Raw genomic sequence first — 57,436 nt, 5'->3', positions numbered from 1 at the left:
TTGCAGCGTGTTGGAAAGATCGTGAAGGCTCACATGAAGAAAGAGGAAGTGGCTCGATTAGTAGAGATTCTCGGAACGCTAGATCAATTCCACAAGAAGATATATGACGAGCAAAAGGAATACGACCTCGATACGATAGAGGAGTGTTATATGGAATAAAAAAGTCCCGCTATGCGATACACAGCGGGACTTTCTATGTGTGATTCAAAAATCTTATTCGATACCCTCAACGAATTGGTCGATCATAGGACCATAGTTAAACGTTTCGCCTGCTTCTTCGGCAGCATTTTGACCCATTTCTTTTGCTTCGGCAGCAGCTTCTTCGGCTTCGTCGTTCATGCCGTTTGCAGCAAGAGCTTGAGCATAAACGAACTGCGCATACCAGTTTTCTTCGTTCATCTCGGTAGCAGTCTTGCAGTACTCCAATGCTTGCGCTGCATCCATGTCGTTGCGCAAGTAGTAATTACCTGCGTTCAGGTAAGTTCTCCATGTAGCATCGTCCGCTGCCAAAGCAGCTTCGATATTAGCCATGGCCATTTCATCGGTGTTCACTTTAATTGTGAAGCTGGCTTTTGTTTCAGCCCAGGCAATCACAACATCGGCGCTGTTGTTTGAAACATTTTCAACGCTAATGCGCATGCTTTCAATTTTTGCTCCTTTTTCAGCTTCTACCTCGAAACGAGCGGCATCCATATCCTGGCTGTAGCCATCAACACCCCAAAGCTCAGTGTTCTTGTTCAAAATGATTGTCCAAGAATCCTTATTCGGGATAGTGAACAAGCTGTAGGTTCCAGCTTCAAGCTTCTGACCTTCGATTTCTACGTCGGTGCTGAAGTTGATAGCGGTCGCTTTGTTGGCTCCAGTTCTCCACATCTCACCGTAAGGAACGAGGTCGCCAAAAATGGTTCTGCCGCGCATAGCGGGACGAGAATACGTGATCTCAACGTCGGTCAAGCCTACGCGCTGCATTACGTTAGCCGAAGGTGATGGTTGAGGCAAATCTTGAGCATTTGCGCTAAGTCCCATAAGGGCAACAAGCGCTAGAGTCAATACTTTTTTCATGTCGTTTGTTTGTTAAGGAAAGGCAAGGTAACAAATACAGAGGTATACATTGTTTAAACAACGTTTACTCTTCCTCGTCGTCGTTTACCTCTTCTACTTCAATCTCATCATCCATCATCCTTGACCAAGATGCCTGAACCGCGGTTATATCAAACCACAACACTTCGAGACCGTATTCATTTTCAGCAAGTTCCATTTTGTCAAAATGATCAACCAATGACTGTTTCACATTTCGTACACCCATGAGATTCATGATGGAATATTCATGGGGAACGCTGATTACGTAAATTGGATTATCGCGTGAATCCCCCTTGCCACTATCGAATATGGTTCTCAAGAATCGGTTAACTCTCCAATAGGCGGTCACATATCTGGCGCTATCCCCACGTCGGTCAGCGACTTCTAATTCCAACAGATAGGCGGTAGTTTGAAACGGGTTATCCAAATGCTCACTATCTACCCATTCGTAGAATCTTTCGGCATCTTCATCAGAAATTTCCTCTTCCTCGAGCATGTCGTCCACATAATCGGGAACTTGTGTGTTTCCGTATGCTCTATAGTTGGATTGAAAGGAAAATCCATAATAGAAATAATGATACTGTTCTAGCGTCAGAAGTGTATCACCACTTAGAAAAGACTCCATCATCACGGGATAGTAGTATTCCGAATCTTCGTCTTGAATGACTTCTTCAATTTCTTCGTAATCAGGAGGGAAGAACACAATTCTGTCTTGGGCCTTGAGGCTCGCGAGTGAGAGTGTGGCTGCAAAGAGTAATACGTATTTCATGCAAATTGAGATTTGATTTCAAGATACATGGAATTCGCAAGAGTGAAAATCAAACCTATCAGAATAGAAAAATCCCGTACGCCCTATTTCGCACGGGATTTTGGTGGTTTTAGTTTGAAGAGTCGATTACACGGCGGCCGCTTCCAATTCTGGAGCTACCGGGAAGTCGATTTCAAATTGAGCCAAGTTGTGAATGAAGTTGCTCACTGTTTTGTCAGCAATCACCAAGGCGATGTCCACCAAGCTCTCTTGAGAATAACCCGACTCAAGAAGAGCATTTACTGAAGCCTCTGAAGCTCTACCGCGGTTTTCAACCCATGATTGTGTAAAGCGAGCCAAGGCATCCAGTTTTTCGTTGAAGGAAGCACGACCACTGCGGATTTCAAGAATCTGATCGTCCGTAAAGCCATTCATTTTACCTACTGCCGTGTGGGCAGATTGGCAATAACGACAGCCGTTCACTTGGCTAGTAACCAAGTTCACTACTTCTTTCTCTTTGTTGTTCAAGCTCGTCTTGCGATTTTGAAGCCCAAGGATATCTCCCAACGCATTTTCGCTGTGTGCGTAAAAGGCGTAGAGATTCGGAACCATTCCGAGCATCCCTTGAAGCTTGTCGAAAATTGCCTGATTGTTTTCTGATACTTCTTCTCTTGTCGGTACATTGAAAGTTGCCATGTCGTATTGTTTTTAGATTGATGTTTCAATTTGACAAGACGAATGTCCGACGATAGACAGGGCAGGAGTTAGTCGACTTTTCCCTCTGGTTTATCGATTTTTCCCAAGGGAGCCTCTTTGTATTCGGAAGGCGACTGATTGTGGACCTTTTTGAAGAATCTGGAGAACGATTGGATGTCGTTAAAGCCTAGCTGATCCGCAATTTCCGATACGTTATAATCGGTGTAGGCGAGCAGCCTTCTCGATTCAAGCGCCAATCTATCCTTGATGAATTGAAGTGGAGTCCGTTCGTCCAGCTTGTGAAAGAGATTGGATAGCGTCTTAGGCGACTTGTGTAGCATTCGAGCGTACGACTGCACGTCGTGGTGTTTCCGATAATGCCTCTCAACTAAGAAATTGAATTGTCGAATCACATTTTCATTCGAATCGTTGAGTTCGTCGTAAGCTTTACCTTCTTTATATACACGAGTGATGAGAATGAGGATTCTCTTCAGCATCATTTGGAGCATCTCTTGTTGAAGTTGATCGGCCGAGGCCATCTCGATTTCGAGCAGCTTCCAAACCGTCTCTAGAACATCAAGCGATTTTCCCTCGAGCTTTATCTTGGGAAGGGAAGAGGAACCGTAGTATAGAATTCCTTTGCAGCCAACTTCGCTGTCGTGATCTAGAATGCAATAGAATGCGCGATTGAATCGAAGGAATCGAGCCTTCGTTACCTTACTCGCATCCACTTTGTGGAATTCGGTAAGGCTTACCACTTCATTCTTCTGAAAGGAATGTTCTACCGCATCAATTTCAAGAATGTTATTGTCCTCTGTGAACCACAAAAGAGAGAGTTCGCTTTTGCGCGATTCGCTCACAATGTGATGATTGGCAGAATCGAGTTCAGAAACTTCGAAATATTCGTTGGTTGGGCCGTTAAAGATCATGTGGAGGTTGACGTATCATGTATACTTTACTTACCAGAAAAGTCTAGATTTACTCGTCTCTTAAGTAAATTGAGGCATTGAATAATTCTAGGAACCTCTCATTGATAGCATATGAAGAGAAAGAATAGAGACTTTGAATATGACATAGCCATTTCACTCTCTGCTGAGGATTTGAAATATGCTAAGTCAATGATAGCTGAATTGAATCCTCATCTTAAGACATTCCTTTATTCTGAGAATCAAGAAGACCTTATAGGAAAAGATGGGAATATAGAGTTTGCTGATATTTTTAGAAGTAGAGCCAGAGTAGTTGTAATTCTCTCAGGAAAACTTTGGGGAAAGACCTTCAATACAGAAATTGAGCAGAGTGCTATAATCGAACGGGTTAAAGAGGAAGGGTTTGGATTTATTGTGGTAATTCCACTTGACAAAGATTCATTGCCCCAATGGTATCCTACCTCGAGAATTTATGCAGACCCCCACATTCACGATGTAAAAGAAATCACAAGGTTACTGGAGTTTAAATTCACTCACCAGGAAGGTGTTTTAGAAGAAGTGACTACTGCAGATAGAATAAAAGACTTCAAGAAAAAGATAGAAAACCGAAAGAGTCATATTCACTACTTGCAATCAACTGATTCATTTGAACCGGCAAAAGCGGAAATGAACCAATTTATTAAGGGGTTTAATCAGGAAATTTCTGTCCTTAAGGAGGCTCAATTGGGTGTGGCTCTGCATTATAAGGAAATCCTGAATGAAACATTGGGCTTCAGTAATACAGAAGGTCATATCGGCTTGCTACGCAGGCAATTAAATGTTTCGATTCACTCATCTCGTATTTCACCTGATAATCAATCCAGTAGACTCTATTTACTTAGGTTAACTTACTGTACTGTAGAGCAGTCTTCATATGGTAGGGTACTTAATCCACAAAAGGAACGAAAGTATTATTATAACGATAGTGGTAGCGAATATCGTGGATGGTCAGAACGCTTGAATATTGGTCAATCAATTCCAACAATGAAGTCTCAATTATATTATCGAGATTCAGAGTACTTTGATTTAGGACCTATCATTACAACAGAACGAATGGTACGGTCAATAAGCGATTGGCTACTTGATGGTTTAGAAGATGAGTTCAGGGAAGAGCTAGAATAATACAATTTCACCTCTGATGCGCCGTAAACCCCTTCATAATCTTACCCATAATCGCAGTTCGAATAGTTCTTGGCAACATTCCCAATCCTACTCTTGCAAATTTTGAGAAAATTCCAGGGTATACCGTCATTTTCTTTCCCAGTGAATTCAAGATTTCGGTAGCCACGAGCTTTGGTTCAATCGCATTCTGAAGTCGCATGTTCGCGCGTTTTTCAAAGCCCGATTTCACTGGTCCCGGAGCGCCCGCAATTAGATCCACATTCGTTCCCTTTAGTTCTAGAGCAAGACCTTCTGATAACGTTTGTATGTAGGCCTTGGTCGCAGCATAATTGGATGCTCTCGGCACTCCCTGGAAGGAAACTATCGAGCTCATCAGCACAATTCCACCTTTGCCCAACCCGACGAATCTATTGGCAAAATGGTGCGTGAGATGCAAGCTCGACAGCATGTTCAATTTCGCCATTCCAAGTTCCGAATCCTTCGAAGTGTGGTATATCGGTCCCGATGTGCCATATCCAGCGCACAAGACAAGTAACCCGACGTTATACCTCATTGAAATATCGATGAGCCGTTCATTCTCAGTTTCTATGGAAAGGTCGGCAACCACAGGGATGACCTCTACCGTTTTACCGAAATCTCTGGTAATATTCTGAAGTCGTGATAAATCTCTTCCAACCAAGATCAACTTGAAGCCGGAATTTGCAAGCTCAACTGCTATCGCCTTTCCAATGCCTGATGACGCCCCAGTTACAACAGCCCAAGGGCCATATTTTCTCAAGAAATTTGAATCAAGTTTCTGCATAGTTCTTCATTTCGGATACTCCAAAGATCTATGCCCTAGCTACTTTTGACGATAACAAATGTTAAGATTTGAGACCTTCCTTTTTAAGTCTGCTCAAGTGTACAGGCGTAATTCCTAGGTAAGAGGCAATCATGTGCTGCGGGACTCTATCGTGGATTTTAGGGAAGATTTGCGAGATTTGGTCGTATCGTTCCTTGGGTGATAACGAGTATGTATTTCGAACTCTTTGATCTTGATAGATAAAGTAGTATTCGGCTATTTTTCTTCCAAGCTTGTCGCCCTCCTTTAGGTTCGAATACCCCCAATCAATGGCTTCACGTGGCATTACGTAAACCACGCCATCATTCAGTACTTCTAGAGTATAGAGTGATTGATTCTTTAGCATGAAAGCTGAATAGTCTGCAATGAACTGATTTTCCATGGCAAAGTGAATAGTGTGCTCGCTTCCTTTTTCGTCAGAGATAATCACCCGTAGTAATCCCGACTCCATGAAGAATACTTCGTTAGGTATAAGTCCAGGGCGACTCAATATTTCGCCTTTTTTCACCTCACGTCGCAAGCACATTCCTGAGAAAGTCTTGAGTTCTTCTTCCTCACAATCGATGAGGTGGAGTATGGTATGTTCTAGCGACGTCCGTTGCATTGGAGGAAATTAGTCAACATTGACATAAATGAAAAGAGCGACCACCATTTCTGATGATCGCTCTTGAATTCAACTCAACCTCGCTATGGAGAATAGCGTAATAACCACACGCTAAATCTTTTGTTTAAAGTGAATCTACACTTCGGTGAATGAAGTTGGTCAGCGCCTCACCATGTAGCAAGTTTTGCTGCAACATGGCCAAGTCCGTAGCGTGCTTGATGAGGTTTGACTTAAAGTCTCCCTCTGCTTCCAAAATCTTTGAAGCCAATGGGTGATTCGTGTTCACAATCAACTCATAGCTCTCCGGAAGCTCGCCCATCATCATTCCTCCTCCGGTCATTTGCATTTCCTTCATTCGACGCATGAATTCAGGAACCGTAATCGTAAGTGGCAGTTCTGAACTGTCCATGTTCTCCAAACGAACCGTGAACTTTGCCTTGTCCACATTTGCTTCCATCGCTTCCTTCAATTCCTCTCGCTGCTTGTCGCTAAGCGCCGAAGAAATCTCCTCGTCCTTTTCGATGAGCTTATCGATGGTGTCAGCATCAACACGCTTAAATTTCACTTTCTCGTAAGCGGACTCAAGCTTTTGAACGTAATGGGAGGTTAGCGGACTATCGAGGATTACAACGTCGTATCCCTTTCCTTTGGCCTTTGAAATAAAGCTGTGCTGCGCTTCCTTGTTGGCCGCATAGAGAACGATGGTCTCACCGTTCTTGTCGACCTGATTTTCCTTCACCTTTTCGAGGTACTCGTCAATGGTGAATTTCTCATTATCTGAATTCACCATCAATGCGAACTTCTTCGAACGGTCGAAGAACTTCTCCTCGCTCAGCATTCCGTACTCAATAATTACCTTGATGTCGTTCCACTTCTGAGCAAAGTCTTCACGATCGGCCTTGAAGAGCTCCTCAAGCTTATCAGCAACCTTTTTGGTGATGTGTGAACTGATTTTGCGCACGTTGTGGTCGTTCTGTAAATACGAACGACTCACGTTCAATGGAATGTCTTTGCTATCGATTACCCCGTGAAGTAATGTCAAGAAGTCTGGAACAATTCCTTCCACATGGTCCGTAACGAATACCTGGCTTTGGTATAGTTGGATTTTGTTCTTCTGAATTTCCATGTTCGGCTTGATGCGCGGGAAGAATAGAATACCGGTCAAGTCGAATGGATAGTCAACATTCAAGTGAATGTGGAAAAGAGGCTCTTCAAAGGTCATCGGATAGAGCTCACGATAGAACTGCTTGTAATCGTCCTCGCCCAATTCGCTTGGAGATTTTGTCCAAGCTGGCTCCGTATTGTTCACGATATGCGGAACCGTCACCTTCTCTTCCTTGGCGTCGTCGCCTTCACCTTCTGTAACCGTTTCTTCGCGCGTTCCGAACTGAATAGGAACTTGCATGAACTTGGCGTATTTGTCGAGCAGTTCACCAATGCGTGAGTCTTTCAAGAACTCTTCGCTGTCTTCAGAAATGTGAAGGATGATTTCCGTTCCGCGGTCCTCCTGTTCAACAATTTCAAGATTGAATTCAGGATTGCCTTCGCAAATCCAATGAACTGCCTCATTAGATTCAGCCTTGAAACTTCTGGTTTTGATTTCCACCTTGGAAGCCACCATAAAGGCGGAGTAGAAGCCTAAACCAAAGTGACCGATGATATCAGCCCCATCGAGTTTGCCTTCGTATTTCTTCAAAAAGTCTTCCGCGCCAGAGAATGCCACCTGGTTGATGTATTGATCAACCTCTTCCGCAGTCATGCCCACACCGCGGTCGATGATGCGGAGTTGCTTGTTCGCTTCATCGATTTCAACCTTGATGGTAAGATCGCCCAATTCGCCTTTGGCTTCACCCATTCGACTGAGCTGCTTCAACTTGGTAGTAGCGTCTACCGCGTTTGAAATCAATTCTCGGAGGAAAATCTCATGATCGGAGTACAAGAACTTCTTGATGATCGGGAAGATATTGTCTGCAGTCACATTAATCTTTCCAGTGCTCATGTGCTTTTTTATTATAGTTAGAGTCGTATCTTTTTATGCGCAGCATAAGAACAATCGATGTGCCATGGGCTGTTATTTATAGGAATGCTGTCAGTTTGTCGGCGACACCTGTCACAACTGACATTTCCGAAAGTCCGTACATTGCACACTCCTAACTAGAAGAATAAACCATGAGTTATACAGCCAGAATTGCCGGGATGGGATACTATGTTCCCGAGAATGTGGTGACCAACGACGACTTGTCCAAGTTGATGGACACGAATGACGAGTGGATCACCGAACGTACCGGAATTAAGGAACGCCGCTTTGTGAAGGAAGGCGACGGAAATACCACCACCAGCATGGGGGTGAAGGCCGCTAAAATGGCCATCGAAAATGCTGGAGTTACCAAAGATGATATCGACTTTATCATATTCGCCACACTATCGCCTGATTATTACTTTCCTGGTCCAGGAGTACTCGTGCAGCGCGACCTCGGCATCAAGGAAATTGGGGCACTTGACGTGAGAAACCAATGTTCCGGTTTTGTATACGCTCTTTCCGTGGCCGATCAATACATTCGTTCTGGGATGTACCAGAATATCCTCGTCATCGGATCCGAACTACATAGTGGTGGACTAGATTTGACCACACGCGGACGAGGCGTGAGCGTCATTTTTGGCGATGGCGCGGGCGCTGCGGTTGTAAGACGCTCAACTAAGGAAGGCCAAGGCATCATGAGCACACACTTGCATAGCCAAGGTGAACATGCCGAAGAACTTGCGCTTCTCGGGCCATCTACTTCTCATTGGGTTGACCGCCTCATCGAAGAGAACGACCCTGAGAATACGGACTACTACCCACACATGAACGGCAATTTCGTCTTTAAGCACGCCGTAACTCGCTTCGAAGAAGTTATCAATGAAGCGCTCGATGCCAATGGGTTCACTGCTGAAGATATCGACATGCTCGTTCCGCATCAGGCCAACTTGAGAATTAGCCAGTTCATTTCCAAGAAAATGGGTTTAGGTCCAGATCAAGTGTACAACAACATCATGCGCTACGGAAATACCACAGCTGCATCGATTCCTATTGCACTTTCAGAGGCTTTGAAAGAAGGCAAAGTGAAGGAAGGCGACCTTGTTTGCCTAGCCGCATTTGGCTCTGGATTTACATGGGCATCTGCTTTAATGCGCTGGTAATAGAACTATAGACGGATACGCAGGTTACTTTGAGATGTCACAATTCACCAGCGTAGAAGTATTCGAGTTTTCAGGCTTTCAAAACAAGCGCTGGGCGTTGGCCCAAATGAAGTTAATACACCCTGAGATGGAGAACGTCTCAGGGTTGTCTTTTTATAAGATGCTGGGAAGCGGTGCGGGTAACGGATTCTCTATCTGGCCAGATTTCTCAACGTTTGTATTGCTGACTGTATGGGAAGATTCATCAGATTATGAAGCGTTTGCGCGGACAAACGCCCGCCACATGGAGTTTCTCGAGCGTCAGTCTAAGTATGGTAGAGCCGAGCTCACGCCTTTTAAGGGGCACGGAACTTGGAACGGCTCTCAACCCTTCGAATACAGCAATCCGCCTGAGGGCGATTATCCGCTCGCAGTGCTTACACGGGCGAGTATCAAACGTTCAAAAGCATTTAAATTCTGGCGGAATGTTCCTGGCGTGAGTAAGCACATTACCTCCACACCCGGACTCATTTGGGCGAAGGGAGTAGGGGAGTTGCCGTTAGTTGAACAAGCGACGCTCTCCATCTGGCGAAGTGCCAAAGAGCTGAGTTCCTTTGCGTATGGAGGCGAGGGGAAGCATAAATCTATGGTCGTGAAAACGCGTGAAATTGGCTGGTATTCGGAAGAGATGTTCGTTCGTTTCGCTGTGAATCGACTCGTGGGGAGTTTTCAACAAGTGAGCGATTAGCTGGCTTGAAATGGTTTTCTGCTACTCAGAAAATTATAAATTTGAGAGGCTAACGTTGACATTCATGCGTGTACCTCTAAGAGATAAGCTTAAGTACCTTTCCGTATACACTCTGCCACTGGCGGCAGCAGTTTCTTTCACTTCCGAAGGTTGGATCACATTCCTACCCATTGCCTATGCCTTCATGGTCATTCCTTTGGTAGAGCTGTTTATTCCTGCCGATAAATCCAACGACAGTCCTGAGATCGCCGAGGCAAAGGCCAATGATCGCTGGTTTGATTTTCTGGTCGAGCTTATCGTTCCTGTTCATTATGCCTTTGGTATTTGGTTTCTCATTTCAGTTTCTGGAACAGGGAACGATTGGGTGACCATCGCCGGTCGAATTTCTTCGTACGGTTTGATGTGTGGAGTGATTGGAATCAATGTGGCGCATGAACTCGGACATCGTCCCAATAAGTTTCATCAGTTCTTAGCGAAGTCACTCCTTCTCACTTCGTTGTACACTCACTTTTTTATTGAACACAACCGGGGTCACCATAAACATGTAGCCACTCCAGAAGATCCGAGCACCGCTCGATTGAACGAACCGCTGATGTTTTTCTGGGTGCGTTCGGTGAGTCAGACCTACCGGAAGGCCTGGAGTTTAGAAGCGCAGCGTTTGAGGAGAAAAAAATCAAGCGTGATATCTCTTCAAAATGAAATGATTCGCTTCACCATTGCACATTTAGTGATGCTGGGTGCGATTTACTTCTTCTTCGGTTGGGCAGTGATGCTGTACTACACAGCTGCAGCCATAATAGGGTTCTTGTTGTTGGAGACCGTAAATTATATCGAGCATTACGGACTTCTTCGAGAGAAGGTGAGTGAGCATCGCTACGAGAATGCATCTCCATTACACAGCTGGAATTCAGATCATCAATATGGACGAGCATTCTTGTTTGAATTGTCCCGACATTCCGACCATCATTTTAAACCTGCCAAGAAGTATCCAACCCTAGATCGATGGGAGGAAGCACCTCAGATGCCCACAGGATATCCGGGTATGATGCTCTTATCGCTGTTTCCACCGCTCTGGTTTGCAGTGATGAATAAGAAGGTAATTGAGTTTAGGTTGAAGAAGGTGGAGGCGGAGGCCCGTGAGTAATCACCATCTCTGAATTGGAATGCTGTAGGTAGCAAGAAATCCACCGAAAGCCGTTGCGCCCATAACTTCAGATGTTTTCTGGCCAATAGGGCCGTATATTCCCAAATGCAAATTTCCTAAACTAACGCCAAACTCGTACCGGAAGGTCCAGGTTGATTTTGGCTCTGGCACCTGGACGGTTGGATGCACACTTCTTCCAAACGCAGAACTCAATCCGGCATCAAACAAAAAGAGGTGGATTTTATTTGTCCAAACGCCACCTAAGACACCGCCAATCGACGCAGGCAGATAATCAATTCCGATTTCAGATTGAACATATGCAACTTGCCACCATTCGTTGCTCAGACCATATCGGTAAAAAGCGGTTACTCTTCCACCAGGCTTGGTGTCGTTAAAATCGACATATAAACCCGTATTGATTCCCCACATAGAGCCAAAAGTTGCATATGGTTCTTTGGAAGTAGAATCAGGAATGGCGTTGCTGGATTGCGCTGAGGCCAGTGAGTAGGAAAGGGTGGAGATCAGGCAGGCGAGTAAGAGCTTCATGATTTCATAAACTCTAAATCGGTGCGGATAGTGTGAGTGCAATAGGCTCTAGCAACGGCGCCTAAAACTGATAGTTAAACCTCAAACTATACTTTGGAATGGCTGCGGGCGACACGCCGTCGGTAAGTGGACGTGCATTGAAACCGAACATCAACCGGTAATTCATCAAGCTCAATCCCGTTTCCCATTGGAACGATGTGATTGTTTCTAATTCTGAATTGAGCGGGAATTGGCGATTGAAAGCAAAGCCAAAATCTATAATCACGATGTGAAGAAAGGAAGACCATCGAACATTGATGTTGTTTGAAGCATTCCAGTTGTAGAACTCGGCATTGATGGAGCTTTCGAAGCCAATCATGTGGACGTCTTCAATCATCAGCCCGTATTGGGCGTAGTATCCCGCATAGAAAGCGCCCTTAGCCGTGCGTGCACTTACGGGACCTCTATCTACAGCGCCAATTCCAACCTGAGCATTGTGTTTCCAACCGATGCGAAATATGCTCTCTCCATTGAATTGATAACTTCCTGGCACAATGACTCCGTTTCCGCTGCCCATTCTTACGGATTCTCCAAAGGCAACATTTCCTGTCGCCGTATCAAGTCGAATTTCAAACCAACCGAGAAGAGTGTCGCCATCTTCAATCTGATAAAATGCGTAGTATTCCTTCATTTCTACATAAGCCCTCCATTCTCTCGACGCATCACGCCCATAAGGTCTTGCGAGCAAAGGTTGAACTCTACTCTGACGGAACTCAATATACTTAGCCGAATCTCGGTGAAGGTAACTGGTGGTTCCAGAAAGTGTATTCCAATCCTGTTCAACTAGTAATCCCATGTTTGGATTCATGAACTGAAACCCATAGAAACACATTCCTGAAGAACTAGGAACGTCGTCTGTTCCTTCCGAGCTCATGTACAGTTGTACGTCTGGTTCTCCGTCGTAATTCAAATCCTTGTAAACAGGGTAGTTGTCGTTTTGGCAAGGTTCAGGGTAGCCTGGCTGAGCCATGGCCGAAATCGAAATAAATGAGATTGCGAAACAGAGGTGCTTAATCATACTACTTGTTCTTCATGATTTGCTCAATCACCCGATCTTCAATATCAAAAGGTCTTCTGTGGTCGAGCTTTAGGACGTGAACGGCATTCATCATACTTGGTAAGTCGCCTGGCTCTGGAACGCCCAAATCGCGTGCCGACTGTACCAGTACTTGTTGTGGTATCAACCCAATCAACTCTGATCCCAATACGCGAACACCGAGTTTTTCAGCCTCTCGTTTCACTGCGGCAAAAACTCTTCCGGGTGAGGCCTTGCGGATATCCACAATGTTTGTACTCACCTGGGCATTCCCGTATTCTGGAATAAACCAGCCAATGGCTTTAACCCCGTTGAGCAATCCTGGTACAGCTTCGCGAGTTCCATCTTCATGAAAAACAGTCCGCCCTCTTTCGCGAATAACTTCTGCGATGCGTTGAGCGATATCAGAATTATCGGTGTCTAAATCGACATTATAGGCTATTAGGAAATTCCGTGCGCCAATGACACTTGCACCAGACTTCTTCCATTGTTTTCCCTCAAAACTCCCGAAATCAGGTTCCCATTCTGGATGCGTCGATTTGCTTTGAAGAGATTCGTATTCTCCTCTGCGAATAGCCGCTAAGTTTTCCCTATCGTGTTTGGTAGCCGAGGCTTCATAGAAATAACCCGGAATTCCGAGTTCTTCACCCACCCTGTAACCGAGCTGGTGTGCATACTCAGAAGCTTTCTCCAAAGTGATACCGTGGAGTGGTACAAACGGACAAACATCTACCGCACCTTGCCTTGGGTGAGTCCCCGTTTGGGTGCGCATATCGATGGATTTGGCACACACTTCAAACATCCGAAAAGCAGCTTCAGTAACCGCGGGGGGAGGACCTACAAAGGTGAAGACGGTTCTGTTTGCGCCGGCGCCGGAATCAACGTGCAGAAGTTGTACATCTTCCACAGAGCGAATGGCATCGGCAATCTGTGAAATGACCATGGGGTCTCTTCCTTCACTTACATTTGGTACACATTCTAGTAACGGCGTGCTCATCGTTTATTCGCTTTCATTTTTTCCTTTGATTCCATCAGCTACCAAACAGGCAATAACCTTAGAGAGTTCGGTCAATTGTCGGTCGGAAGCCAATCCCGCCGAACCTTCGCAAATGTGCAGGTATTTCGACGTTTCTCGTTTCGCACAGGTGTAGACGAAATGCCGTGCCTTTTCAAGCGAAACTCCCGTTGGTGTGGCTGCACTAACCGCAACTCCAGGAATGCTGTCGAGGTCGAGCTCAATGCCGAACTGTTCCTCCGAGACAAAATCAACTGAATCGACCAAGGCTTGGTTGAAGGAGATAATCCTTCGGACCTCAATATCCTCAAAAGTCACATACCGCAAATCGGGGTCGTCGCGCAAAAGCGACATCATTTCAGCTGAGTTGTAGCCTTCATGCAAGCCTAAAATGGCGTAGCGATCAAGAATTCCTTCTTCATGTGCATAACGGAACCCATTTCCACTATGTCGACCTTCCATGGCCCTGTAATCCGCGTGTGGATCTAAATTGATGGCGCTCAAAACACCATCATGGGTGTCGTAATAAGCCGCCAATAACGGATAGGCATTGTTGTGACCGCCTCCAATAACAATGGGGAAGAGGCCAGCCTTGTGAATGGCCCCGATGACGGTTCTCACGCGATCGTCCAATTCCGAAGTCAATTCGCGCAACGCGGCAAGTCCTTCGGTGGTGTCCTCGCGCAACTTAGCAGCTTCTTCCATGAGGTCATCGGTGGCAACGGCGCCCACCAAGAGGATATCCTCACCTCTGAGCCAATAGTTGTCTTGCAGATTGCATATTCCCTTCAACGCGGGTTCCCAAGTGGCGCTGGCGCCCGGTCGACCACAATTGGCTCTTACACCAACATCCTCGGGAATGAATACTACCGCGAACTTCGCCTTCGAGGCTTTCATTTCATCGGCTAGGTTGCCTTCATTCTCGAGTAGGGCTGCGGTCTGACCAATTTTCTCTTCACCACCGCGAACGCTTGTGTGCGAGAGAACAAAAGGTCGGTCGAATAAATTCAGTAGTTGTTCCATTACGCGAATACATCAAAGACATCCGTAAGTCGCTTGTGCTGATGAGCGTTCATCAACAATACGGGTATCTTAAATTCATTGGTGATAATGTTCTGGTCAAAATTCCTGCCCAATAGGTTGAGGAATCCTTGCTCTTTGTGGTTTACAACCGTTAGCAAATCGGCATTGACCAGGTCGGCGTATTCCAAAAACTCTTTGGAGAACTCGTGCTTGCCCTCTGCGTGAACAGTGGTATAATGCACGTTGTGATCATCGAGATATTTATGCGCAAACTTCTCATTTCTATACGTTGAATTTCGAGAGAATTCGTCGGTATGATGTGCCACAAAGAGGTGAATCTTTGCATCGAACAATCGGGCAGATTGAAGGGCCAAGCTCAAGATCTGCTTGTCTTCGGCCGATAGGTCAATCGGTACCACAATCGTATTGATGTCCGGTTTTGGCGGGTTTTCCTGCGTTATGAGGAAGGGTGTTCTTCCATGGGTTACAATGCGAAGGGCGTGCGACCCAAACAGATACTGAAGTCCTTTCAATCCTGAAGTTCCCATGACCACCGTATAAGCTTCCAGAAGCTCAGCAGCCTTTGCGATATCTTCAAAGAGGTTACCCACGAGGATGTGGGTCTTTAGTTTGCCAGTCGAATCGAAACGCTCCACAAATGAGCGCATGTTTCTTTCGGCTTCAAGCGTTTTGTCCTCGTCATCAACTACATGAAGCAGAGAAACATCACAATTGAAGATGGGTGCTAATCCCAACGCGTATTCCACCGCATTTGCGGCTATATCGCTGAAATCTACAGGTACTAATAATCTACTCATGGTTCAAGATGTCTAAAGTCAGTTCCGTTGATAATGACACGATCGAGACTGTTTCTTCCGAAATGGTAAGGGATATGTCCCAAGCTGTTCATGTCTTCTGAAATTATCAAATTCGCACGTTTTCCCACAGCAATGCTCCCCATTTCTTTTTCTAAGCCAAGCGCAAATGCCGCATTGTGCGTGAGTGCAACCAATGCTTCTGTCGGAGTGAGTTTCATGATGATACAAGCCAAGCTCCACACGAAAAGCAGGTTGCCAGAAGGTGTGCTTCCAGGGTTGTAATCCGTCGCCAGTGCTAGTGGCAGCCCTTTGTCGATGAGCTCTCGTCCTGGGGTGTAGGGAATGCTCAGGAAGAAGCTGCAGCTTGGCAGCGCAACAGGCATGCACTCTGATTTGAGGAGTGCATCGAAGTCCTCCGGATTCATCACCTCCAAATGGTCTACCGAGAGCGCACCGTGATTGATGCTCGTTTCAATTCCGCCGAATGCATTGAATTGATTTACGTGCACCTTCGGACGAAGTCCGTGTTTGACACCTGCGGCTAGAATTCTATCTGTTTGCTCTAGGTCGAAATACCCCTTTTCACAAAAGACGTCGATATAATCCGCAAGCTCTTCTCGTGCCACGGCCGGAATCATTTCGTTGATGATGAGGTCGATATACCCTTCCTTGTTTTCCTTGTACTCGGGAGGGAACGCGTGCGCGCCCAAGAATGTAACGCGAACAGGAATAGGCGACATCCGCTTGATGCGTTGTGCTACGCGAAGCATTTTCAATTCTGCCTCCGTGGTTAGGCCATATCCACTCTTGATTTCCACCCCTGTCGTTCCGGTGTGAATCATTTCTTCGAGGCGAGTCATGGCTTCATCGTAGAGATCTTCTTCAGGCTTATCGGCCAATTTCGCAGCGCTGTTGAGAATGCCTCCACCTCGAGCGGCAATTTCTTCGTAGGTCAGACCGTGAATTCTGTCCTCAAATTCCTGTGCACGTGGTTCGGCGAAAACTAGGTGAGTGTGACTGTCAACCAATCCTGGTATCACCCATTTTCCTTCGCAGTCTAAGACTTCTGCCACTCCGGCGATGTCTCCGCCGTGTAGGTCAGACATCTCACCGAATCGTGCAATTTTGCCATCCTCGATTTCGAGAAAAGCGTTGGCTATTTCTTTGACCTGGTTCATTTCCGCACCGCGCAGGTATGGAACGGGTTGATCCTCAACGTGAACCAGTTTTTTGATGTTGATTAGGAGTCGTTTCATGGTCTTACGAAGGTACGAAACCGTGAGCCGTTTGTGGCGGTCTCACTGCGATATTACAATCCGAAATCTCCACAATTCAGGCTTGAACATTAGCTTTCAAACTTGTGCCTGCGTACCTTAGAGCCGCTTGTTTATAGGTTTGATGGAGAGCCCCAATTCGAACTCTCGGAAACTGAAGATGTTCAGAGTTTACCTACTTCGTCAAATCATACAAACAACTAACTTTGGAATATGTCGGGAAATAGCTTCGGATCACAGCTCAAACTCACCACATTTGGAGAATCGCACGGCGTCGCAATCGGCGGAATTCTAGAAGGATTTCCAGCCGGCATTTCAATTGATTTCGAGGCAGTTCAAAAGGCGTTGGATCGGCGTAAGCCCGGACAATCAGAGCTTACGACCGACCGAAAAGAGTCAGATACGGTTCAGTTCCTCTCCGGAATTTTCGAAGGAAAGTCCCTCGGTACACCTATCGGATTCATCATTCCAAACACCAACCAAAAGAGCAAAGATTACGATGCGCTGAAGGACGTTTATCGCCCCTCTCACGCCGATTATTCTTGGGATGCCAAGTACGGTTCGCGCGACCATCGCGGAGGTGGACGAAGCTCTGCCCGGGAAACAGCTTGCCGTGTAGTGGGTGGTGCGCTTGCTGCGCAGCTTATGGCTGAGGTGAAGGTTTCTGCATTTGTTCAAGCAGTGGGACCAATTTCTATCAGTGTTCCGTATACCGAACTGGATTTGTCGAAGGTCGATGCCTCGCGCATTCGTTGTCCACATCCTGAAACTGCCTCCTCCATGGAAGACTACATCCTCAAGCTGAAAGAGGAAGGAGATTCTGCTGGAGGCGTAATTCAGTGTGTGATCACAGGCGTTCCTGCCGGCTGGGGAGAGCCTGTATTCGATAAGCTACACGCAGAGCTTGGGAAAGCAATGCTCAGCATCAATGCCGTAAAGGGATTTGAATATGGGTCAGGCTTCGCAGGTACTGAATTGAAAGGTTCAGAACTCAACGATTCCATCGAATCAGTAGGAGTTAACCGCACGAATCACTCCGGTGGTATTCAAGGTGGAATCTCGAATGGAGAAGACATCTATTTCCGCGTAGCTTTTAAGCCTATCGCTTCGATCAAGAAAAAGCAATCTACCGTGAACAAGAGCGGTGAACAGGTAGATTTAGAGATACAGGGAAGACACGATCCAACCGTGCTTCCTCGCGCTGTGCCTATCGTTGAGGCGATGGCACAACTTACGCTCGCAGATTTTATGTTGAGAGCAAAGACCAACAGAATTTAATTGAAGACCCCCTCCGATGAAGAATCTACCCCTTCACGTAAAAATCATTATCGGCCTCATCCTAGGTATAGTATGGGCCGTTTTTTCCAGCTATTTCGGTTTTAGTGATTTCACCCTCGATTGGTTGAAACCCTTTGGTGATATATTCATCAATATCCTTAAAATGATTGCCGTTCCACTCGTGCTATTCAGCGTGATTGGTGGAATTAATAGTCTAGGTGGAGGTTCGGCTTTAGGTCGACTGGGAATGAAAACGCTTGGTTTTTATTTGGTAACCACGGTGATGGCCATTTCGATCGGACTCGTTTTCGTGAATCTCATTCAGCCAGGAATCTTTGCAGGGGAGAAGAACCTCGTGGTCAATCGCATCAAGTATGAGATGTGGGCCGTAGAGAATGGAGTGGAGCTCAAAGACAACAAGAGTTACCTGACCAATCCGGAGTATGCTAGTTATGTCGAAGAGGCCCGCGCCAAATTCACACTAGAGAATGACCCGGACAAAATGGATGAGAAAGTAAGAGCCGCCATGGAAAGTGCCGGTAAGCAAAAGGATAAAGGTCCGCTTTCCTTCATCGTGGAAATGGTGCCTAGCAATATTTTCAAGTCGTTTACCGAGTATCAGATGTTGCAGGTTATCTTTTTTGCTATCTTATTTGGACTGGTGATGGTCGCGTTACCCGAGCAGAAAGTGGCGCCCATGAAGGGTTTTGTTGACTCGGCGAATGAGATTTTCATCAAAATGGTTGACATGGTGATGAGCCTTGCGCCGTTCTTCGTTTTTGCATTGATGGCTGGCGCTATGGCCGAATTAGCGGGAGACGACCTAGGTGCTATGCTGAATACCTTCAAGGCACTCGGAGTCTATGCCTTAGTGGTTGTCGGAGGCCTTCTTGTATTAGCATTTGGAGTTTACCCATTGGCCATAGCTTCGCGAATTCGAAAGATGACCGGTTGGTCTTTTTCTCAGTCCTACATGTATTTCCTCAAGGGGATTCGTCCCGCTCAATTGCTGGCGTTTTCTACCAGTTCATCTGCGGCAACCTTGCCCGTTACGATTGAATGTGTGAACGATAACCTGGGAGTAGAAGAGGAAGTGTCAAGTTTCGTATTGCCCATTGGAGCAACCGTGAATATGGACGGAACCAGTTTGTATCAGGCTGTTGCCGTTGTATTCCTCGCGCAACTCCACATGGTAGATTTGGATTTTGCCCAGCAACTTACTATTGTATTGACGGCTACACTTGCTTCCATCGGTTCGGCGGCTGTTCCTAGCGCCGGACTCATCATGCTGGTACTCGTTCTATCTTCCGTTGGATTGAATCCGGCGTGGATTGCTATCATATTCCCGATTGACAGAATCCTTGATATGTGTAGGACCGTAGTTAATGTGACTGGAGATGCCACAGTTTCTACGTTGGTAGCCGAAACAGAAAATCGAATTTCTGTCGTTACAGAGCAGAGACTATAACACAAACACCAACAAGGCCATGCGCAAATTCTTACGCTACTTTTTTGTTCTGATAGCCCTCATCGTTGCGGCTATCGTTCTCATTCCAATCATCTTTCAAGATGAAATCTTTGAGATGGTGCGAACGGAAAGTAAGAACCATATCAAAGGAGAAGTGGCTATTGGCGACATGAGCCTGAGCTTGTTCAGCGATTTTCCAAATCTCACACTCAGCGTTCAAGACGTTTCCATTACCGGCGAAGAAGTATTCGAAGGAATGAAGCTCATCGATGCGGGCGAAATTTCAGTTGAAATCGATTTGTTCTCAGCCTTTGGCGGAAACAACATCAGCATAGAAAGTATCCGAATCGCGAATTCTGATCTCTATGTACTGGTGATGCCTGACGGCACAGCGAACTACGATATCATGAAAGAGACTGGCGAAGTGGAAGAGGAGGAAGCTCCTGCTGAAGCATCCGCGCCGTATTCTCTCAGTCTAAAGGATTTTAGTCTGGATCACGTGAATCTCGTTTACGACGATCGCCAGGGTGGAATGTATGTGAATATTACAGACCTCGTACACGACTTGTCTGGTGACTTTTCAGCGGATGTGGTAGATATGGCGACCCACACGGAGATCCAAGAAATGACGGTGAGTCTCGGTTCAACGGATTACCTCCGCAGAACAAATGTGGAAGCGGACATGGATATGAAGTATACCGCCTCAGCGCAAAAGATCGAATTGGGAGATAATTCCATTCGACTAAACGGAATGAAGCTCAATGCTACGGGTGATGTGGTAATGGGAGATGTGATGCAACTCAACCTGAAACTCGATGCACCAAGTACGGAGTTTGCCGAGGTTTTGTCGTTGATTCCAGAGGTGTATTACAACGATTTTGATGATATCCAGACCTCTGGTTCATTCGCTTTCGACGCCTTTGTTAAAGGCACCATGGATGAGTCGGAAAGTTTGCCTGCATTCGGACTAAACCTCAAGGTGAACAATGCTTCTTTCAAATATCCTGACCTTCCTGCTGGAGCTGAGAATTTGAATGTGGAAGTTCACGTTACGAAGCCTCAAGGAACGGCAGATGCGACTGTAGTTGATATTCCAAAACTTTCAGGACTTCTCGCAGGACAACCTGTAGAAGCTAGGTTAAAGGTTGATCATCCGATCAGCGACCCGAATATTGACATGTACGCAAAGGCCAATCTCGATTTAGCCAAGGTAGCAGCCATGGTTCCACAAGAGGGCCTGAGTTATTCCGGTATGCTCCGCACGGATATAGCCGTGAAGGGGAAGATGTCAGACTTCGAAGCACAGAACGTAAATGCAGTAGAAGCCAGCGGAAATGTGCAGCTGTCCAAATTCAAGGCCGAAACCACTTCGTTCGGATTGCCGTTCGAACTCGATACTATGAACATGGATTGGCGTCCACAGCGCGTTAACGTTTCAGCCTTGAGCGGTAAGCTCGGAGAATCAGACTTCTCCGGATCGGGAACGTTAGACAACATCATGAGCTATGTAATGACGGATACGACACTTCGTGGCCGATTTGCGCTGAACAGTTCATTGTTGAATCTAGATCAACTCGCCGCTGCCGCACCAGCGGGTGAAGACGCACCAGAGGAAGAGACAGCGGAGTCTACCGGAGCAGTGCGAATACCTACCAACTTGGATATGGACCTTTCAACGAAGGTAGACCGAGTGCTCTATGACGGAATGACTATCGAAGACCTACGCGGTAAGGTTATTCTCGTCGACGGTGTGGCTGCCTTGGAGGGCGTAACCATGAAGACTCTCGACGGTACCATTGGAATGAATGGATCGTATGATTCACGACAATTACAGCCCGAGGTTCTCTTTGACATGAGCTTGAGTTCACTTGACATCGGCAAGGCACTTCAACATTTAGACATGTTCAAAGCCTATGCGCCAATTGCTCAAAGCGCAGTGGGTAAGCTCAATTCAAACTTCTCTTTAAATGCCTTCTTGGGAAGTGATATGACGCCAGACTTGAGCACGCTCAATGCATCGGGCCTCTTGAGAACTATTGGCGTTAAGGTTGAGCCAGAGGTGCTGCAAAAAGTGGCGACTACGTTGAATAATGAATCGTACAGTCGACTTCTTATCGGTGGATCTGAAATCGATTTTGCCATTGAAAATGGTCGATTGAATGTACAGCCATTCGATGTGACTCTAGGTGGTAAAAAGGCTACCGTTTCAGGAAGCAGTGGCCTGGATCAATCGATTGATTACACGATGACCACCAAGTTGCCTATTAACGGAATTAAGGTTCCGCAGGAAGTTGCTGCACTCGGACTTACAGGTGATATCGATGTGAACATCCGATTTACAGGAACGGCTACTCAGCCTAAAATTTCAACCAACTTTGGTGATATCACTTCAGGTCTTCAGACACAGGTGCAAAATGCCATTCAGGATGAAATCAACAACCAGCGCGACAATGCGATTAATGCGGTGAACGAAGAGGCGGAGAAAATCATGGAGCAGGCGAGAGCCGAAGCTCAGAAAGTGAAAGACGAAGCTAAGGTTCAAGCCGACAGAATTAGAAGTGAAGCACGCTCTGCGGCTCAGCGTTTGAGAGATGAAGCAAAGAAACAAGGCGATGAGCTCATTGCACGCGCTGGATCGAACCCCATTGCAAAAACGGCAGCCGAAAGAGCGGCGAGAGAGTTGAGAGAAGAGGCCGATGAAAAGGCGAACAAGCTTGTTTCAGAAGCAGATACTCGGGCCAACCGCCTAGAAAGTGAGGCTGCAGCCCGTGCAGATGATATTATTGCCAAAGCCGAAGAGCGCGCGAAAATTGAGAATTAATGCGATTTACCCTCGTAAGACTTACCCTCGTCCTACTCACAGTTTTTTCTTTCCATGCGCAGGCACAAATGCCTGTTCCGCTCGAGTTCGGTGAATGCGATCAGCCTTTTCCAGAATCAGACGATTGGAGCCGCAGAGGTATCAGAGCCTTGCGCAATGGCGATGAGGTAAATGCTCGGCGCTATGCACGCCTTGCCCTGGAAGCCAATAATCGTGATCCTCACGGATTCTTCCTTATGGGATACGTGGCATTTACCACCGGCAAAATTCAGGAAGCCCAAGCGAATTGGTCGCAATGCCTGGCTATTTGTCCCGATTACAATGCCGAAATGCAGTTTCTCTTGGGAATCATGAAGATTGAATCGGGAAAGACTGAAGAAGGAGAGCAATTGATTTCCACCTATCTGGAAAACCCAATGCGCAACGGCGGTTTCGACAAGGAAGCTGAGGAGTATCTCGAAAGTGCATTGGTGATCGCCGAGCTAAAGGCCAATCCTGTAGATTTTGATCCACGCGTTGTGCGAGGGGTGAGCACTCCAGCCGATGAATACCTCTGTTCAATTTCTCCCGATGGCGAAATGATGTTCTACACGCGCAGAGAGATGAAACGCGCCAGGCACAGTGGTCCCAGCGATCGTGCTCGGTTGGTGGAGACCTTTACCGTCTCTAGATTGACGCAGCGCGGTTTCGATCGTGGCGAGGATATGCCTCTTCCATTCAACGACAATTACAACGAAGGTTCGCCTACGATTTCGGCCGACAATCGAATTTTGGTTTTTACATCTTGTGAGCTGATGCCGAATGATTACAAGAACTGCGACTTGTACTATTCAGTTCGAAATGGGGAAACTTGGTCGCCTATTCAGTCGTTAGGTTCGAATGTAAACAAGGCAGATTCATGGGAAAGTCAGGCGACGATTTCCGCCAATGGAAACCGCATCTACTTTGCGTCGAACCGCGAAGGTGGAGTAGGGGGATTAGATATTTGGATGATCAATCGCCGTCCCGATGGAACCTGGACCGATCCTATAAATCTTGGTGAACCCGTGAATACCCCTGGAGATGAGAAATCGCCGTTCATTCACTCCGATTCAAAGACACTCTATTTCGCCAGTACAGGTCATCCAGGCATGGGAGGCTGGGATGTCTTCTACGCGCGTCAGAACAGTAGTTTGGAATTTGAGCAACCCGTGAACATTGGCTATCCTATCAACAATACCACGGATGAGCTTGGCCTCTTTGTAGACCTCGATGGCGTTACGGCGTATTTCAACAGTAAAGATTTGCGTGGCCCGGGCGGCTGGGACCTATATCAGATTGATTTACCAGAGGATGCACGTCCGGAAGAAGTAGCACTTGTACGTGGTACCCTGCGAGATGAAGCAGGAGAGATAGTGACGGATGCTGATTTGGTCTTGAAGAACATTTCCACTCAAGAAGAAACGCGCATTGATGTGGATGATGAAAACGGAGAATATACCGCCGTAGTAACGTTAAGTGAAAATGAAGACGTCATTTTGAAGGTAGACCGAGAGGGAGCTGCTTTCAGTTCGAAATACATTGATGTGGACGATACCCAAAGCGGAGTAGTGGAAGGTGACCTCGAAGTTGCGGAACTATCCGTAGGTCGAGAGTACCGTTTGAACGACATCAACTTTGCAACAGATTCGTACGAATTATCGCAGAATGCACGCACCATCATTCGCGAATTTGCCATTTTCTTGGAGGAAAATCCGTCGGTGAAAGTCGACATACAAGGACATACCGACAATGTAGGAGAGGACGCCAGCAACCTGACACTTTCGAGAAACAGGGCACGTGTGGTTTATGAGTTTTTGCTCGATCTGGGGATTGCTGCAAATCGGATGTCACACCACGGATTCGGAGAGCAGAAGCCGGTTGAGTCGAATGCTACTGAAGCTGGAAGAGCGAAAAACCGCCGCACCATCTTCGTCATAAAGGAAATCTAGAAACTACAGAGAAGCTTCGCCAAGGAGCTTGATAAGCGATCGTTTAAAGAAGAACGCGGCTTCGGTTTCGGTATCGAATTCGTAGTTCTTCTTGGAGATTTGTATTCCCCAGAAATAGAAATGGATTGACACAATATATCGGTGTCCGTTAACGGAAGCTAACAGGATGCCCAACTTTCCGTTGAGTCTTTTATCGATGATGCGGTAGCCGCGTGTAGTAGTATGTGCCATAAACTAAAAAAGCCGCTACAAAGTAGCGGCTCTAGTATTAGGAGGATGTAAATACTACATTCTCTTTTCCTTAATACGTGCGGCCTTACCGGTACGCTCACGCTGATAGAAAATACGTGAACGACGTACTTTACCACGCTTGTTGATTTCAATCTTTTCGATTCCAGGAAGGTTGATTGGGAAGATACGCTCTACACCAATGTTTCCTGACATTTTGCGGATGGTGAACGTTTCAGTTACACCAGTACCACGACGCTGGAGAACAACCCCACGGAAGAACTGAGTACGAGTCTTCTCGCCCTCTTTAATCTGGTAATACACAGTGATTGTATCACCTGCTGAAAATTCTGGAAGATCTTTGCGTTCAATGAACTTATCTTCTACGTAAGAAATCAGATCCATCTTTCTGACTATTAATGTGTTCAATCGCGAGTTAACATTCACAACTCTTGCCAGAGGTTAACCCCACGTCAGCAATTCTTTGGTACCTGCCTCCGAATTGGGCTGCAATATTACGATGATTTTTCTAAAAAGGGAGGCTAACTGCCTCATTTTTTGTCGTCCAGCAAATCGGGACGACGATCCTTGGTTCGTTGCACGGCTTGATCGTGACGCCAATCTTCAATTTTCTTGAAATCGCCACTGCGAAGCACCTCCGGCACTTCCCATCCTCTAAACTTTGCCGGTCGCGTGTAAACAGGCGGTGCGAGCAGATTATCTTGGAAGGAATCTGTCAAGGCCGACGTTTCATCATTTAGAACTCCAGGAAGAAGTCTGATAACGGCATCGCTCACTACCGCGGCAGCAAGTTCGCCTCCACTTAGTACAAAATCACCGATGCTCAACTCAAGCGTGATGAGGTGATCGCGAACGCGCTGATCCACTCCTTTATAGTGTCCCGCGAGGATAATGATATTCTCCACCAAAGACAGCGAGTTGGCGTGACGTTGATTGAAGGTCTGCCCGTCCGGTGTCATGTAGATAATCTCGTCGTACTTCCTCTCCGCCTGCAGTTCTTCCACGCATGCGAAAATGGGCTCGGCCATCATGACCATTCCAGCGCCACCGCCGAATTGATAGTCATCCACCTGCTTGTGTTTACCAAAACCGTACTCGCGGAGGTCGTGTAGATGTACTTCTACCAGGCCTTTGTCTTGCGCACGTTTGAGAATGGAGTGCTCAAATGGACTACGGAGAAGCTCGGGTAGAACCGTGATTATGTCGATACGCATTACTTCAATCCGATTTCGCGAAGTCTCTCGTCAAGATATTCTCCAGCCGTCATGTCGTTGTATTGCTTCTCATTTTTCGATGTGATGCACGACTCAAGGCATGTCAGATCCATTTCTGAAATAGGGTGCAAGAAGAAAGGAATGCTGAAACGAGAGGTTCCCCATTTCTCTTTTGGTGGGTTTACCACGCGGTGGGTTGTAGAACGAAGTACGTTGTTCGTGAGGCGCTGAAGCATGTCACCAACGTTTACTACAACGGCGTCTTCAGAAACATTCACCCCAATCCAGTCGCCTGCCTTGGTCTTTACTTCAAGTCCTTCAGCCGATGCGCCCATCAACAAGGTGATGAGGTTGATGTCTTCGTGCTCTGCCGCGCGAACTGCATCTTTCGGTTCTTCTGTGATTGGTGGATAGTGAATAGCTCTTAGTATGGAGTTGCCGTTCTCAATCTTGTCTTCAAAGTAATTCTCCTCCAAGCCTAAGTAAAGAGCAATGGCTTGAAGCAATTCGCTTCCCGCTTGTTCGAGTGTTTTGTAGGCTTGCATTCCCGCAGGGTTAAACTGGGGTAGCTCGCTTACGCTTACATTCTTAGGGTATAAATCGGCCAACGCTGGATTGTTCTTCACGCTTTGTCCAAATTGGAAGAACTCTTTGAGGTCACCAGCATTGTGGCCCTTTGCATGCTCTTTTCCAAATGGAGTGTAGCCGCGTTGTCCAGCCAATCCATCAATATGATATTGCATTTTAACGTCCTCTGGGAGGGCGAAAAACGACTCTACTTGTTCGTATAGATTCTCACGGAGAGCCTCGCTCAAACCGTGATTTGTAACGGTCACAAATCCAATCTCTTCGTAGGCCTGCCCAAGAGCTTTGATAAACTTGTTCTTGCGCACTGAATCTCCAGAACGAAAGTCCTGTAGGTCAACGGTCGGAATACTGCTTAGTGCCATAGATGTGTGGGTTAAGGGGCAAAGGTACGAACTGCAAGTTGGGTATTTTAGAACGAACCTCCCATTAAATATTCACATTTATTGCGCGCATTTGTGTAGATGTGAACGAGACCTCATTACATTTGGATTTCGTTTGCAAACACAAGAAGAAAAGGCAAAACAAACATGACAGACGGTCAACCTGCTCTTACCAGAGAAGAGCAAATTGAATTATATAAGGCCATCATTACCCCGCGTAAAATCGAAGAGAAGATGCTCATTCTCCTTCGTCAGGGTAGAATTTCTAAGTGGTTTTCAGGATATGGCCAGGAAGCCGTTTCCGTGGGCACTTCTATGGCCATGCAAGACGACGAGTACATCTGTACGATGCACAGAAACCTCGGTGTCTTTACAACGCGCAACGTTCCGCTAGACAGACTCTTCGCGCAATTCCAAGGAAAGGCTGAAGGATTCACCAAGGGACGCGATCGTTCATTCCACTTCGGTACCAACGAGCATAGAATCGTTGGAATGATTAGTCACCTTGGCCCACAACTCGGCGTAGCTGACGGTCTCAGCCTCGCACACAAGTTGAGCGGTGAGCAGAAGATCAGCATGGTGTACACCGGCGATGGTGGTGCATCGGAAGGGGATTTCCACGAAGCGCTAAACGTAGCATCCGTATGGCAACTCCCCGTACTATTCGTTGTAGAAAACAACCAATGGGGCCTTAGCACGCCGTCTAGAGAACAATTCAATTTTGATTCATTCACAGTAAAAGGTCCGGCTTACGGAATGGAAGCTTATACGGTGGATGGCAATGATATTGAAAGCGTTTACCGCACCACGAAGGCCCTTGCCGAGAGCATGCGCACTCGTCCACGTCCTGTTTTGTTGGAGTGCAAAACGTTCAGAATCCGCGGACATGAGGAAGCTTCGGGAACGAAGTACTATCCCGATGGCTTGATCGACGAATGGTCGAAGAAAGACCCAGTAGAAAACTACGAGAAGACACTTATTGAAGCTGGGATTCTATCTGCTTCTGAGGCAGATGAAATCAAGAAGGCGGCAGTAAAGCACATTGCCGATATGCTCGAGAAGGCCGATTCGTATGAGAAGATTGTATTTGATGCAGAGGTAGAGCTAGGCGATGTTTATGCCGATTTCAAGAATGAAGAGGTAAAGCCGTCGTCAGACGAAACGAAACCTATGCGAATGATTGATGCCATTCACGATGCTTTGGACCTTGCGATGGACAAGCACCAGAACTTGGTGTTGATGGGGCAGGACATTGCGGATTACGGTGGCGTTTTCAAGGCCACTGATGGATTAATGACGAAACATGGCAGTGACCGCGTTCGCAATACTCCACTTTGCGAAGCGGCGATTGTGGGTACGGGACTTGGACTTTCAATTCAAGGCTACAAGTCTATGGTTGAAATGCAGTTCGCCGACTTCGTTACCGAAGGATTCACGCAGATCGTAAATAACCTCGCTAAGATTCATTGGCGTTGGGGACAGAAGGCGGATGTTGTTGTTCGAATGCCTACGGGTGCTGGAGTAGCGGCGGGACCGTTTCACAGTCAGAGTAACGAAGCCTGGTTTACGCACACCCCTGGCTTGAAGGTGGTGTATCCAAGTAATGCTGCGGAGGCGAAAGGATTGCTTCTTCAGGCATTTGAAGACCCGAACCCTGTTATGTTCTTTGAGCATAAAGGCATCTACAGAAGTGGGGAGATGGAAGTTCCGGTCGGACATTACACGCTACCGTTCGGGAAGGCGAGCGTTGTTAGATCAGGGCAAACAGCCACGATTATCACCTATGGAATGGGCGTAGTTAAGTGCAAAAAGCTCTTGTCTGAAGTTGAGGAATTCGCTGATATTGAATTGATTGACTTGAGAACGTTGGTTCCGTGGGATAAAGAAACCGTGTTGGAAAGTGTATCGAAAACCGGTAAGGTTTTGTTGGTGACGGAAGATGTGAAATCGGGTTCCTTTATCCACGACATTTCGAATGAGATTCAGGCTGAAGTATTCGATCACTTGGACGCGCCGGTAATGACGTTAACGTCGATGGATACTGCGGTTCCGTTTGCTCCAGAACTAGAGGAAGGCTTCTTGCCTTGGTCAAAATTGGAAGCTAAGATTCGACAACTTCTTGACTATTAGAAAGATTTAACTCTTTTGTGTTACTTTAGACGCCGAGAGACAAATTTATAAAAGAGAGATATGGCAAGAGACAACATCACTCCTTTGCAGATTGTGGGCAAGATTCGTGAGAATCAAAATACGAATAAGACGTTGAAGTCCCTATTTGCAGGACAGTTCTTGGGCAAATTCAGCACAGATGAGTTGAATGGCCTCAAGAAGAGTATTGACAAGATTATCGACAAGCAGAAGCAGGCAGAAGTTGATGAGCACATCGATTATCTGAAGAGCCTTGGTTACAAAGTATCCAAGAAGTAATTGTTGAGATCAAAATGAAGAATCCCGCCCAGTGTTACTGAGGCGGGATTTTTTTTTGAAAAGGATATCTCACGATTCCAGCATGTTAAGTGAAAGCGAAGAAATTATTTTCATTTTTTTGCCCTACACCTCTTGCAGGTTCTCGGATGTGGTCTATATTTGCACCCGCAATCGCAACAACGATAGCACTACAGAAAGGGTGATTAGCTCAGTTGGTTCAGAGCATCTGCCTTACAAGCAGAGGGTCGGGGGTTCGAATCCCTCATCACCCACCAAGAGGAAGCCTCGCGAAAGCGAGGCTTTTTTTATGCCCGCACGTCAAGCTTGCTTGTAAGTGCAGGGGCGTAAAAAAAGCCGTAGCACTTCGCCGGATGGCGGAGTGCAGGCTTTCTCTTAATGAAGGTTCCCTCTCCGGATGCCGCGAGGCACGAGCGGAATCCATCGTCAACCGGAACTTATTTGGACTGAGATTGAAGCCTGCTTCGATGAGTAGGCATAAAAAAAGCACATTCCGAGCGGAGCGAGGGGCTTCTTTGAAGTGGATCCCCCTCCTTGGATGCCGTGAGGCATAAGCGGAATCCCTCATCACTCACAACCTTTGAAAACCCCGTATTCTAGTGAGAATGCGGGGTTTTTTCGTTTTCGAGATATTTTATTCACAGGAGAGGTCCACGCAAGAAATAGCATAAAAATGTATCAGAATGCAATTTTGTTGTTCAACTAATAAACCCTCTCTATGCATGAAGTGACCGTCAAGGTCTTGCTTTTCACCTATTCCAAAGAAATATTTAGAGTTATCCGATCAAGGTTAGGTTTACCCATCGCAGAAAAACAAAGAATGTTCCCCTCAATATGTACAGCTCTGCAGGGGGGGGATTGAGTGGGACTAGTAAGATTTTCATATCCGGACTCGAGCAAGATTAACGAGCGGATTAAAGAAGTTGAGTTCAAAGCGTACGAAGCTATTGAGAAGGGTTTTAGAATCGATGGGGTTGCCGAATATGTTTGCGGTGTCAGACCTTCTTTAACGAGCTTCAGTGAGGGTTTCAAGGCATCATATTCAAGGAATGAGAACTGCCGGCAGGGAAACTACAGCGACTGTTTACAATACGGCCCTGCTTCAGCTGGAGAGATGTCTCCGGAAAAATAATCTTTCGTTTAAGGATGTGACCTATTCTAACCTCCGGACTTTTCGGAACCTAAAGGAGTCCGATGGGGCCGCTAATTCAACTGTGCACAACTACCTATGTAGTATCCGAACCTTGGTAAATGAAGCAATCAATCAAGGGTATATGAACCAGGTTGACTACCCTTTCAAAAAGGGGTTGTTCCCAAAAGTAGAAGCAACAAGGAAACAAGCGTTGTCGAGAGATCAAATCCGGGAACTAGAAACATTGGACCTGTCTGGTAAACTTCCCCAAAATGGGGAAGGCTTCAGTCCAAATCGCACCTTACGCAGTAATATCATTAGTCAAGTTTTCGTCTGTGAGGATAAAGAACTGATTTACTACCGGACCAAAGAAGTCTAGGTCCATGAGAAATTGAGTTAAGACTAACTGATGAAAGGATAACGGTCTATCAGTACCATTGGGTGACCCACTTACTTCAGAGACGAAAACCAAGGGCTATATCAATGTATCCATAGTAAGGAGCGAATACCGGACCAGATTTTCCCGTAAAATTCCAACCATACGTTATTCCCAATGGAAGGGAGATGGATAAGTAACGTTTATAACGATTACGAGGAAAAAAGTAAATCATCCCGGGCTCACAATTAATCCCGACTAATAGTAAGTCCGCCTCCTCCAAATTTGATCGACCTTTTGTATTGTAATCACCTACATAGGCGACTTCATCATATACAATAACATGGTTAAATTTATAATAAGATAGAACCCCTAAATTCATCACGAATCGGAAAGGAGATGAATACTTAGTTTCGTTAGTTAGTTGAATCTGATAGCCTAAAGAAAAAGCGTCTGATGATGTATGTCTCAACAGCGCTATCCTTGTTGCATCAGTATTCTCTGCATATCCATCAAGTGACATCCAGGATCGGACAAACCCTAGAGAAAGGTTCGCAAAGGACCATCTTGATCGTCTAAAATCTAATTCTCGTAGTCCAATTAGAAAGCTTATGTTGTGCGGAGTACCGAGCCTTAATGCATTGGTCTGACCAGATGAGTTAGAGTAGAAGGTATTAAGCTGTTCCTCAGTAGGTAGTATTAACGCTTCAAACTGTTTATATCCAGTACTTAATTGAAAATAACTGTGGTTTTGAGCACTTAATTGAGGTGTGAAAAAAATAAAAAGGATAACTACGTTTTTCATTCGGTTAGTGAATAATTATCCTCCCAATTGATTCAATTCTTCCCGTTGAACGAACCAAAACAACTTCATACAACCCAGGCGCAGAGTTTTGAGGAACCTTAAAACCATTCTGCTCATAGCTTGAATTGAGAGCTATTCCAGAAGTGGACAAAAGCCTTACTTCAGCTCCGTTCAAAGCTATCCCTTCAATTACAAACTTATCTCCTACTCTAAGATTCGTAGGGTAGACGAGATTCCTGGAATTCTGAGAAGACATGTCATTCTTAAGCGTGCCTTCCATGCATGTGCTGCTATTTATCACATGCACAAGCACGGTTTCAAGTTCTCTTATGAGGCCATTACAATCACAAGTAAGGGTTACGTTGACTAGGTAGTACGAATCTGCAAGTGGATCTCCTTCGTTATCCAACCCATTCCACATGATCATCTGCAATCCCGTTTCATCCAGCCCCCCAGAACTAGTGTACAATGTGCGACCAAATAAATCTTTAACTTCTATCGAAAAATGAGTCCAGCCATTGACCCTGATAGAATAGAAATCGTTAATCCCATCACAATTAGGGGTGAACACATTTGGCAAAATTGGTGAACAAAGCTCCGGACAATTGCAATTGTCTATATTGAAGTCTACTACAGCTCCCTTCTCTATATGGACCCCTTCAGATATTTCAATTTTGGTGCCTGCTTGAAGATTTTTTATTGCACCTTCCTTCACAACTACATTTGAGGGGGTGTTACCATCAAAGTCGCCTAGTGTAATCCAGTCGTTAACAATAGTTTGATTCCAAATTGCTGGATTCTGTCCTGAATATCTCTTGTTCTCAGAATTTCCCGTACAGGTGACTTCGCAGGGAAGAGCACAATTACCTCCACAATCCACTCCCTCTTCTCCTTCGTCTCTAAAGCAGTTTGAGCAGGGAGGTACTGAAACACCTGGTTGGTTTGAATATGGGTTAAATGTTCCATCGGTGGGAATACCTGTTAAGTCTCCCACAATTTCAGGATCGAAATCATCGCAAGGAATCGAATTGAAATAATCATCATCAAAATTTCCACCAAGTCTGCCGTCATGTCCATATAATCTGTTAATCGCTTCTATGTCAAGTGTTCCTAAATCACCTCTTAGAGTATAATCTTCTAAGTACCTATACATGACGTTACTTAAACTGCTTGTTCCGTGGTGGTTAAGACCAAACAAATGGCCAAGTTCATGAGTCAAAACAGCTTCCATGCTGTAGTGACCTTTACTAGGAACAAGGTCAAAGAAGCATGCTGCGGGATGAACATATACAATAGCACTGACTAATACCGGGCCTACTCCAGGCCATGAAGAATCGTCGCATTCCCTACTAATCGATTGAAACTCAGTTCTACCAAGAAGGGGCAGTTGATCACATCGAACGTTGGTATTCAAATCCTCATTCACAGAAACGATGAGATTACCGGGCTGGATGTTAGTTAGAGCCCATGGCTCAGGAATCTGGCTAGCTCCTGTGACTTTTATATTCGCAATATTTGTTTCTCGGTTCCAATTATCCACTGCCCTATTCAAATCATCCAAATAATCATAATCTTGTATGTTTGGATCATATTCCAAGGGTAGATGAAATTCTTCGTCTAAAAAACCATCGGAGTTTCCAAATGCCGCTGGACTCAGTACTGGGTGGGGAACTGGCTCACCCGTTAACCATAAGACCCATCTTCCTATGAATACAGATCCTTCTGGAATTGGTGGATTAAATTGACCTGATGCTAGCATAGAGTAAAGCAAGAGGGAGAGAAGGAGTGATTTTTTCATAATTCCATAGAAATTTTAACGCCTGTAATCAATAAAAAATCGCTTGAGATCGACAACTAGATCAGGTGAGTCAATATCAAGACTAGGTATATACTCCTTGTAAACACCGGTTGCGAATTCATCAACATTTTCTCTTCGATAGGACTTACGCACGAGTACCCTTCCTAAATAGTTTGTTGAAGAGAGTAAGAACACTTTTTCAACACCCACTTCAATAAATGAATCAGGCACATGGTTGTTAATCAATGTGCCATTTTCCGCTTGTGACTGTCCTGAATATGATTTGACAAGAAGCGTATCACCAGCTACAATGGTTGAATCTGACTGATGCAGTACCTCGCCGACAACTAATTTACATTCTGAACGAAAGATTCTTTTTCCGGGACCTATCCAGTTATTGCATTCTATGGGCTTGGCGATTACGACCGCTTCAGCTGAAAGAAACAGACTTGCACCTCTTCCCGCTAGGCCGAAAAAGTCTTGATCATCTTTTCCTTTCAATTGAAAATAATAAAGGGCTATTGAATCGATTACTCCGCGCCGGATTGTAGAATATGATTTATTGCACGCTTGCCCCGACCATATTAATTTACCAAGCTCTCTCGCTGTGTCTCGAATTGTAGATGACGAAGTGAATTTAGTAATTCCTTCAGGGTACAATATTCCGTTCCACAAGCAAGAACTATCCACACGTTCATACAAATAGCTTACCATCGCCCGGATTTCATCATCCGAAGCAATGCTTTCTTTTTGCTGTACAATGAAGTTGCTGTGGTCTACCCAAGTATCTTGGGAATACATAGAAAAGGAAGAACAGATTATTAATACGCAAATGGTATACTTCATGGCTCTTGTTTTAGTTGTACTTCGAGTTGTTGTTCGAGTTGTTCTATGCGATCGTAAGCCTCTAATAGAAGAAGTGTCAGTTGCTCAACAGTCTCCACGATATCTTTATCCATTTCAACCACATCATAACCTTTATTCTGCACTTCTTCCGCAGCTGGAATAGAAGGAAGATGCCCATTTTGATGAATATAATTTGAAAGATAATCTATGTTCCAAGTCTCATGAGACGAGTTGAAAACGTAATCTGGCCAGTTATTCACTAAATCGACTTTCAAACTTTCTGTTCTAATGCCATCTTGGACATATAGACGGTATTCAGTTCCAGCAAGGTGGAGATTATCCGAAATAGAAACCACACCGGTATAATGTGGGTTGCCAGTAATCCGACTTGTCCCTCCTAAGGCTATTGTTCCATTGGCAGAAAGCTTAAAAATGGAAGTCCCTGAAGAATTTTGTACTTCGAAGGCAGTCAAAGAGGCATTTGATACTACGGACGAGCCCCCAGCCTTAATGAAAACTCCAGTGTTTGACGCAAAGGTGGTTGTGTTAGGGTTAACAACACTGAACATTCCAATTGACGAGTTTACATCACCAACTCTAAGGGCCGAAGCCGTTAATTTCATTATATGAGACGTGGTCCCCAACGGAGAGTTAAACGACCATAGAATGTTTCCGTGAATATCATCGAGAATGTAACTCGGGTAAGTACTTCCTGTGGTGTAGTATAGGCCAAATAATGGACCGTTCGAAACTCGAGATTGCCATCCGCCTACAACGTTGATTTTGAGCGGGTTGGCAAATAATGATGGATTTCCAAAGAATGCTAAGCCGTCTCGATTTACTTGAAATACCCGCGAAATTGATGTGCCCCCAGTAATGTTGTCAGTTAAAAATTCATCAATAGCAAGTGCATATTCGCTGCCAGAAGATTGACTAGTTCCGTCAAATCCAATATCCACGATGGAGCTGGTTTCAATCCTGAAGGCACCTAGACTTGGAGAGGCAAAGACATCCAAAGCTGCCGCAGGAGAGTTACCACCAATACCAACTCCAGACGAATAACTTGTGCCATCAATTCCTCCTGTTGGAGTGTAAATTTGACTAGAGACAGGAAGACTGAGAATGTTTAGTATTAATAGACCGAAGAGTGTCGATTTAGAATTCATAGATAAACGAGGTTAATTGAGATATTGATACTTCCACTGCAGTGGAACTCTGTTTAATCAAAGTTAAGAACTATCTATTATATAAATGTTGTTCAAATTGTTGTGGATTTTTTGGTTAAACACTTTTGTTAAAATATTGAATTATAGCTCATATACAGCTATATAGAAGTTTTCCTTACAAGCAGAGGGTCGGGGGTTCGAATCCCTCATCACCCACCAAGAGGAAGCCTCGCGAAAGCGAGGCTTTTTTTATGCCCGCACGTCAAGCTTGCTTGTAAGTGCAGGGGCGTAAAAAAAGCCGTAGCACTTCGCCGGATGGCGGAGTGCAGGCTTTCTCTTAATGAAGGTTCCCTCCCCGGATGCCGCGAGGCACGAGCGGAATCCCTCATCACCCTCGCGAATGCGAGGTTTTTTATGCTTGGATCTCTCGTGTAATCTCTAATAATCGCTCTCATGAAGACATACCTAACCACTTTTGTATGCATGTTGTCGCTTGCTTGTTATTCTCAGCAAGCCCGATTCTCCTTCCGCCCCGCTCGAACCTGGATTGAAGCAGGTGATATGTGGGCCGGACAGTTTTCTACATCGGGTGAATTTCAAATATCCGAGTCTAGATTCTACCTAGGATTCAACGTGGAAGGGATTTATGGTGTAAGGCCTAATGGTGTAACTCAAAGCGGCAGGGAAACTGTGGTAACCTCAGGAGGTACAAGTCCTTACTATGATCCGACTAATCCAATCTGGGATGATGGAATGCTACAGTTTGATTCTTCCCCCACCAAGCAAATGGCCATTGGTGTTGGCCCAAGAATATCATTTTACCCGTTGAGGTCTTCTAGACATAGTGTAGGGCTTGCCTTAGATTTTTTGGTAAGATATAATGACCAAACGTTTATTCAGTTCGAGGAAACCATACGAACTGATCAAGGAGATTTTCTTGATGTTGCTGTACCAGTTTATTGGTCATTTTTGGATTGGGCTTCCGCCATTTCTCTTGAATACACCTATTCAATTACAGAGCATTGTGCTCTTGGAGCCTTTGGTCAATTCAGAGCATCTTCGGAATACTATCAATACGGTTCGTACGGTCTCGTAACCACCTGGATGTTTTAGAAGATCTGATTTCTTATTCATCAACACAAGCCCGCCCCTCAAAGGCGGGCTTTTTAGTTTCTTGTTGATCTCTTTTGAGCAAGATTTCAACGCATAATCTGCCTATGCATAACAAAAATGAAACCTATACTACTGTTAGTCAGGTGTTTGGTGAATTAATATTATTTATATATTGGCCCTACCAAAACCAATAGACCATGAGCGTAAGAAACCAATGGGCTACCATACCCAACGCGTTATCAGCTTATAGGCTACTAGCCTTTCCCATGCTGATATTTTCCATCCTCAAAGACTATGAGCAGCTTTTCGCCATCCTCATCGTCATCAATCTCATAACCGATATCCTCGACGGTGTCATCGCCAGAGTGTTTAACATGGCAACTGAATTAGGGGCTCGGTTAGATTCCATTGCCGATTATACCACCTACGCGGCAGCCATCTGGGGTTTATTTGCCTTCAAGTGGACCTTCCTAGAGCCTCATTTGATTTCATTCTTGATTTTTCTAGGCTTGTTCTTGTCCACCATCGGATTTGCACTGGCGAAATTCGGTCGTATGCCTAGTTTACATCTGTACTCCTTCAAAATAGGAGGATACCTCCAAGGCATTTTCTTCTTCATCACATTCGCTTTCGAGTTCTACGATTGGGCGTACTATATCATGCTCATATGGTCGTACTTCGCTTTTGTGGAGCATATCACCGTACAAATCGTCATCCCAGAGATGAAGTCCAACGCCAAGGGCTTATACTGGGTGCTCAAAGAGAAGTGATATGTCAGTCTATCTCTACATCATCGCTGCACTAGCAGGTGTTGGAGCGATCATGAATGTGTTTGCCATTCGTCGCTCATCCGTAACGCCTGCTAATGCTTGGAAGAAATACGGCGTATTCGTTTCATACGTTGCGCTACTTGTATTCAGCCTCTTCCTTCATCCAGATTACAGACTATTGCTTTATGCCGTTCTCGGATGCATCGGTCTGGTTGAATTCGCTTCGCGGATATTGAGGTCCAATTGGAAAGTGGGAAAGATCCTGAGCATTCTGCTCTATCTGCAAATCATCTTAGGATTCGTTCTTTCTGCCCAAATGCCTCAAGAAACAATTGCAGACGTGATCCTGACCGTGATCGTGTTCGATAGCTTTTCGCAGCTATTCGGACAATTGTTCGGCAAAAAGAAGCTCATTCCAAAGGTTAGTCCTGGAAAGACGGTAGGCGGAACCGTAGGCGGTTTCTTTTCGGCTTTGCTCGTTTCGCTTCTTGTTTTCTATTCAAAATCATCACCTAAGAACAGTGTAGTGGGACATGTACTGATCGTTACATCCTACATTCTCTACGCGTTCCTTGGCGATTTCATAGCTTCATGGATTAAGCGCAAACTGAACATTAAAGATTTCGGCGATTGGCTTCCTGGAACTGGAGGCTGGAATGATCGCTTCGACAGTGTCTTCTTCGCATTGTCGCTCTCGTACCTATTCTCTCAACTTCTCTAATCTTGAATATCATGAGAAATTCAAATCAAACACATACTGGCATTCCTAACGGAAGTCAGACTACTTCATCGAATACCATCCCTACCGCTATCGAAGCCGTAGAGGAGAGAAGAGCGCTTCTCACTTCACTAACCAAGCTCAATCGAGGGGTTTTTCTAGGGGCTGAATCCATTGATGATTCAAACTCCTTCGTTGGAAACATCGAAAATTACGTGGGAATGACCATGGTTCCAACAGGAGTCATGGGGCCAATTGTAGTACACGGTACCAAGGCCAACGGTGAGTACTACGTGCCATTAGCTACCTCCGAAGGCGCCTTAGTGGCTTCTTACCACCGAGGAGCGAAAGCTTGCTCCGTTTCTGGCGGTGTTACTTCTATGTGCGTGAAAGAAGGCGTTCAACGCAGTCCAACTTTCGCCTTTTCTAACCTCGAAGAAGCAGGAGTGTTTATTGCATGGACGACCACCCAAAAAGAAGCATTTAAAGCCGAAGCCTCGAAAATGAGTCGCTTTGGTGAAATGCAGGACATGAAGGTCCATCTTGAATCTTCCCAAGTAACGCTCATATTTGAATACACTACGGGCGATGCGTCGGGACAAAACATGGTGACCATCTGTACCGACGCGGTTTGTCGCTACATTTTGGAGAATACGCCTGTACAACCAAGGAAATGGTACATCGAAGGGAATTTTTCTGGAGACAAGAAAGCGACGGCTTCTGCGCTTAACCACGTGAGAGGAAAGAAGGTGATAGCCGAAGTAGAGCTCAAGCCGGAGGTAGTTGCCTCCGTTCTAAAATCAAACCCTGAGAATATTGTGGAGTACTGGAAGAACTCTACGCTTAATATCATCCAAAGTGGAGCACTCGGAGCGCAAGGTCACTATGCAAATGGCCTAACAGCACTGTTCATGGCCACGGGGCAAGACGTTGCCTGCATTGCCGAAGCTGGAATGGGTGTCACCCGCATGGAAATTCGTCCTTCGGGAAACCTCTATGTATCGGTTACACTGCCTAACCTTATTGTAGGTACGGTAGGAGGGGGGACATCGCTTCCGACGCAGGCAGAATGCCTAAAGATGATGGACTGCTATGGAGCTGGAAACGCTGTGAAGTTTGCTGAAATCTGTGCAGCTACCGTGTTGGCCGGCGAGATTTCCATCGCTGCGGCCATTGCAGAAGGACACTTTACCAGTGCACACAAAAACCTTGGAAGAAAATGAGTGCGGTTCAAATATCAGACACATCGCTGCTCGCGGAGATGTCTGGAGCCTTCCTAGCTCTTTTCGGCATCTCGGAGTATTTGTACCGCAGGCTCTCGGTCCGACCAGAAATCACACGGAAGATCAGTCATATAGGTACCGGAATTTTGGTGCTCCTGTTTCCCTTAGTACTCAAATCGCATTGGGATGTGCTCATACTTTGTTCATCCTTTTTAGTACTCCTGCTACTGAGTTTTAAGTATGAGTTTTTGAAGGGTATTAACAATGTAGATAGGAAGACCTTTGGAAGCGTTCTCTATCCTGTTGGGGTGTACATCACATTTTGTGTGTACGAGGAGCTTCAGTTTTTATCAGCCTTCTACATTCCAGTACTTATTCTGGCGATAAGTGACCCTTTAGCGGCGCTAGTTGGGCGGAAGACGGGGTGGAATCCATACCGCATCTTCAGAGACGGCAAGTCCGTCGGAGGCACAATAGCGTTTCTCATATCAGCATTCGCAATAGCTGCACTTAGTTTTTCTTTGGAGGGTATGTGGAAGGAGTTAGATTCTCCCTTGATTCTTTGCGCAGCCATTGCGGTAACAACAACCGTTGCTGAAGCTGCAAGTGCCTACGGATCTGATAACCTCAGTATACCGGTTACGGGGGCGTTGTTGATTTTTATGATGACTTGAGTAAATGTGAAAGCAGTTAACTAACCGTTTACATACCGAAAATACCTTTGCCACAATTCTCTCCTCATGGTAAAATGGATTCTCCTTTTCGGACTGGTTTTCTCGGCTTCATGTAATCAGTGCGACGATTGTAACGGGCGCTGCACGGAATATACCTATCGAACCGATTATGTAAATCGACTCAACGTTGATGTGCAAATTCTCGTTTACAGCGACCAAAACGTTTCATGCCATTCTTCGATGAAACTCGAGGCGTTGGACTCGACCACTTGTCATCAACCTCAGTCTTGTATACCTCATGGCCCGCTGTCTCAGCCTGTGCCCGAGATCTCCACGGATTCACTCATCATTTTAATTGATTCAACCTACAAGTACACGGCGATTGGCATGTATCATTTGAGTGATGATTCTGCGGGTGTAGCTCACGCTCAACGTCCTTATTATCCTTTCTTCAGAAGCAATTGGACGTTTAAGGACCATGACTATATCCACATCTATCGTTTCATTATTGATGAAGGGATTTTCGCATATTGCGACACCATTCCTTAGTGTATGAAGTTTTTCAAGTCTCTCGCAATCATCATCGCAATTATCATGTCGGGTTACTTCGTCCGGAAGTACTACACCGTGGTCGTTTATACGGATGTTGATATCTCCAGCCTGCAGGAGTTCGGGGCGGGAAAGTCGAACGTGATTTCACCTCTTAAGGCCGACTCAGACAGTGGGCCCTTCCTAAAGTCTGGCGATTCTGTTCATGTTAAGTTCGACGGGGTAGAGTTGTACCAGCATATTCCCACTCTGACGGTAACCGCTCAGGGTGAGGAAACTACTGAGATCTATCTAGACGCGGAGACTATTGAACAATTCAAGTTTATGGATTCGATATCGGATTCTGTGAAGTATAAAGTCACTCTGCAGAATGAATCACGCGCCGCAGCCGTGGCGGTGATAAAGCTTGGAAGTGGATATGGATGGCCGCTGTGGAAGTCCTTCTACTATAAGTGTAAGGTCAGCTATTATGGCGTAATTCCATTTGTACGGAATGGTGAGACGTACTCCGGCGAGTTCAAGTTTGAGCGAGTGTATGTGGGTGATGCGATTATCTCCGGACTTGTATCTGAGGAGAAGGTGCAGCATCTCGTGTTGAACGAACTAGGTTTGGAAGAGCAGGTCTATAAGTATCTCAATATTCTAAACGATTCTATCGCCGATCGATACGATTGTGCTCTGTATTTGGATGTTCCAATGAACGTTGAGGTTGCCGATTCAACAAAGTCGTTGTAGCACGAAACAAAAAAGGAGGCCATTTGGCCCCCTCTAGTTTTATTCCTCTTCAGATTCACTTTCACTTTCTGAGTCGTCTTCTGCTTCAAATCCTAAACTCGCGGAGTTGACACAGTATCGCAATCCGGTAGAGGTGGGTCCATCGTCGAAAACGTGGCCAAGGTGACCTCCGCAGTTCGCGCAGACGATTTCCGTTCGAATCATACCGTAGCTCTTGTCGAGGCGTTCAATGATCTTGCCTTCTTCAATTTCTTTGTCAAAGCTAGGCCATCCGCAGTGCGCGTTGAACTTGCTGTCGCTGTCGAACAACTCCGTCCCACATCCTGCGCATGTATATACTCCTTCTTCGAAGTGTAAATTGTATTCCCCGGTTCCCGCTCTTTCTGTTCCGGCTTCACGGAGGACACGATACTGCTCTTCGGTGAGCTGTTCGCGCCATTCGGCATCACTCTTCTGTACGTTGTAGTCCATGTTCTCGGCTGTAGTTTGTGGTGTAACTTCTGGAATCGTGTCGTTCTGACTCTCCTGTTGTGCGGTGCACGATATCGCTATCATAACAAGTGCAACCGCTGTAATGCTTTTCTGTATCATGCTTTCGGGTTTGTGAGGTTGGACGAGCCATTTAACCCGACCTTTCTCAGTCATCTGTTAAAACCACGCGAAAATTGTGTTTCAATCCAGATGTCTCTACAGTTAAAACATACACTCCGGATAGAAGTTCACGCATGGACAAGCGATGAAGTGCAGAAGTGACTTTGCCTCGCTTTACTACTCGACCAGTGAGGTCAACCAATTGGAATTCGGAGCCCAAGTCGAAGCCGCTCAAATTGAGATCGGCGTTGGTAGGATTTGGGTAGACCTCATAACCCTTCGAGTGTTCAGAAAGTCCGATATCATTCTGCATTTTCACGCGTATGGTATCTACGTATAAACAGCCCATTGGAGATTCCAACGATAGCTCTAAGTCAAAATCCGAGTAGCTCACGGTGCTATCAATCCATACAAAGCTTGATGTAGAAAGAGTTGTTCCCGTTGGAAGTTGACGCCAAGTGATGTTTGAATACGCTGGATCTACTTGAAAGCTTCTACCTGTCCAGCCCGCGGTGGTATCATCTGGCCAATCCAAGAATAGGCTGTCTTTCAAGAATTGGACATACTGAAGATTCGCTGCACACTTGCCTTGCGGATTAAACCCGTAATCGTATTCGATGGATGCGGCAATTGCCCTGTTGTCGTAAACGGTCCCGAAGTTATACGCGACACCGCTTCCCGATTGGAACGTGAGAGCGTCTGATTTAAAGGTTACAGGGGAGTTCACAGCCTGGTAGGCTAAAGATTGATTGCTTACCGCGAAATGTACATATACACCTAGGGTGTCTCCGCGTTGAATCATATGATGAATCGGAAGTACGATGGAGTCGCCAATATTGGCCACATTGACGGTATCCGCTATGAGGCGTGTCCACGCAGAGGCCGTATTCTCATTCCCTCGATAATTTCCGTTGTAGATGTCGACAATCGGATAGAGCGTGCCGCTAGATGCGGAGATGAACCTCAATTCCGAAAGGGTTACTGTGCTATCGGCAATCAGATTAAACATGTTGCCATTGAAGGTGATGTTGTCGCTTGGAGAGCAGTTTAGTATACCCTTATTTGTGAAGGGCCCAGTTGATGCCAATGCAAAGAACGCTGTGTCTCCTTCAAATTGAAATGAAGTAGGGGCGATTGGATTATAGCTTGAGTCAAACCACAGTAGCGTATCGCCAACGAGTGGAGTGGAGTTCCGGTGTGCGGAATCCTCCAAACAGAAATATTGTTTTGAATCTATGCCGCTTTCAGGTTGCTGATGGAAAGTTCGGTAGACTGTAATCGTGTTGTTGGCGGGTGTGGTGTCTTGCGGACAAAGCAAGGTGACGTCAAATCTATGTGTGCCGGGCGCTAACGAATCTCCAAACCAAATCACCGGTTTAGAGCAGGAGGTAACCAAGAATGGTACGAGCGACTGAACGGAGTCGATACCATCAATAACAATCTTGATTTCTACTGGAGTGGCATCAACGTCTCCCAAATTGGCAAAAGCCACGCTAAAGTTGGTTTGATTTCCCGCGCATGCTTGACCTTGAACGAAAAGGTCGATTGCCACGAGCTCAACACCTGGCGAGGTTGGAGCAATATCGACGAGTATATCCTTGTTCCACACCTGATTAAATAGCACGGCATGACCAGAGTCGTTGAGGTGGACGGCGTCTGCAGCAAAGTTTGGATATACATTGCCGTTTGGATCGGCTAACGGCGTGAAGAAGTCTATAGCGTTCGGCCCAAACATGGCGAGGATAGAATCTTTCACGGAAGACTGATAGACGCCCCAATTGCCCTGAATAGGTTGTGTGGTACAGATGTACATTGGCACACCGTTATTCTGACTATGTGAATAGAGTGAATCGAAGTTGCCTAGCTGTTCCGACATGGGCCAACTTCTGTCATTACTCGGCAAATTGACGATAATCGCGTCTGGATTTAAGGAGAGCGCTTCGGTTATGTTATGGGTAGAATCTACGGCCGGACGGTTCGCTGGGGTAACGAAATTGTCGGGCATAATTCTATACGTCGTATAACCGCCCACAGCAAGGTTAATCACCTCGTTTTGAGGATTGATGAGCTTGAGGTTTTTCCGGTATTTGTTCACCCACGTGCTATCGGGGTGACTTGGGCCAGAACCAGCTGCGGTTGAGGAACCGAGGATGACAATGCGAACCGGTTGATCGGTGCACGCGTTTCTTGTAATCTGTCCGGCTGAAAACAGGCTCACAAACGAAAAGAGAAGGAATAGGATGATTCTACCGTTCATCCCCTCAAGATGCAACTTTTTCTGCCAAAAATCAGGATCTCACGAAGGACACAATTGCCTGAACTACGCCTTCATCACTCAGAATTCTGCGGTGACCCAAGCCTTCGGTAAGGATGAGTTTTGAATTCGACCAGTTTTTGTGAAGTGCTTCAGCTTGCTCAAAGCCGACATCGATGTCTTGTTTGTCGTGAACGATTAGTCCAGGCACGCTCATCTTCTTTGCAAGGTTTCGTGGGGCAAGCGCTTCGATATCCGGGGAGTAATTATCTCTCAAATATTGAGCTAGATATTGGCGATAACGGTCGTCAAGGTTCAATCGAGAACAGAAATCGTCAATTACATCTAGGATTGACGAAGGAGCACCGAGAATCACCAGTTTCTGAACATCGAGTCCACCTGCTAATGCATTGAATGCGGCTGCTCCGCCGATGCTGTGAGCAATAAGTGTATCCACCTTCCCGACATGCTCAGCTGCCGCGAGTATGGCATCGGTAAACTGAAGCATGTGCGTCCGCTTTCCAGGATTGTCTCCATGCGCTTGAGCGGTTATTGTAGTGACTTCATAACCAGCCTCAACGAGGGCGGGGGCAATGGCGTAGGCTTGTGATCCGCGTCCTGACCATCCGTGGATAAAAAGGATTTTTTTGTCGGAATTCCCTAGTGTCCGAAGTGTGATTTGTCGATCACCAACGGTGAGGTTTTCGCGTCGAGATTCCTCGATAAAAGGACGTTCACGCTTGGGAAGGGGGAATGGGATTGGGGTGAAGAAACGCTTTCGGATTTCTCTAGCCGCTAGCGAGAAGCTGATGGTTTGTAGAAGCTTCACATACGCCAGGTACGCTTTTGGAATTTGAAGACTCGGTGTATTGGTTGCTGTAACGTCGGTGTTTTGCTCCATGCTTCAAAGGTCGGAAATGTCCATTAAAGGAGACGCTTGATTCCGATTAGAGGTGCATAGATGGAATAAAAGTTTCCCGGATCAAATGGCAGCTCTTGATAGGTATACGTAAAGTTGAGAACGAAGAGCCATTCTTGGGTGATCGCTTGTTGCCATTCTGCCCCAAAGCTTGTGGTTTCAAGGATTTCAATGACCTCACCGGCGCCAACTTGAATTCGACGTGCGTCTGGCGAGAAACCGTAACTCGCTCGGAGGGTGACCCAACTTCTGCTATCGTTTAAATAGCGACGAACGAGAAGGTCGCCGGTAAAGTCTGTACCGTCTTCTTGAGGCGTGATAAATGGTCGGAATGAGAACAAGTATTTTGGGAGATAGTAGTTGACAGAGCCGGTATACATGGTGACATCGCTTCCCGGGCCGAAGTACAGATAGCGCACACCGAGAGAAGCTTCAAAGTTGCTTCCAACGGCCGAGTAAATTTCACCACCTACGCGATGTTGTGGAAAGACTTGAGCGCTGGGAGAAAAACCGTAGTTGATGTAGCCGTAGACCGTTTCTGAGATGATGGGGTAGAGGTCAACCTCCGCCTGGTATCCAGTTTCACCGAATCGGTATGCGGTATTGAATCGAGCGATACCTACTCCGTACTTGGTGCTTTGTCCAACCTGAACCGTACCGTAATACATGGGGTCGTACTGTTCGCTAAAGAATTCGGCCGAGCCTAGGACGTCCACACTGTGGTTCACGAGTCGGAGCAGGACGGTCTGACGCAACCTATCGTTGCGGCCACCCTCTGTGTTTTCTAGTGCTTCTAGGGCTTCGGGGAATTCACGCAGTTTGTAATAGGCGGTTGCCTTTCGGAATCCTATTTCGCTTCGGATCTCGGATGAATCGGGCAACGCATCTGACGCCTCATTCATGGTATTGATTACTTCGAGGTATTGCTCAGACCATAAATAGACATCCCCAATGCCCCACCAGGCATCGGTATTTGACATATCGTTCGACAGAGTTGCCTTGTAGTACGCCAGAGCTTCGTCGTACTTCTCCTCCCAAGCGTACGTTCGGGCGATATAGTTTCTGATATCGTGATATGCGGGATACTCGCGTAACGCGGGCATGAGAAGCGTGCGAGCGGAATCGTACTCTTTATTTTCGGCGAGCTTGCGCGCTTCTACAAAAAGGCTATCGGCATTTAGTTGTCCGAACACGCTTGATCCGAAGGCTAGAAGTAGGAAGAGAAGGTTGTATTTCATGTGCTGGTTAATCGGCTATCCGAAGGTAAGGAAGAGAAGGCGAACAATTGCAATAGGGCGTAATGGAGCTTTGAATTGAATCGAGTGACCATGAGAATAATCAGTCTCTTTATTTGGTTTATAAGCCGATATTTGAAATTATTGATATATTTGTAAATAAAAAGAAATATCGGCGAATTGTTTTGTTAAACCATAGCACATACTTCGTGGACTACACCGCCTCCTTTCCGTTGACGTGTTGTGAGGTGCTGCGCACAAGGTCTCGATCCTCGACAAGGATTCGCCTTGGGGCGAATAAGGTGCTGCGCACAAGGCCTCGTGCCTCGACAAGGATTCGCTTTGGGGCGAATATGGCGCTGCGCGCAAGGTCTCGTGCCTCGACAAGGATTCGCTTTGGGGCGAATATGGCGCTGCGCGCAAGGTCTCGTGCCTCGGCAAGGATTCGCCTTGGGGCGAATAAGGTGCTGCGCGCAAGGTCTCATGCCTCGGCAAGGATTCGCTTTTGGGCGAATATGGCGCTGCGCGCAAGGTCTCGTGCCTCGACAAGGATTCGCTTTTGGGCGAATATGGCGCTGCGCGCAAGGTCTCGTGCCTCGACAAGGATTCGCTTTGGGGCGAATAAGGTGCTGCGCACAAGGTCTCGTGCCTCGACAAGGAATCGCTTTGGGGCGAATATGGCGCTGCGCGCAAGGTCTCGTGCCTCGACAAGGATTCGCCTTGGGGCGAATAAGGTGCTGCGCGCAAGGCCTCGTGCCTCGACAAGGATTCACCTTGGGGCGAATAAGGTGCTGCGCACAAGGCCTCGTGCCTCGGCAAGGATTCGCTTTGGGGCGAATATGGCGCTGCGCGCAAGGCCTCGTTCCTCGGCAAGGATTCGCTTTTGGGCGAATATGGCGCTGCGCACAAGGCCTCGTGCCTCGACAAGGATTCGCCTTGGGGCGAATATGGCGCTGCGCGCAAGGTCTCGTGCCTCGACAAGGATCCGCCTTGGGGCGAATATGGCGCTGCGCGCAAGGTCTCGTGCCTCGGCAAGGATTCGCTTTGGGGCGAATATGGTGCTGCGCACAAGGCCTCGTACCTCGGCAAGGAAGCGCCTTTGGGTGAAAAAAGCACTGCGCGCAAGACAAGTCATCCGACATGTTTTCTTCAATTATTACCAACTTCATTCTATCATTCTCTATCCAGTCCTCCAACCCTCCACCCCTCCAACCCTCTAACCCTCTAACCCTCCAAATCTCCCACCATGAAATCCGCAATCCTCCTCGGCGACGTCATCAAATCAACACAAGGCAAATATTCCGTTTGGCAACTCGGCTTAAAAGAGGTGTTGAACAAGTACACCAACGATTCGGATGATTGGGATATCTATCGGGGTGATGGGTTTCAGGCCAAAGTGCATCAAAATGAAGTGTTGACCGCCGCACTGGAAATCAAAACGTTCTTGAAATCAACTGCCAATAAGGATGCTCGGATGGCGATTGCAGTGGGAGAGGTTGACTATGGCTACAAGAGAATTGCGGAGGCTTCGGGAGATGCGCTCGTAAGAGCTGGGCGACTATTCGAAGAGACGAGGTCAGGTATTCGGATTGACAGTGGAGTAGAGGGTATAGATGAAAGTCTGAATGTTACGCTCGGACTGCTCACGTTCATTGTAGAAAACTGGACGCAGAGTCAGGCTGAGTTGATTTTGTACAAGATCAATCATCCACACTTGAAGCAAACCCAATTGGCTGAATCATTAGGAATTTCTCAGGGTACATTGAGTCAGAGGTTATCGCGCACTGGAATCGATAAGGTACAAGCTGCGATTGACTATATTCATGCTCAAATCCGATAGCATGACCATTATCTCTCTAGTCATTCTCGCACATCTATTGGGCGATTTTGTTTTTCAGTCTAATGAGGCTGTTGAAGATCGACGTAAAAAGGTCGGCGGCAAGAAGTTCAAACAACACATCCTCATTCACTTTGCATTACTGGTAGCAGTAGTAGCCCTTGTTTCTCCTCTAGGAAGTGGCGGACCAATTGTAATGACGGCAACTATTGGAATAGTTGTGTTGATTGGTCACATTATCTTAGATATAATCAAGGATATGTATTGGAAACCAGAGCGCAGTACAGAGTGGTTGTTAGGCGACCAATTCGGTCACTTCGCAATCATCTTCCTGGCTTTTGTTGCAGTGCGTCGAGAACCGCAAATGTATGTATGGACTGAATACGTCGAGTATTTAAGTTTGCTTTCAAAATTTGCGATTTCGTTCATCCTCCTTTTCAAAGTCTGGCCAATGGTCGTAGGAGGCTTGTTGAAACAATTGAAACTCGGAGAGGAGGACAAACTAGAAGACAGCTCGCTCAAGCGGGCAGGGGCCTACATTGGTCACCTCGAGCGTATCCTCATTTTCATATTTATCGTAACCGGTCACTGGGAAGGAGTGGGATTCCTCCTTGCCGCTAAATCCATATTCCGATATGGCGACCTTACGCGCAAGGAACATCGCATGCAAACAGAGTATGTGCTACTAGGAACCCTAACCAGTTTTATTGGTGGCATCCTAACCGCGCAGCTGTATATCGTTTTGTAAAAGGAAGGCTAAAAAAAAATCCCGCGACTGCAGGATTTCTGTGCCCAGGACTGGATTCGAACCAGCACGATCAAGTGATCACCACCCCCTCAAGATGGCGTGTCTACCAATTTCACCACCTGGGCCAATATGTTCTGTTTAAAGCCAAAAAACGGAGAAACAGAACACCACTTCTCCGTCTTAGTGACCCGGCAGGGGCTCGAACCCTGGACCCGCACATTAAAAGTGTGCTGCTCTACCAACTGAGCTACCGAGTCTGCTTGTGAACTATCGTTCGAAAGCGGGTGCAAATATAAGGGCTTTCTCTTTTCCTCCAAACCCCAAGTGAAAGAAAATACACCTCCAATCGTCAAGCCGCTAAAAATCAGAGAAAAAAATATTTCACTACCCCAACAGTGCCTAATTTTACACCATGCAAATCTCACTTGTTGGCTACATGGCCGCCGGAAAATCGACAATCACCAAGCATCTTGCTTCGCAACTCGAATCACCTTCCTGGGATCTCGATGACGAAATCGCAAAAATTGGTGGTGAGGATGTTGCCGATATCCTTCGATCGAAAGGAGAAATAGCTTTCCGAAAGCTCGAAAGAGAAACACTACTCGAAACTTTACAACTCAACGGTGTGTTAGCTACCGGTGGTGGTACACCGTGCTATTATGACAATATGGATGTCCTCCTCAAAGAGTCATACGTAGTGTACTTGCAATGGCCGATGAAGACGCTCATCGAACGTGCTAGATCGGCTCGGGAAAGTAGACCTCTATTCGATGGTGTTTCTGATGAAGACCTGCCAGAGTACATTGCCAAGCATGTGTTCGACCGCCGACCATACTACGAACGTGCAAACCATATCGTCTTTTGCGACGGGAAATCTGTCGACGATATTACCAAAGAAATCATTGAGAAATGGAAAAGTCAATCACAACATACATAGAGCAACGTCGCACCATTAAGCCCGATAAATACACAGGTGCAACGCTTGACGACCAAGTGATACGAGAGATGCTCGAGGCGGCAAATTGGGCTCCTACACACGGATATACCGAACCGTGGCGCTTCGTGATTTTCACCGAAGAGGGTAAGGAAGAGCTGATTCAACTCTTATACAAACTCGATGTAGCCGAGCACGGAGAGAATGAAGTGCGCTATGCCAAAATTAGAGCAAGAGTTGAACGCAGTTCGCATATCATCGCCATTGGAATGAGACGTGGGGAGAACCCCAAAATTCCTTTCATTGAGGAAGCACAAGCTGTAGCCGCAGCAGTTCAAAATATGTGGCTCGTAGCTTCGGGCAAAGGCTTGGGCGCTTATTGGAGCACGGGTAGTGTGGGGTATTCGAACGAACTAACGGATGCCCTTGGCTGGGATTCATCTCGTGGCGACAGCGCCATGGGATTCCTTTACGTTGGTGAATACAAAGGCGAATGGCCGCAAGGAAGAAGAATAAGCGGCTACACGGATAAGGTGCGCTGGAATCGAGGGTAATTAGCTGAGGTATGCGGTGGTTTCACCGTCGGTGTATTCAACTTGCACACGTTCTTGCATGGAAGTCGACAAAGACAATCCCTTCACGTCTGCCTTAATCGGAAAACGCTTATGGTTTCGATCAACCAGTACCGCTGTGGTACACTTTCTCACTTTCCAGTTGAGGATGTGTTTTACGGCGTAGATGAGCGTCCCCCCGCTGTTTAATACATCGTCCATCACAACCACAGAAGCATCGTCAAAGCCAGCTTCACATCCTGCGATAACAATGCTGTCGTCTGAAGGGTTAGACTTATTGATTTCAAGCTTGCACAAGGTGTATTCTATCCCAGATATTTGCTTGAGGATTGCAGTCACCTTTTCGGCGAGTAAGTAGCCACTTTCAGCAATGCCGATGATGTAAACTGAGCTTTCGTCAATATGACGTTCATAGATTTCCCATGCGATTCTCTCAATCTTTCTCTTGGCTGTAGCAGCGTCTAATACCGTTGTGCGGGTGGTTGTCATACCAATGGTTTTGAAGCGGAAAGATAGGGCTTTAGTCGGGCTTTTTCACCTCAAAGAAGAACTCCTTGCCAGCTCTAGGTTCAATGCTATTGTAGCAGGGCTGTATCTTGATGATTTGAAATTTACCTTCAAATCTAGCTTGGTATTCTTCTGCACTGCCGCCAAAAGGTGGACCTTTTTCTGTGAGTGGAAAATCGAATAGTACTCCTGCAAGTCTTCCACCAGGTCTCAGCAAATTGAGCATGTGATTGGCGTAGTCATCCCTCATGTCAGGATTCAAAGCACAGTAAAAGGTTTGTTCTAGGATGACGTCGTATTCGCCCTCATGCTTAAAGAAATCTCCAATGAGGAATTGATCAGCCGGAAAATCTGGAACGCGAGCGAGGAAGTTGGACTTGGCCGTTTCGCTCATGTCCATCAAAATGAGGTTTGAATATCCCTTTTTCCAAAGCCATTCTCCTTCGTAAGCGTGCCCGCATCCTGGAATCAAGATTCGTGCATCTGTATCGTACAGCGAAGCATAGTCAATTAGCGGAGGAGAGGGGTAACCAATGTCCCAGCCCCATGTTTTTTCCACATATCTTTTATCCCAATACTGTGCGTTTAGCTCCATCTTATTTCAGTTCTAGAATGGCGACGTTTTCGATGTGATGTGTTTGCGGGAACATATCCACCGCTCTGGATTTCACAATTCTATATTTCTCCTGCAATAACCCTAAATCTCTCGCTTGAGTAGCTGAGTTACAACTCACATAAACGATTCTCTTAGGCGCCATGTTCAAGAGTTGTTCAACAACCTTAGCATGCATTCCATCACGCGGTGGGTCTGTCACAACCACGTCAGGCATTCCGTGAATATCAGCAAAGTCCGATGTCAATGCCTCTTTCATATCCCCCACGATGAATTCGGTATTCGAAAGACCGTTGAGCTCAGCATTGAATTTAGCATCTTGAATCGCTTCAGGAACACTTTCAATACCAACGACCTTGCCCGCCTTTTGAGCGAGGAAGCAAGCAATGGTTCCCGTACCTGTGTAGAGGTCATAGACCAACTCATCTCCTTTGAGCTCAGCGAATTCGAGCGCCTGAACGTAGAGCGAGTAGGCCTGCTTAGGGTTGGTTTGATAGAAAGATTTTGGTCCAACTTTAAAACGAAGCACCGTATCGGGCTTGTAGTAAGCCGGCATCTCTTCAAAAATGTGATCTCTGCCTGCAAACAACTCAATGTCACAATCGTAGATACTGTCGTTTCCCTTAGAGTTGATTGTATATAGCAGAGACGCAATTTGAGGAAATTCATCACTCAAGGCCTGCATGAGCCCTTCGCGCTTTTCTGTTTCCTCTCGGAAGAACTGTATGAGTACCATCACCTCCCCACTGAGGGCTGTTCTGATCATGAGCGTTCGAAGGAGTCCTTCCTGATTTCTGAGGTCAAAGAAGTCGAGATCATGCTTCAAGGCATATTCGCGAACAAAGTTTCGAATGGCATTGCTCGGGTCGGGTTGTAGGTGGCACTTGGTTACGTCTAATACCTTGTCCCACATTCCCGGAATATGAAATCCTAATGCGTTGGGTTTGTCGATTTTCTCGCCACTATCCACTTCATCTTGGGTCATCCAGCGTTTGTTTGAGAAGCTGAATTCCATCTTGTTGCGGTAGAAGTAAGGTTGATCGCAACCGAGTATGTCAAGGTATTCCTCTACCTCAACGTGTCCCAGTCTCTTGAGGTTGTTAGCTACCTCTCTTTGTTTGTATTCCAGTTGTTTGTTGTAGTCCCAGTTTTGCCACTTGCAACCGCCGCAGGTACCGAAATGTGCACATTCTGGCTCAACTCTATCTGCTGAAAGTTCGTGAAAAACAGTAGCCTTTCCTTCCATGAAGGAACGCTTCTTCTTAAAGATTCGAACGTCAACTGTATCGCCTGGAACGGCGTTCTGAACGAAGACGACTCTTCCGTCTTCCGTTTTGCCTACGCCCTTGCCTTTTGCACCGGCGTCAACAATTTTTAGCTGCTCTACAAAGAGGGGGCCTTTTGATCTTCTTCCCATGGCGGCAAAGGTACATTTTGCGGATGGGAATACACTGCAGCTTAGTAGATCACTGCTTGCCTATTGTGACGTGCATAGTTGATGGTGGCCCGTATGGAATAAACGCCCGCGGACGAAATGTTCACGCGATGAGTTCCAGCTCTTACGTTCGTCGCAACGAAGATTCTTCGTCCAGAGACATCAAAGATTTCAATTTTCTGGGCATCCTCTTCAATTTCATAAAGCACATCACGGTTGTCGAAGTCAATGGCAATTTGAAACAAATCGTCATCATCACTCGTAATGATAATCGGTTCGTACTTAAGCGCTTCGTTCGCGTTCAAGATTCCGTAACCGTAATAATCGTCTCTGCCTTGAACGTCTTCTGCCGATTGTCCAATTTGGTCGATAGCCGTTTGATGAAGAATGCTTCGAATGGCACCAGAACCTAAGTTGGGATGCTTTGCTCTGAGCAGGCATGCAACTCCTGCAACAAGGGGAGAGGCTAGGGAAGTGCCACCGCTAACATCAGAGTAGTTCATGAAGTTTTGATAGTCGAGGATAGGGATGTTGTCTCCCGGCGCCATAATTTCAACCTCGTCGCCGTAGGTGCTTCCACCAAATCCACTCGAATAGGGATCACATCTGTCGTTGAACCAGTTCACCGACCCTACAGCCATGATTGTCGGCAATCTCGCTGGAAGATTAACTCCGCGTTCCCCAGAGTTACCTGACGCTGCGATGAGTAGGACATCCGCCAACGCGGCATATTCAGCTGCGTCTTCTACAATGGTTGAGTTTGCTCCACCTCCGAGTGACATATTCACCACGTCCACTCCTAAGTCGGCCACGTAGTACAATGCTTCGGCTAAGTCAGAATAATTGCCAGAACCGGAAGAACTGAGCACTCTAACACTCATTATACGGCAATTCCAATCGACTCCTGCCCATCCGCGCAGGTCATCTCCATTGGCGGCTGCAACGCCAGCTACGGCAGTGCCATGACCATTTTCATCGTTCGGATCGTTATCATTATCCACGAAATCCCATCCGTACAAGTCGTCAATCTTACCGTTCTGGTCGTCATCAATTCCGTTTAGTGTTTCGTTTGGATTGACATAGCGACGGCCATTAAACTCTGGGTGGTCGAATTCAACTCCGGAATCGATAATGACGAGCGTGACGTTGTCATTTCCACGCTCAATCTTCCAAGCCTCAGGCATGTCGATATCTGCATCCATCTCTCCGTTAAAGCCCGCATCATTCTCGAGGTACCACTGTTCGGCAAACCTCACATCGTTTGGAATATACTTGGTCGTATCGGCTTTCAGAACGTGGTCGTATTCTACAAGAAGAGAAGGTGAGGAGTTGGAAAGGTCTTGAAAAGCGGCGTCGATATTGGCTTCGGGGAAACGAACGACGTAGACGAATTCAGTGCTTCCCTTTCCACGAGGGAATTGTTTAACGAACTCACCGGAGTGGTTTTGTACGAGTTGAGAGAGGTGTTCCGGAATGCCGTGTCCGGTAGATTCGGCTACAAACATGAGTTGGTTTGACTGACCGAATGCGGTTAGAGAGAGAATGACGAGTGCAAGCGAGGCGAGTGATTTCATATTGAAGCTTTTTCTTCAATTAAATACGCAAGAATTGTTCCGATGGTTCGTCGAAATCAATTTAAACTACCACTCACAAGTTAGGCACTCTTTTTTGATTTCGATTTTTGTTCGAGAAGCACAACGGCCTCCCTCCAAGGTATCAGGTTGTAACTGTCGATGGTTACGGTGACGAAATCTTGTGAGATATGGTTAATCTTCTGCATAGCTTTCAGATGGGCTCCAGAGTTGCTGAATTCCTCCATCTCTTCTTTGGTTTTCCACAGCGTCATTGTGTAATGCGTGAGAACCCCGCCTTTGAGTCTAGACTTCCTACAACTCGATTTTTTAAGTTGCTTTTTAATCTTAGATACATGAGCGAAAAAAGAGGGCAATTGCCAGATGCTACGTAGTTTAATTCTGGTAAGGCTTACGTACATAATTTAAATATACGAAGGAGAATTCTTACTGGATTCCCCTTGTAGGATAAAGCTTACAAAAATAAAAGCCCGAGGCATTTTACCCCGGGCTTTCTAGTCTGTATTGAGTTTGAGTGATTTACCGATTAGAACTCACTCAGTGTTTTTTCGATGATAGAGACGCAATCCATCAATTGCTCTTCTGTCATTACCAACGGTGGTGCAAAACGAATGATGTTTCCATGCGTTGGCTTGGCAAGTAGGCCATTCTCTGCAAGCTTTACGCAGATGTTCCAAGCGGTCTTGCTATCCGGTGTGTCGTTAATAACAATCGCATTCAGAAGTCCTTTTCCGCGAACCTTCGTCACCAAATCACTGCTATCAATGATGCGCTGCATTTCAGAGCGGAACATTTCGCCGAGTTTGCGAGCATTTTGGGCGAGGTTTTCATCTGATACCACTTCAAGTGCTGCAATGGCAACTTGTGCAGCAACAGGGTTTCCGCCGAATGTGCTTCCGTGTTGACCTGGACGAATAGTGAGCATGATGTCGTCATCCGCTAGTACTGCAGAAACTGGGTACATGCCGCCTGAAAGTGCTTTGCCGAGGATCAGGATGTCTGGTCGGGTATACGATTCTTGGCGCTCACACTTGTTCTCACAAGAGCAGTTGCCACAAACAGCGAGTAGGCTACCTGTACGCGCAATGCCTGTCTGTACTTCATCAGCAATGAAGAGTACATTGGCATCTTTACACATTTGAGCAGCTTTTGGAATGTAGTCGGCATCCGGAACCATTACACCCGCTTCGCCTTGAATAGGCTCAACCATGAATCCGATTACTTCTTCATCTTTTAGAGCATTCTTTAATGCAGCTAAATCGTTATAAGGGATTACTTCGAATCCGGGAGTATATGGACCGTAACCGTCTTTCGCATCTGGATCGGAAGAGAATGAAATGATGGTGGTGGTTCTACCGTGGAAGTTTTGATCGCAAACGATAATCTTTCCGGCAGCAGGATTTACACCTTTCACTTCATGTCCCCATTTTCTACAAAGCTTCAAAGCCGTTTCTACCGCCTCGGCACCAGAGTTCATCGGGAGCACTTTGTCGAAAGCGAAATACTCGCTCATGAACTTGTCGAACTTACCGAGCTCTGCATTGTAAAAGGCTCTTGAGGTAAGTGTGAGTTTTTGAGCTTGCTTCGTCATCGTTTCCACGAGGTGTGGATGACAATGACCTTGATTGACGGCGCTATACGCGCTCAAGAAATCGTAGTACTTCTTTCCTTCTACGTCCCAAACAAAAACACCATCACCTTTTTCAAGAACCACGGGTAGTGGGTGGTAATTATGGGCTCCGTACTTGTCTTCTAGAGCGATAAGCTCGTCTGTGCGTGTCATAGTTTCCATGGTACTTGTGATTTTGAGCAAAGGTAGGGAATCAGCGGACGGGCGAAAAATAAAAGGATTACTTCATTCTTCAGTAAAAGGATCCTCCATTCGGCGGAAAGGATTCTGTGCCTTTCGGCACTGAAAAGTCAATAGTCGAAGCAATGGGCTTAGCGTATCTACTATATTCTGATTGCTCATGGGGAAATTAGTACTTCACTGGATAGCGAAGCACATACTCAGGATTTACGCCTTTCATGAGACGAAGTCGAATGATCCTTTTCTTCGATATCAGGCGAAGAATCCTTTCCGCTATCGGCGGATCCTTTGTTTGCCGACAGGCAAGCATACAAAAAGAAAAAGTCCGCAGTGAACAGCAACCTTGAACAAACCAATGAAACTGTGAAGAAAAGAAGACGCTAGCCCACTGCGGACTTACACTAAACCGTTTGGATGTGAGTTTGTTCCAAGAAATTTACAATCTCTGCTATGGTTTGTTTTCCGCGGTCTTTCGCGTAGGCGCCATGCACTTTTGTGTACATTTCTGATTTTGGAACTTCTGGAGTTTTCTTCCATTCATCAACTAGAGCTTGCATCGCGGCTGGACGTGGTCCCCATGAACCAAGCACTTCGGTGAAATCTTCATTCAAGCGGATGATTTTTGGAATACTTCGGGTTCCATTCGTAAGGAAGGCATCCATGATATCTGGATTCTCATCGCGAAGAATCAAACGCATCTCGATGTTATCTGATGCGTTTTCCAACTTCGAAAGCGTCGGAAGAATTTGGGACGCGTCGCCACACCATCCTTCCGTGAGTACAAGCCAATTTTCTCCTGAAATACTGCCGAGAACTTCTCGAGTGGAGTCATCCACCTTCACAGTTTTATCCCCTCGATCCATGCGCTTGTTGTTCAATGATGCATAATTGATCATCGATTCGGATTGATCTGGACCGGTCGTCTTGCCATCGGCAAGCAACTCATCCAACATCGCTCTGTATTCATCGTATGTCTGACCTGATTTGAATGCTTCTACAAGTCTTTCAATTTCCATTTCAATTGTGCTTTTGTGTTTGTCTCCGTGCAATTGGGGAGACGAAATTACGGTGTAGTTCTTACAACGGTGTGAGGTGGGTTACTGTTTAGCGGAGGTTGGACTAATAGACTATCAGACTTTTGGACGTAAAGACTGGCGTTTGTCCCTTCCTGATTTTGGTTGACAGGTTTTAGACTTAAATACTGGTTAAAGTT

At 46.2% G+C, this 57,436-nt stretch carries 55 protein-coding genes and 3 tRNA genes (1 of these 58 cut by a window edge); 24 read left to right on the top strand and 34 right to left on the bottom strand.

Features of this window, described 5'->3' with window-relative positions:
* Positions 1–159, top strand: the final stretch of a protein-coding gene (locus F8C67_RS08545; RefSeq protein WP_151667420.1) for a MarR family winged helix-turn-helix transcriptional regulator. The gene continues 510 nt to the left of window position 1, outside the view; only the last 159 of its 669 coding nucleotides appear in the window; its start codon lies beyond the left edge, outside the window; it ends in the stop codon at positions 157–159.
* A 54-nt stretch (positions 160–213) separates the two neighbouring features.
* Here F8C67_RS08545 and F8C67_RS08540 read toward each other — a convergent pair whose 3' ends face one another.
* The 4 genes from F8C67_RS08540 to F8C67_RS08525 all read right to left on the bottom strand — a co-directional run bounded on the left by F8C67_RS08540 (position 214) and on the right by F8C67_RS08525 (position 3,453).
* Positions 214–1,062 (bottom strand): DUF2911 domain-containing protein, encoded by an 849-nt coding sequence (locus tag F8C67_RS08540; RefSeq protein ID WP_151667419.1) that lies wholly within the window; start codon positions 1,060–1,062, stop codon positions 214–216.
* 64 nt (positions 1,063–1,126) lie between these two features.
* Positions 1,127–1,849, bottom strand: a complete 723-nt coding sequence (locus F8C67_RS08535; protein ID WP_151667418.1) for a DUF4919 domain-containing protein — start codon at positions 1,847–1,849, stop codon at positions 1,127–1,129.
* 126 nt (positions 1,850–1,975) lie between these two features.
* Positions 1,976–2,524: a carboxymuconolactone decarboxylase family protein gene (locus F8C67_RS08530; RefSeq protein ID WP_151667417.1), complete on the bottom strand. Its 549-nt coding sequence runs from the start codon at positions 2,522–2,524 to the stop codon at positions 1,976–1,978.
* A 68-nt stretch (positions 2,525–2,592) separates the two neighbouring features.
* A complete protein-coding gene (locus tag F8C67_RS08525) occupies positions 2,593–3,453 on the bottom strand; it encodes a helix-turn-helix domain-containing protein (RefSeq protein WP_151667416.1) in 861 nt (286 codons plus the stop codon).
* A 111-nt stretch (positions 3,454–3,564) separates the two neighbouring features.
* Between F8C67_RS08525 and F8C67_RS08520 the strand changes: the two genes are divergently transcribed.
* Positions 3,565–4,611, top strand: a complete 1,047-nt coding sequence (locus tag F8C67_RS08520) for a hypothetical protein (RefSeq protein WP_151667415.1) — start codon at positions 3,565–3,567, stop codon at positions 4,609–4,611.
* 7 nt (positions 4,612–4,618) lie between these two features.
* On the opposite strand, the gene F8C67_RS08515 is transcribed toward F8C67_RS08520, so the two are convergent.
* The 3 genes from F8C67_RS08515 to htpG all read right to left on the bottom strand — a co-directional run bounded on the left by F8C67_RS08515 (position 4,619) and on the right by htpG (position 8,055).
* Positions 4,619–5,413 (bottom strand): SDR family NAD(P)-dependent oxidoreductase, encoded by a 795-nt coding sequence (locus F8C67_RS08515; RefSeq protein ID WP_151667414.1) that lies wholly within the window; start codon positions 5,411–5,413, stop codon positions 4,619–4,621.
* Positions 5,414–5,474: 61 nt separating this feature from the next.
* A complete protein-coding gene (locus tag F8C67_RS08510; RefSeq protein WP_151667413.1) occupies positions 5,475–6,056 on the bottom strand; it encodes a Crp/Fnr family transcriptional regulator in 582 nt (193 codons plus the stop codon).
* Between the two features lie 124 nt (positions 6,057–6,180).
* Positions 6,181–8,055, bottom strand: a complete 1,875-nt coding sequence (htpG, locus tag F8C67_RS08505) for a molecular chaperone HtpG (protein ID WP_151667412.1) — start codon at positions 8,053–8,055, stop codon at positions 6,181–6,183.
* 170 nt (positions 8,056–8,225) lie between these two features.
* On the opposite strand from htpG, the gene F8C67_RS08500 reads away from it, so the two are divergent.
* From F8C67_RS08500 to F8C67_RS08490, 3 genes are all read left to right on the top strand, one after another.
* On the top strand, positions 8,226–9,236 hold the full coding sequence (locus F8C67_RS08500; protein WP_151667411.1) for a 3-oxoacyl-ACP synthase III family protein: 1,011 nt from the start codon (positions 8,226–8,228) through the stop codon (positions 9,234–9,236).
* A 127-nt stretch (positions 9,237–9,363) separates the two neighbouring features.
* A complete protein-coding gene (locus F8C67_RS08495) occupies positions 9,364–9,963 on the top strand; it encodes a spheroidene monooxygenase (protein ID WP_170266411.1) in 600 nt (199 codons plus the stop codon).
* Positions 9,964–10,027: 64 nt separating this feature from the next.
* Positions 10,028–11,107 (top strand): alkane 1-monooxygenase, encoded by a 1,080-nt coding sequence (locus F8C67_RS08490; RefSeq protein ID WP_151667409.1) that lies wholly within the window; start codon positions 10,028–10,030, stop codon positions 11,105–11,107.
* Here F8C67_RS08490 and F8C67_RS08485 read toward each other — a convergent pair whose 3' ends face one another.
* The 6 genes from F8C67_RS08485 to hutI all read right to left on the bottom strand — a co-directional run bounded on the left by F8C67_RS08485 (position 11,108) and on the right by hutI (position 16,840).
* Positions 11,108–11,653 carry a hypothetical protein gene (locus F8C67_RS08485; RefSeq protein ID WP_151667408.1) on the bottom strand — a complete coding sequence of 182 codons (546 nt, stop codon included), beginning with the start codon at positions 11,651–11,653 and terminating at the stop codon, positions 11,108–11,110.
* 61 nt (positions 11,654–11,714) lie between these two features.
* Positions 11,715–12,710, bottom strand: a complete 996-nt coding sequence (locus F8C67_RS08480) for a hypothetical protein (protein ID WP_151667407.1) — start codon at positions 12,708–12,710, stop codon at positions 11,715–11,717.
* 1 nt (position 12,711) lies between these two features.
* Positions 12,712–13,725, bottom strand: a complete 1,014-nt coding sequence (gene ftcD / locus F8C67_RS08475) for a glutamate formimidoyltransferase (RefSeq protein ID WP_151667406.1) — start codon at positions 13,723–13,725, stop codon at positions 12,712–12,714.
* A 3-nt stretch (positions 13,726–13,728) separates the two neighbouring features.
* On the bottom strand, positions 13,729–14,766 hold the full coding sequence (locus F8C67_RS08470) for a formimidoylglutamase (protein ID WP_151667405.1): 1,038 nt from the start codon (positions 14,764–14,766) through the stop codon (positions 13,729–13,731).
* A complete protein-coding gene (locus F8C67_RS08465) occupies positions 14,766–15,584 on the bottom strand; it encodes a universal stress protein (RefSeq protein ID WP_151667404.1) in 819 nt (272 codons plus the stop codon). Before F8C67_RS08465 ends, F8C67_RS08470 begins: the two co-directional genes overlap by 1 nt.
* Positions 15,581–16,840, bottom strand: a complete 1,260-nt coding sequence (gene hutI, locus F8C67_RS08460) for an imidazolonepropionase (RefSeq protein ID WP_151667403.1) — start codon at positions 16,838–16,840, stop codon at positions 15,581–15,583. The genes F8C67_RS08465 and hutI overlap by 4 nt, the downstream gene beginning before the upstream one ends.
* A gap of 231 nt (positions 16,841–17,071) precedes the next feature.
* Between hutI and aroC the strand changes: the two genes are divergently transcribed.
* From aroC to F8C67_RS08440, 4 genes are read left to right on the top strand one after another with little or no spacing between them, the layout of a single operon-like run.
* Positions 17,072–18,136 carry a chorismate synthase gene (gene aroC, locus F8C67_RS08455; protein WP_151667402.1) on the top strand — a complete coding sequence of 355 codons (1,065 nt, stop codon included), beginning with the start codon at positions 17,072–17,074 and terminating at the stop codon, positions 18,134–18,136.
* A 16-nt stretch (positions 18,137–18,152) separates the two neighbouring features.
* On the top strand, positions 18,153–19,604 hold the full coding sequence (locus F8C67_RS08450) for a dicarboxylate/amino acid:cation symporter (RefSeq protein ID WP_151667401.1): 1,452 nt from the start codon (positions 18,153–18,155) through the stop codon (positions 19,602–19,604).
* Positions 19,605–19,623: 19 nt separating this feature from the next.
* Positions 19,624–22,425, top strand: coding sequence for an AsmA-like C-terminal region-containing protein (locus F8C67_RS08445; protein WP_151667400.1), 2,802 nt, complete (start codon positions 19,624–19,626; stop codon positions 22,423–22,425).
* Positions 22,425–24,395 (top strand): OmpA family protein, encoded by a 1,971-nt coding sequence (locus tag F8C67_RS08440; protein ID WP_151667399.1) that lies wholly within the window; start codon positions 22,425–22,427, stop codon positions 24,393–24,395. The genes F8C67_RS08445 and F8C67_RS08440 overlap by 1 nt, the downstream gene beginning before the upstream one ends.
* A gap of 3 nt (positions 24,396–24,398) precedes the next feature.
* Here the strand turns inward: F8C67_RS08440 and F8C67_RS08435 are convergent, their stop codons facing one another.
* From F8C67_RS08435 to F8C67_RS08420, 4 genes are all read right to left on the bottom strand, one after another.
* The gene (locus F8C67_RS08435) at positions 24,399–24,626 is read right to left on the bottom strand and encodes a hypothetical protein (protein ID WP_151667398.1); all 228 of its coding nucleotides are present in this window, start codon (positions 24,624–24,626) and stop codon (positions 24,399–24,401) included.
* Positions 24,627–24,680: 54 nt separating this feature from the next.
* Positions 24,681–25,028: a 50S ribosomal protein L19 gene (gene rplS / locus F8C67_RS08430; protein ID WP_151667397.1), complete on the bottom strand. Its 348-nt coding sequence runs from the start codon at positions 25,026–25,028 to the stop codon at positions 24,681–24,683.
* Positions 25,029–25,174: 146 nt separating this feature from the next.
* Entirely contained in the window at positions 25,175–25,858 is a 684-nt protein-coding gene (trmD, locus tag F8C67_RS08425; protein WP_151667396.1) for a tRNA (guanosine(37)-N1)-methyltransferase TrmD, read from the bottom strand.
* Complete coding sequence (locus F8C67_RS08420) at positions 25,858–26,808, bottom strand: isopenicillin N synthase family dioxygenase (RefSeq protein ID WP_151667395.1); 951 nt, start codon at positions 26,806–26,808, stop codon at positions 25,858–25,860. Before F8C67_RS08420 ends, trmD begins: the two co-directional genes overlap by 1 nt.
* A 165-nt stretch (positions 26,809–26,973) precedes the next feature.
* Here F8C67_RS08420 and F8C67_RS08415 point away from each other — a divergent pair, with 165 nt between their 5' ends.
* The 4 genes from F8C67_RS08415 to F8C67_RS14475 all read left to right on the top strand — a co-directional run bounded on the left by F8C67_RS08415 (position 26,974) and on the right by F8C67_RS14475 (position 30,782).
* Positions 26,974–28,956: an alpha-ketoacid dehydrogenase subunit alpha/beta gene (locus F8C67_RS08415; RefSeq protein WP_151667394.1), complete on the top strand. Its 1,983-nt coding sequence runs from the start codon at positions 26,974–26,976 to the stop codon at positions 28,954–28,956.
* 60 nt (positions 28,957–29,016) lie between these two features.
* A complete protein-coding gene (locus F8C67_RS08410; RefSeq protein ID WP_151667393.1) occupies positions 29,017–29,253 on the top strand; it encodes a hypothetical protein in 237 nt (78 codons plus the stop codon).
* A gap of 197 nt (positions 29,254–29,450) precedes the next feature.
* Positions 29,451–29,528 (top strand) — tRNA-Val (locus tag F8C67_RS08405).
* 762 nt (positions 29,529–30,290) lie between these two features.
* The gene (locus tag F8C67_RS14475) at positions 30,291–30,782 is read left to right on the top strand and encodes a phage integrase SAM-like domain-containing protein (protein ID WP_223277541.1); all 492 of its coding nucleotides are present in this window, start codon (positions 30,291–30,293) and stop codon (positions 30,780–30,782) included.
* 76 nt (positions 30,783–30,858) lie between these two features.
* On the opposite strand, the gene F8C67_RS08400 is transcribed toward F8C67_RS14475, so the two are convergent.
* From F8C67_RS08400 to F8C67_RS08385, 4 genes are read right to left on the bottom strand one after another with little or no spacing between them, the layout of a single operon-like run.
* Positions 30,859–31,584, bottom strand: coding sequence for a hypothetical protein (locus F8C67_RS08400; protein ID WP_151667392.1), 726 nt, complete (start codon positions 31,582–31,584; stop codon positions 30,859–30,861).
* 4 nt (positions 31,585–31,588) lie between these two features.
* Positions 31,589–33,382 (bottom strand): matrixin family metalloprotease, encoded by a 1,794-nt coding sequence (locus F8C67_RS08395; RefSeq protein WP_151667391.1) that lies wholly within the window; start codon positions 33,380–33,382, stop codon positions 31,589–31,591.
* A 15-nt stretch (positions 33,383–33,397) separates the two neighbouring features.
* Positions 33,398–34,228, bottom strand: a complete 831-nt coding sequence (locus F8C67_RS08390; RefSeq protein ID WP_151667390.1) for a hypothetical protein — start codon at positions 34,226–34,228, stop codon at positions 33,398–33,400.
* Positions 34,225–35,394, bottom strand: a complete 1,170-nt coding sequence (locus F8C67_RS08385) for a hypothetical protein (protein WP_151667389.1) — start codon at positions 35,392–35,394, stop codon at positions 34,225–34,227. Before F8C67_RS08385 ends, F8C67_RS08390 begins: the two co-directional genes overlap by 4 nt.
* Positions 35,395–35,847: 453 nt before the next feature.
* Between F8C67_RS08385 and F8C67_RS08380 the strand changes: the two genes are divergently transcribed.
* The 7 genes from F8C67_RS08380 to F8C67_RS08350 all read left to right on the top strand — a co-directional run bounded on the left by F8C67_RS08380 (position 35,848) and on the right by F8C67_RS08350 (position 41,176).
* Positions 35,848–36,507 (top strand): hypothetical protein, encoded by a 660-nt coding sequence (locus F8C67_RS08380; protein WP_151667388.1) that lies wholly within the window; start codon positions 35,848–35,850, stop codon positions 36,505–36,507.
* Between the two features lie 197 nt (positions 36,508–36,704).
* Positions 36,705–37,277 (top strand): CDP-alcohol phosphatidyltransferase family protein, encoded by a 573-nt coding sequence (locus F8C67_RS08375; RefSeq protein WP_151667387.1) that lies wholly within the window; start codon positions 36,705–36,707, stop codon positions 37,275–37,277.
* 1 nt (position 37,278) lies between these two features.
* Entirely contained in the window at positions 37,279–37,998 is a 720-nt protein-coding gene (locus tag F8C67_RS08370) for a phosphatidate cytidylyltransferase (RefSeq protein ID WP_151667386.1), read from the top strand.
* Between the two features lie 11 nt (positions 37,999–38,009).
* On the top strand, positions 38,010–39,218 hold the full coding sequence (locus tag F8C67_RS08365; protein WP_151667385.1) for a hydroxymethylglutaryl-CoA reductase: 1,209 nt from the start codon (positions 38,010–38,012) through the stop codon (positions 39,216–39,218).
* Complete coding sequence (locus F8C67_RS08360) at positions 39,215–39,892, top strand: diacylglycerol/polyprenol kinase family protein (RefSeq protein WP_151667384.1); 678 nt, start codon at positions 39,215–39,217, stop codon at positions 39,890–39,892. The genes F8C67_RS08365 and F8C67_RS08360 overlap by 4 nt, the downstream gene beginning before the upstream one ends.
* 66 nt (positions 39,893–39,958) lie before the next feature.
* Complete coding sequence (locus tag F8C67_RS08355) at positions 39,959–40,441, top strand: hypothetical protein (RefSeq protein ID WP_151667383.1); 483 nt, start codon at positions 39,959–39,961, stop codon at positions 40,439–40,441.
* A 3-nt stretch (positions 40,442–40,444) separates the two neighbouring features.
* Positions 40,445–41,176, top strand: coding sequence for a hypothetical protein (locus F8C67_RS08350; protein WP_151667382.1), 732 nt, complete (start codon positions 40,445–40,447; stop codon positions 41,174–41,176).
* A gap of 39 nt (positions 41,177–41,215) precedes the next feature.
* On the opposite strand, the gene msrB is transcribed toward F8C67_RS08350, so the two are convergent.
* The 4 genes from msrB to F8C67_RS08330 are packed head-to-tail and all read right to left on the bottom strand — an operon-like array spanning position 41,216 to position 46,178.
* Complete coding sequence (msrB, locus tag F8C67_RS08345; RefSeq protein WP_407675836.1) at positions 41,216–41,767, bottom strand: peptide-methionine (R)-S-oxide reductase MsrB; 552 nt, start codon at positions 41,765–41,767, stop codon at positions 41,216–41,218.
* A gap of 46 nt (positions 41,768–41,813) precedes the next feature.
* A complete protein-coding gene (locus F8C67_RS08340) occupies positions 41,814–44,024 on the bottom strand; it encodes an SGNH/GDSL hydrolase family protein (protein ID WP_151667381.1) in 2,211 nt (736 codons plus the stop codon).
* Between the two features lie 31 nt (positions 44,025–44,055).
* The gene (locus F8C67_RS08335) at positions 44,056–44,922 is read right to left on the bottom strand and encodes an alpha/beta fold hydrolase (RefSeq protein ID WP_151667380.1); all 867 of its coding nucleotides are present in this window, start codon (positions 44,920–44,922) and stop codon (positions 44,056–44,058) included.
* A gap of 23 nt (positions 44,923–44,945) precedes the next feature.
* A complete protein-coding gene (locus tag F8C67_RS08330; protein WP_151667379.1) occupies positions 44,946–46,178 on the bottom strand; it encodes a YaiO family outer membrane beta-barrel protein in 1,233 nt (410 codons plus the stop codon).
* A gap of 1,243 nt (positions 46,179–47,421) precedes the next feature.
* Here F8C67_RS08330 and F8C67_RS08325 point away from each other — a divergent pair.
* A complete protein-coding gene (locus F8C67_RS08325; protein ID WP_151667378.1) occupies positions 47,422–48,015 on the top strand; it encodes a winged helix-turn-helix transcriptional regulator in 594 nt (197 codons plus the stop codon).
* A gap of 1 nt (position 48,016) precedes the next feature.
* On the top strand, positions 48,017–48,760 hold the full coding sequence (locus F8C67_RS08320; RefSeq protein ID WP_170266409.1) for a DUF3307 domain-containing protein: 744 nt from the start codon (positions 48,017–48,019) through the stop codon (positions 48,758–48,760).
* 41 nt (positions 48,761–48,801) lie between these two features.
* On the opposite strand, the gene F8C67_RS08315 is transcribed toward F8C67_RS08320, so the two are convergent.
* A tRNA-Leu gene (locus F8C67_RS08315) sits at positions 48,802–48,885 on the bottom strand.
* A 59-nt stretch (positions 48,886–48,944) separates the two neighbouring features.
* A tRNA-Lys gene (locus F8C67_RS08310) sits at positions 48,945–49,017 on the bottom strand.
* 155 nt (positions 49,018–49,172) lie between these two features.
* On the opposite strand from F8C67_RS08310, the gene F8C67_RS08305 reads away from it, so the two are divergent.
* A complete protein-coding gene (locus F8C67_RS08305; RefSeq protein ID WP_151667376.1) occupies positions 49,173–49,697 on the top strand; it encodes a shikimate kinase in 525 nt (174 codons plus the stop codon).
* Complete coding sequence (locus F8C67_RS08300; protein ID WP_151667375.1) at positions 49,670–50,248, top strand: nitroreductase family protein; 579 nt, start codon at positions 49,670–49,672, stop codon at positions 50,246–50,248. Before F8C67_RS08305 ends, F8C67_RS08300 begins: the two co-directional genes overlap by 28 nt.
* On the opposite strand, the gene F8C67_RS08295 is transcribed toward F8C67_RS08300, so the two are convergent.
* The 7 genes from F8C67_RS08295 to F8C67_RS08265 all read right to left on the bottom strand — a co-directional run bounded on the left by F8C67_RS08295 (position 50,249) and on the right by F8C67_RS08265 (position 57,239).
* Complete coding sequence (locus F8C67_RS08295) at positions 50,249–50,755, bottom strand: phosphoribosyltransferase family protein (RefSeq protein ID WP_151667374.1); 507 nt, start codon at positions 50,753–50,755, stop codon at positions 50,249–50,251. It lies immediately after the preceding gene.
* Between the two features lie 31 nt (positions 50,756–50,786).
* Positions 50,787–51,368 carry a methyltransferase domain-containing protein gene (locus F8C67_RS08290; RefSeq protein ID WP_151667373.1) on the bottom strand — a complete coding sequence of 194 codons (582 nt, stop codon included), beginning with the start codon at positions 51,366–51,368 and terminating at the stop codon, positions 50,787–50,789.
* A 1-nt stretch (position 51,369) separates the two neighbouring features.
* Positions 51,370–52,803, bottom strand: a complete 1,434-nt coding sequence (gene rlmD / locus F8C67_RS08285) for a 23S rRNA (uracil(1939)-C(5))-methyltransferase RlmD (RefSeq protein ID WP_151667372.1) — start codon at positions 52,801–52,803, stop codon at positions 51,370–51,372.
* A 41-nt stretch (positions 52,804–52,844) separates the two neighbouring features.
* Complete coding sequence (locus F8C67_RS08280) at positions 52,845–54,395, bottom strand: S8 family peptidase (protein WP_151667371.1); 1,551 nt, start codon at positions 54,393–54,395, stop codon at positions 52,845–52,847.
* Positions 54,396–54,475: 80 nt separating this feature from the next.
* On the bottom strand, positions 54,476–54,667 hold the full coding sequence (locus F8C67_RS08275; protein ID WP_151667370.1) for a hypothetical protein: 192 nt from the start codon (positions 54,665–54,667) through the stop codon (positions 54,476–54,478).
* Between the two features lie 272 nt (positions 54,668–54,939).
* On the bottom strand, positions 54,940–56,196 hold the full coding sequence (rocD, locus tag F8C67_RS08270) for an ornithine--oxo-acid transaminase (RefSeq protein WP_151667538.1): 1,257 nt from the start codon (positions 56,194–56,196) through the stop codon (positions 54,940–54,942).
* 428 nt (positions 56,197–56,624) lie between these two features.
* Complete coding sequence (locus tag F8C67_RS08265; protein ID WP_151667369.1) at positions 56,625–57,239, bottom strand: thioredoxin family protein; 615 nt, start codon at positions 57,237–57,239, stop codon at positions 56,625–56,627.
* Between the last annotated feature and the right edge of the window lie 197 nt (positions 57,240–57,436).

The organism is Phaeocystidibacter luteus, from assembly GCF_008933115.1.
Classification (GTDB): domain Bacteria; phylum Bacteroidota; class Bacteroidia; order Flavobacteriales; family Schleiferiaceae; genus Phaeocystidibacter; species Phaeocystidibacter luteus.
This window is presented reverse-complemented; position numbering and strand designations above follow the sequence as displayed.

Coding starts and splice junctions, on each gene's coding strand:
- F8C67_RS08360 (WP_151667384.1), top strand. CDS start 39,215: ATGAGTGCGGTTCAAATATCAGACACATCGCTGCTCGCGGAGATGTCT.
- F8C67_RS08290 (WP_151667373.1), bottom strand. CDS start 51,368: ATGGAGCTAAACGCACAGTATTGGGATAAAAGATATGTGGAAAAAACA.
- F8C67_RS08395 (WP_151667391.1), bottom strand. CDS start 33,382: ATGAAAAAATCACTCCTTCTCTCCCTCTTGCTTTACTCTATGCTAGCA.
- F8C67_RS08490 (WP_151667409.1), top strand. CDS start 10,028: ATGCGTGTACCTCTAAGAGATAAGCTTAAGTACCTTTCCGTATACACT.
- F8C67_RS08350 (WP_151667382.1), top strand. CDS start 40,445: ATGAAGTTTTTCAAGTCTCTCGCAATCATCATCGCAATTATCATGTCG.
- F8C67_RS08530 (WP_151667417.1), bottom strand. CDS start 2,524: ATGGCAACTTTCAATGTACCGACAAGAGAAGAAGTATCAGAAAACAAT.
- F8C67_RS08520 (WP_151667415.1), top strand. CDS start 3,565: ATGAAGAGAAAGAATAGAGACTTTGAATATGACATAGCCATTTCACTC.
- F8C67_RS08305 (WP_151667376.1), top strand. CDS start 49,173: ATGCAAATCTCACTTGTTGGCTACATGGCCGCCGGAAAATCGACAATC.
- F8C67_RS08535 (WP_151667418.1), bottom strand. CDS start 1,849: ATGAAATACGTATTACTCTTTGCAGCCACACTCTCACTCGCGAGCCTC.
- F8C67_RS08450 (WP_151667401.1), top strand. CDS start 18,153: ATGAAGAATCTACCCCTTCACGTAAAAATCATTATCGGCCTCATCCTA.
- F8C67_RS08540 (WP_151667419.1), bottom strand. CDS start 1,062: ATGAAAAAAGTATTGACTCTAGCGCTTGTTGCCCTTATGGGACTTAGC.
- F8C67_RS08500 (WP_151667411.1), top strand. CDS start 8,226: ATGAGTTATACAGCCAGAATTGCCGGGATGGGATACTATGTTCCCGAG.
- F8C67_RS08445 (WP_151667400.1), top strand. CDS start 19,624: ATGCGCAAATTCTTACGCTACTTTTTTGTTCTGATAGCCCTCATCGTT.
- F8C67_RS08385 (WP_151667389.1), bottom strand. CDS start 35,394: ATGAATTCTAAATCGACACTCTTCGGTCTATTAATACTAAACATTCTC.
- F8C67_RS08435 (WP_151667398.1), bottom strand. CDS start 24,626: ATGGCACATACTACTACACGCGGCTACCGCATCATCGATAAAAGACTC.
- F8C67_RS08400 (WP_151667392.1), bottom strand. CDS start 31,584: ATGAAAAACGTAGTTATCCTTTTTATTTTTTTCACACCTCAATTAAGT.
- F8C67_RS08370 (WP_151667386.1), top strand. CDS start 37,279: ATGTCAGTCTATCTCTACATCATCGCTGCACTAGCAGGTGTTGGAGCG.
- F8C67_RS08275 (WP_151667370.1), bottom strand. CDS start 54,667: ATGACGCTGTGGAAAACCAAAGAAGAGATGGAGGAATTCAGCAACTCT.
- F8C67_RS08415 (WP_151667394.1), top strand. CDS start 26,974: ATGACAGACGGTCAACCTGCTCTTACCAGAGAAGAGCAAATTGAATTA.
- F8C67_RS08410 (WP_151667393.1), top strand. CDS start 29,017: ATGGCAAGAGACAACATCACTCCTTTGCAGATTGTGGGCAAGATTCGT.
- aroC (WP_151667402.1), top strand. CDS start 17,072: ATGTCGGGAAATAGCTTCGGATCACAGCTCAAACTCACCACATTTGGA.
- F8C67_RS08320 (WP_170266409.1), top strand. CDS start 48,017: ATGACCATTATCTCTCTAGTCATTCTCGCACATCTATTGGGCGATTTT.
- F8C67_RS08335 (WP_151667380.1), bottom strand. CDS start 44,922: ATGGAGCAAAACACCGACGTTACAGCAACCAATACACCGAGTCTTCAA.
- F8C67_RS08380 (WP_151667388.1), top strand. CDS start 35,848: ATGAAGACATACCTAACCACTTTTGTATGCATGTTGTCGCTTGCTTGT.
- F8C67_RS08300 (WP_151667375.1), top strand. CDS start 49,670: ATGGAAAAGTCAATCACAACATACATAGAGCAACGTCGCACCATTAAG.
- F8C67_RS08440 (WP_151667399.1), top strand. CDS start 22,425: ATGCGATTTACCCTCGTAAGACTTACCCTCGTCCTACTCACAGTTTTT.
- F8C67_RS08355 (WP_151667383.1), top strand. CDS start 39,959: ATGGTAAAATGGATTCTCCTTTTCGGACTGGTTTTCTCGGCTTCATGT.
- ftcD (WP_151667406.1), bottom strand. CDS start 13,725: ATGAGCACGCCGTTACTAGAATGTGTACCAAATGTAAGTGAAGGAAGA.
- F8C67_RS08295 (WP_151667374.1), bottom strand. CDS start 50,755: ATGACAACCACCCGCACAACGGTATTAGACGCTGCTACAGCCAAGAGA.
- F8C67_RS08465 (WP_151667404.1), bottom strand. CDS start 15,584: ATGAGTAGATTATTAGTACCTGTAGATTTCAGCGATATAGCCGCAAAT.
- F8C67_RS08325 (WP_151667378.1), top strand. CDS start 47,422: ATGAAATCCGCAATCCTCCTCGGCGACGTCATCAAATCAACACAAGGC.
- F8C67_RS08485 (WP_151667408.1), bottom strand. CDS start 11,653: ATGAAGCTCTTACTCGCCTGCCTGATCTCCACCCTTTCCTACTCACTG.
- F8C67_RS08525 (WP_151667416.1), bottom strand. CDS start 3,453: ATGATCTTTAACGGCCCAACCAACGAATATTTCGAAGTTTCTGAACTC.
- F8C67_RS08515 (WP_151667414.1), bottom strand. CDS start 5,413: ATGCAGAAACTTGATTCAAATTTCTTGAGAAAATATGGCCCTTGGGCT.
- F8C67_RS08330 (WP_151667379.1), bottom strand. CDS start 46,178: ATGAAATACAACCTTCTCTTCCTACTTCTAGCCTTCGGATCAAGCGTG.
- F8C67_RS08265 (WP_151667369.1), bottom strand. CDS start 57,239: ATGGAAATTGAAAGACTTGTAGAAGCATTCAAATCAGGTCAGACATAC.
- F8C67_RS08470 (WP_151667405.1), bottom strand. CDS start 14,766: ATGGAACAACTACTGAATTTATTCGACCGACCTTTTGTTCTCTCGCAC.
- F8C67_RS08480 (WP_151667407.1), bottom strand. CDS start 12,710: ATGATTAAGCACCTCTGTTTCGCAATCTCATTTATTTCGATTTCGGCC.
- F8C67_RS08510 (WP_151667413.1), bottom strand. CDS start 6,056: ATGCAACGGACGTCGCTAGAACATACCATACTCCACCTCATCGATTGT.
- F8C67_RS08375 (WP_151667387.1), top strand. CDS start 36,705: ATGAGCGTAAGAAACCAATGGGCTACCATACCCAACGCGTTATCAGCT.
- msrB (WP_407675836.1), bottom strand. CDS start 41,767: ATGATACAGAAAAGCATTACAGCGGTTGCACTTGTTATGATAGCGATA.
- hutI (WP_151667403.1), bottom strand. CDS start 16,840: ATGAAACGACTCCTAATCAACATCAAAAAACTGGTTCACGTTGAGGAT.
- trmD (WP_151667396.1), bottom strand. CDS start 25,858: ATGCGTATCGACATAATCACGGTTCTACCCGAGCTTCTCCGTAGTCCA.
- F8C67_RS08365 (WP_151667385.1), top strand. CDS start 38,010: ATGAGAAATTCAAATCAAACACATACTGGCATTCCTAACGGAAGTCAG.
- F8C67_RS08390 (WP_151667390.1), bottom strand. CDS start 34,228: ATGAAGTATACCATTTGCGTATTAATAATCTGTTCTTCCTTTTCTATG.
- rplS (WP_151667397.1), bottom strand. CDS start 25,028: ATGGATCTGATTTCTTACGTAGAAGATAAGTTCATTGAACGCAAAGAT.
- F8C67_RS08280 (WP_151667371.1), bottom strand. CDS start 54,395: ATGAAATCACTCGCCTCGCTTGCACTCGTCATTCTCTCTCTAACCGCA.
- rocD (WP_151667538.1), bottom strand. CDS start 56,196: ATGACACGCACAGACGAGCTTATCGCTCTAGAAGACAAGTACGGAGCC.
- rlmD (WP_151667372.1), bottom strand. CDS start 52,803: ATGGGAAGAAGATCAAAAGGCCCCCTCTTTGTAGAGCAGCTAAAAATT.
- F8C67_RS08495 (WP_170266411.1), top strand. CDS start 9,364: ATGGAGAACGTCTCAGGGTTGTCTTTTTATAAGATGCTGGGAAGCGGT.
- F8C67_RS08340 (WP_151667381.1), bottom strand. CDS start 44,024: ATGAACGGTAGAATCATCCTATTCCTTCTCTTTTCGTTTGTGAGCCTG.
- F8C67_RS08420 (WP_151667395.1), bottom strand. CDS start 26,808: ATGGCACTAAGCAGTATTCCGACCGTTGACCTACAGGACTTTCGTTCT.
- htpG (WP_151667412.1), bottom strand. CDS start 8,055: ATGAGCACTGGAAAGATTAATGTGACTGCAGACAATATCTTCCCGATC.